At 33.5% G+C, this 57,671-nt stretch carries 43 protein-coding genes (2 of these 43 running past the window's edge); 21 read left to right on the forward strand and 22 right to left on the reverse strand.

What is annotated here, in order from left to right; all coding sequences use genetic code 11:
• The 5 genes in view from ABD077_RS20685 to ABD077_RS20705 are tightly spaced (at most 36 nt apart) and all read right to left on the reverse strand, a layout consistent with a single transcriptional unit that may run on beyond the window.
• Positions 1-1,663: the 5' portion of an ABC transporter permease gene (locus ABD077_RS20685; RefSeq protein WP_343914128.1), read on the reverse strand. The gene continues 734 nt to the left of window position 1, outside the view; only the first 1,663 of its 2,397 coding nucleotides appear in the window; its start codon is at positions 1,661-1,663; its stop codon lies beyond the left edge, outside the window.
• Positions 1,664-1,699: 36 nt separating this feature from the next.
• Positions 1,700-4,084: an ABC transporter permease gene (locus ABD077_RS20690; RefSeq protein ID WP_343914129.1), complete on the reverse strand. Its 2,385-nt coding sequence runs from the start codon at positions 4,082-4,084 to the stop codon at positions 1,700-1,702.
• A 25-nt stretch (positions 4,085-4,109) separates the two neighbouring features.
• The gene (locus ABD077_RS20695; protein WP_343914130.1) at positions 4,110-6,515 is read right to left on the reverse strand and encodes an ABC transporter permease; all 2,406 of its coding nucleotides are present in this window, start codon (positions 6,513-6,515) and stop codon (positions 4,110-4,112) included.
• 36 nt (positions 6,516-6,551) lie between these two features.
• The gene (locus ABD077_RS20700; protein WP_299607386.1) at positions 6,552-7,229 is read right to left on the reverse strand and encodes an ABC transporter ATP-binding protein; all 678 of its coding nucleotides are present in this window, start codon (positions 7,227-7,229) and stop codon (positions 6,552-6,554) included.
• 27 nt (positions 7,230-7,256) lie between these two features.
• Positions 7,257-8,507: an efflux RND transporter periplasmic adaptor subunit gene (locus ABD077_RS20705; RefSeq protein WP_343914131.1), complete on the reverse strand. Its 1,251-nt coding sequence runs from the start codon at positions 8,505-8,507 to the stop codon at positions 7,257-7,259.
• A gap of 208 nt (positions 8,508-8,715) precedes the next feature.
• Between ABD077_RS20705 and ABD077_RS20710 the strand changes: the two genes are divergently transcribed.
• The 4 genes from ABD077_RS20710 to ABD077_RS20725 all read left to right on the forward strand — a co-directional run bounded on the left by ABD077_RS20710 (position 8,716) and on the right by ABD077_RS20725 (position 15,177).
• Positions 8,716-10,065, forward strand: a complete 1,350-nt coding sequence (locus tag ABD077_RS20710) for a sigma-54-dependent transcriptional regulator (protein ID WP_343914132.1) — start codon at positions 8,716-8,718, stop codon at positions 10,063-10,065.
• A complete protein-coding gene (locus ABD077_RS20715; RefSeq protein WP_343914133.1) occupies positions 10,055-11,398 on the forward strand; it encodes a sensor histidine kinase in 1,344 nt (447 codons plus the stop codon). The genes ABD077_RS20710 and ABD077_RS20715 overlap by 11 nt, the downstream gene beginning before the upstream one ends.
• A gap of 177 nt (positions 11,399-11,575) precedes the next feature.
• Positions 11,576-12,406: a GLPGLI family protein gene (locus ABD077_RS20720; RefSeq protein ID WP_343914134.1), complete on the forward strand. Its 831-nt coding sequence runs from the start codon at positions 11,576-11,578 to the stop codon at positions 12,404-12,406.
• 35 nt (positions 12,407-12,441) lie between these two features.
• Positions 12,442-15,177: a TonB-dependent receptor gene (locus tag ABD077_RS20725; RefSeq protein WP_343914135.1), complete on the forward strand. Its 2,736-nt coding sequence runs from the start codon at positions 12,442-12,444 to the stop codon at positions 15,175-15,177.
• Positions 15,178-15,210: 33 nt separating this feature from the next.
• On the opposite strand, the gene ABD077_RS20730 is transcribed toward ABD077_RS20725, so the two are convergent.
• The 4 genes from ABD077_RS20730 to ABD077_RS20745 all read right to left on the reverse strand — a co-directional run bounded on the left by ABD077_RS20730 (position 15,211) and on the right by ABD077_RS20745 (position 24,004).
• Positions 15,211-15,825 carry a pyridoxamine 5'-phosphate oxidase family protein gene (locus tag ABD077_RS20730; protein WP_343914136.1) on the reverse strand — a complete coding sequence of 205 codons (615 nt, stop codon included), beginning with the start codon at positions 15,823-15,825 and terminating at the stop codon, positions 15,211-15,213.
• 127 nt (positions 15,826-15,952) lie between these two features.
• Positions 15,953-18,697: a ThuA domain-containing protein gene (locus tag ABD077_RS20735; RefSeq protein ID WP_343914137.1), complete on the reverse strand. Its 2,745-nt coding sequence runs from the start codon at positions 18,695-18,697 to the stop codon at positions 15,953-15,955.
• A gap of 20 nt (positions 18,698-18,717) precedes the next feature.
• Positions 18,718-21,441, reverse strand: coding sequence for an RICIN domain-containing protein (locus tag ABD077_RS20740; RefSeq protein WP_343914138.1), 2,724 nt, complete (start codon positions 21,439-21,441; stop codon positions 18,718-18,720).
• Positions 21,442-21,484: 43 nt separating this feature from the next.
• On the reverse strand, positions 21,485-24,004 hold the full coding sequence (locus tag ABD077_RS20745; protein ID WP_343914139.1) for an RICIN domain-containing protein: 2,520 nt from the start codon (positions 24,002-24,004) through the stop codon (positions 21,485-21,487).
• A gap of 699 nt (positions 24,005-24,703) precedes the next feature.
• Here ABD077_RS20745 and ABD077_RS20750 point away from each other — a divergent pair.
• The 9 genes from ABD077_RS20750 to ABD077_RS20790 all read left to right on the forward strand — a co-directional run bounded on the left by ABD077_RS20750 (position 24,704) and on the right by ABD077_RS20790 (position 30,967).
• The gene (locus ABD077_RS20750; RefSeq protein WP_343914140.1) at positions 24,704-26,155 is read left to right on the forward strand and encodes an arginine decarboxylase; all 1,452 of its coding nucleotides are present in this window, start codon (positions 24,704-24,706) and stop codon (positions 26,153-26,155) included.
• Between the two features lie 21 nt (positions 26,156-26,176).
• Complete coding sequence (gene speB, locus ABD077_RS20755) at positions 26,177-27,121, forward strand: agmatinase (RefSeq protein WP_343914141.1); 945 nt, start codon at positions 26,177-26,179, stop codon at positions 27,119-27,121.
• Positions 27,111-28,085, forward strand: a complete 975-nt coding sequence (locus ABD077_RS20760; protein ID WP_343914142.1) for a deoxyhypusine synthase family protein — start codon at positions 27,111-27,113, stop codon at positions 28,083-28,085. The genes speB and ABD077_RS20760 overlap by 11 nt, the downstream gene beginning before the upstream one ends.
• Positions 28,086-28,089: 4 nt before the next feature.
• Positions 28,090-28,395, forward strand: a complete 306-nt coding sequence (locus ABD077_RS20765) for a hypothetical protein (RefSeq protein ID WP_343914143.1) — start codon at positions 28,090-28,092, stop codon at positions 28,393-28,395.
• A gap of 11 nt (positions 28,396-28,406) precedes the next feature.
• Positions 28,407-28,823, forward strand: coding sequence for a VOC family protein (locus ABD077_RS20770; RefSeq protein ID WP_343914144.1), 417 nt, complete (start codon positions 28,407-28,409; stop codon positions 28,821-28,823).
• Positions 28,824-28,827: 4 nt separating this feature from the next.
• Entirely contained in the window at positions 28,828-29,607 is a 780-nt protein-coding gene (locus tag ABD077_RS20775) for an RMD1 family protein (RefSeq protein ID WP_343914145.1), read from the forward strand.
• 25 nt (positions 29,608-29,632) lie between these two features.
• Entirely contained in the window at positions 29,633-30,049 is a 417-nt protein-coding gene (locus tag ABD077_RS20780) for an NUDIX hydrolase (RefSeq protein ID WP_343914146.1), read from the forward strand.
• Positions 30,050-30,060: 11 nt separating this feature from the next.
• The gene (locus ABD077_RS20785) at positions 30,061-30,315 is read left to right on the forward strand and encodes a hypothetical protein (protein WP_343914147.1); all 255 of its coding nucleotides are present in this window, start codon (positions 30,061-30,063) and stop codon (positions 30,313-30,315) included.
• 298 nt (positions 30,316-30,613) lie between these two features.
• Positions 30,614-30,967: a hypothetical protein gene (locus ABD077_RS20790; protein ID WP_343914148.1), complete on the forward strand. Its 354-nt coding sequence runs from the start codon at positions 30,614-30,616 to the stop codon at positions 30,965-30,967.
• A gap of 222 nt (positions 30,968-31,189) precedes the next feature.
• On the opposite strand, the gene ABD077_RS20795 is transcribed toward ABD077_RS20790, so the two are convergent.
• The 9 genes from ABD077_RS20795 to mnmE all read right to left on the reverse strand — a co-directional run bounded on the left by ABD077_RS20795 (position 31,190) and on the right by mnmE (position 40,693).
• A complete protein-coding gene (locus ABD077_RS20795; protein ID WP_343914149.1) occupies positions 31,190-32,623 on the reverse strand; it encodes an amidohydrolase family protein in 1,434 nt (477 codons plus the stop codon).
• A 31-nt stretch (positions 32,624-32,654) separates the two neighbouring features.
• A complete protein-coding gene (locus tag ABD077_RS20800; RefSeq protein ID WP_343914150.1) occupies positions 32,655-33,365 on the reverse strand; it encodes a GNAT family N-acetyltransferase in 711 nt (236 codons plus the stop codon).
• Positions 33,366-33,367: 2 nt separating this feature from the next.
• Positions 33,368-34,324 (reverse strand): NAD(P)H-dependent oxidoreductase, encoded by a 957-nt coding sequence (locus ABD077_RS20805; RefSeq protein WP_299607348.1) that lies wholly within the window; start codon positions 34,322-34,324, stop codon positions 33,368-33,370.
• Between the two features lie 41 nt (positions 34,325-34,365).
• Positions 34,366-34,944 (reverse strand): NAD(P)H-dependent oxidoreductase, encoded by a 579-nt coding sequence (locus ABD077_RS20810; RefSeq protein WP_343914151.1) that lies wholly within the window; start codon positions 34,942-34,944, stop codon positions 34,366-34,368.
• A gap of 19 nt (positions 34,945-34,963) precedes the next feature.
• Complete coding sequence (locus ABD077_RS20815) at positions 34,964-35,878, reverse strand: NAD(P)-dependent alcohol dehydrogenase (RefSeq protein WP_343914152.1); 915 nt, start codon at positions 35,876-35,878, stop codon at positions 34,964-34,966.
• Between the two features lie 94 nt (positions 35,879-35,972).
• A complete protein-coding gene (locus ABD077_RS20820; protein WP_343914153.1) occupies positions 35,973-36,320 on the reverse strand; it encodes a DUF983 domain-containing protein in 348 nt (115 codons plus the stop codon).
• 8 nt (positions 36,321-36,328) lie between these two features.
• Positions 36,329-37,204 (reverse strand): SDR family oxidoreductase, encoded by an 876-nt coding sequence (locus ABD077_RS20825; protein WP_343914154.1) that lies wholly within the window; start codon positions 37,202-37,204, stop codon positions 36,329-36,331.
• Between the two features lie 162 nt (positions 37,205-37,366).
• A complete protein-coding gene (locus tag ABD077_RS20830; RefSeq protein WP_343914155.1) occupies positions 37,367-39,178 on the reverse strand; it encodes a helix-turn-helix domain-containing protein in 1,812 nt (603 codons plus the stop codon).
• A gap of 111 nt (positions 39,179-39,289) precedes the next feature.
• Complete coding sequence (mnmE, locus tag ABD077_RS20835) at positions 39,290-40,693, reverse strand: tRNA uridine-5-carboxymethylaminomethyl(34) synthesis GTPase MnmE (RefSeq protein WP_343914156.1); 1,404 nt, start codon at positions 40,691-40,693, stop codon at positions 39,290-39,292.
• Between the two features lie 239 nt (positions 40,694-40,932).
• Here mnmE and ABD077_RS20840 point away from each other — a divergent pair, with 239 nt between their 5' ends.
• Positions 40,933-43,365, forward strand: coding sequence for a trypsin-like peptidase domain-containing protein (locus ABD077_RS20840; protein ID WP_343914157.1), 2,433 nt, complete (start codon positions 40,933-40,935; stop codon positions 43,363-43,365).
• Positions 43,366-43,535: 170 nt separating this feature from the next.
• Complete coding sequence (locus ABD077_RS20845; protein ID WP_299607338.1) at positions 43,536-43,874, forward strand: DUF4870 domain-containing protein; 339 nt, start codon at positions 43,536-43,538, stop codon at positions 43,872-43,874.
• A 67-nt stretch (positions 43,875-43,941) separates the two neighbouring features.
• Here ABD077_RS20845 and ABD077_RS20850 read toward each other — a convergent pair whose 3' ends face one another.
• Positions 43,942-45,243, reverse strand: a complete 1,302-nt coding sequence (locus ABD077_RS20850) for an ammonium transporter (protein ID WP_343914158.1) — start codon at positions 45,241-45,243, stop codon at positions 43,942-43,944.
• Between the two features lie 36 nt (positions 45,244-45,279).
• Positions 45,280-45,618, reverse strand: coding sequence for a P-II family nitrogen regulator (locus ABD077_RS20855; RefSeq protein WP_219010207.1), 339 nt, complete (start codon positions 45,616-45,618; stop codon positions 45,280-45,282).
• A 437-nt stretch (positions 45,619-46,055) separates the two neighbouring features.
• Here ABD077_RS20855 and gltB point away from each other — a divergent pair, with 437 nt between their 5' ends.
• Both gltB and ABD077_RS20865 read left to right on the forward strand, forming a co-directional pair.
• Positions 46,056-50,555: a glutamate synthase large subunit gene (gene gltB / locus ABD077_RS20860; RefSeq protein ID WP_343914159.1), complete on the forward strand. Its 4,500-nt coding sequence runs from the start codon at positions 46,056-46,058 to the stop codon at positions 50,553-50,555.
• A 12-nt stretch (positions 50,556-50,567) separates the two neighbouring features.
• On the forward strand, positions 50,568-52,031 hold the full coding sequence (locus tag ABD077_RS20865) for a glutamate synthase subunit beta (protein ID WP_343914161.1): 1,464 nt from the start codon (positions 50,568-50,570) through the stop codon (positions 52,029-52,031).
• 81 nt (positions 52,032-52,112) lie between these two features.
• On the opposite strand, the gene ABD077_RS20870 is transcribed toward ABD077_RS20865, so the two are convergent.
• Both ABD077_RS20870 and ABD077_RS20875 read right to left on the reverse strand, forming a co-directional pair.
• The gene (locus tag ABD077_RS20870) at positions 52,113-52,847 is read right to left on the reverse strand and encodes a LytR/AlgR family response regulator transcription factor (RefSeq protein WP_343914162.1); all 735 of its coding nucleotides are present in this window, start codon (positions 52,845-52,847) and stop codon (positions 52,113-52,115) included.
• Positions 52,848-52,857: 10 nt separating this feature from the next.
• Complete coding sequence (locus ABD077_RS20875) at positions 52,858-54,021, reverse strand: sensor histidine kinase (protein ID WP_299901905.1); 1,164 nt, start codon at positions 54,019-54,021, stop codon at positions 52,858-52,860.
• A gap of 244 nt (positions 54,022-54,265) precedes the next feature.
• On the opposite strand from ABD077_RS20875, the gene ABD077_RS20880 reads away from it, so the two are divergent.
• The 4 genes from ABD077_RS20880 to ABD077_RS20895 form a co-directional block, all read left to right on the forward strand.
• Entirely contained in the window at positions 54,266-55,207 is a 942-nt protein-coding gene (locus tag ABD077_RS20880; protein WP_343914163.1) for a YybH family protein, read from the forward strand.
• An 18-nt stretch (positions 55,208-55,225) separates the two neighbouring features.
• Entirely contained in the window at positions 55,226-56,287 is a 1,062-nt protein-coding gene (locus ABD077_RS20885) for an alpha/beta hydrolase (protein WP_343914164.1), read from the forward strand.
• Positions 56,288-56,305: 18 nt separating this feature from the next.
• The gene (locus ABD077_RS20890; protein ID WP_343914165.1) at positions 56,306-56,773 is read left to right on the forward strand and encodes a hypothetical protein; all 468 of its coding nucleotides are present in this window, start codon (positions 56,306-56,308) and stop codon (positions 56,771-56,773) included.
• A 67-nt stretch (positions 56,774-56,840) separates the two neighbouring features.
• Positions 56,841-57,671, forward strand: the 5' portion of a protein-coding gene (locus tag ABD077_RS20895) for a hypothetical protein (RefSeq protein WP_343914166.1). It continues 78 nt past the right edge of the window; 831 of the gene's 909 nt are visible here — the first part of the coding sequence; its start codon is at positions 56,841-56,843; its stop codon lies beyond the right edge, outside the window.

Here is a 57,671-nt window from a genome sequence, read left to right on the forward strand (position 1 = left end):
TAATGATAATTTTTTTATCCTCAGAAAATGTAGTTCTTTCTTCGGGTTCTAAATACCATGAAACTGCTAGAGTTTTTATAAAGTGTTCATCCACATTGAATACAGAAACGGTATAGTTCTCTGAACTATTCTCTTTTGAAGTAAAATAAACACCATATCCGCCATACATTTTATTCATTGACACAGTAGTTTGTTCTACTTCTGAAATTTTTTTTATTTCATTTCTGAAGGCTGCAGCATTATTAATAATACTTGTTTCTACTGGAATCATAATAATATTAGACCGTTGTAAACCTGTATCCTTATTATGTATAAAATCTAGTTGAGTACCCATTACAATACCTGAAATGATAAGTAATACCGCAATTGTAAACTGAAGTGTAGTAAAGACTTTTCTTACGGTTGCACTACCTGTGTTTTTTTCGAGTTTATTCTTGAAGCTCTTTATAGGATTAGAAGATGACAATACAATAGCCGGATATATTCCAGAAAAAAATACAGCAAAAACTAATAAGCTTATTAAAGTAACTATAAAAGACCCATTGAAGAAAAATGTATTACTAATTTCTATATTAAGTAACTCTAAAAAATGGTCTTTGACAATAATACTAATAAGTATGCCTATTAAAAAAGAAATACAAACGAAAATACCTGATTCTAAGTAAAATTGTACAGCGAGGCTATTTCTATTGGCCCCACTTATTTTACGAATTCCTACTTCTTTAGCCCTAGTCCCAGCTCTTGCTGTTGTTAGACTAATATAGTTTGTAAGTGCTAAAATTAATATTAGGAAAGCAACTAGTGGAAATATATTTAGGTAATTAAAACGTCCTGTATCAATTTTGTGAGCATGTATACTCGCAAGTGACTCTAATGTATAACTAGAAGTTGATTCTTTATTACTAAGTCTGTCAAGTCTTTTAGCTGTATTTGCAACTGTTGTTGCTTTATTAATTGCATTTAATTTTAGGTAGGTGGCAAAACTACCACCTTGAAACCGATCTGATACTAATAGAGGTCTAGTCTCTTTCATTAACGATAAACTAGACATAGAAATTATTACATCCGCTTTAATTGAAGAATTCGTTGGAAAATCCTTCATAACACCAGTCACGGTAAAATTATATGTACTATCCTGTTTTATCTTAATTTGTTTACCAACCGGGTTAGCTTTTCCAAAATATTTTTCTGAAACATCCTGAGACAGTACAATAGAAAAAGGGTCTTTCAGAACATCAGAAGCACTGCCTTTCAATAGTTCAAAAGAGAAAAAAGAAAATAAATTAGCATCTGCAGCGGCAAATCTGTTTTCAGAAAAGACTTTATTGTTAGCGGTATTAGGAGTTACATTAATTGATTGATGATATTCGTAATAACGAAATGCATCTTCAACATTAGGGTCATTCTCTTTTAATTGCGAAGAAACTGAAGCACTAAGCCTCGTCATTCTTATTTCATCATCCCTCATTTTAAACTTTCCCACAATACTAAAAATACGATGCGCATCCTCATGAAATTGATCATAATTTTTCTCATGAGAAACATACATCATAATGAGTATACAGGCAGCTAAACCTAATGAAAGACCTACCAGATTAATAAAACTATTAAGCTTATTTCTCCAAAGGTTTCTCCATGCTATTTTAAAATAATTCCTGATCATGATTGTTGGTTTACTGTTCGTTTGTTGATTGATTATTTATTCCGTTCTTAATGAATTTATTGGATTTGCCATAGCGGATTTAATAGCTCTTATTCCTAATGTAAATGAGGTAATGCATACGGCAATAACAGCAGCCAATCCAAACATCCACCATTTAATTGATATACTATAGGCGAAACCATTTAGCCATGAGTTCATTGCGTACCATGCTAATGGAAATGCGATAAGTGCTGCTATTCCTACTAGGAAGATGTAATCTTTAGATAATAAGAGTACTATTTTGGTAACACCAGCACCTAAAACTTTGCGCACTCCAATTTCTTTTACTCTCCTTTTTGCTGAAAAAGAAATGAGTCCAAAAAGACCTAAACATGAAATAAAAATTGCAAGAATCGCTGTAATACTTACAGACTTTAGAATTCCTTCAATTAATAAATATTGACCACTAACTTTATCTGTTAATCTCGATTGTATATATGTTTTTCTCGAAGGAATATTCTCAAATGCGGTGGTAATCATTTTCTCGATATTGGCTTCATGACCTTCTTGTACACGTACCGTTAAAAACCTATGTTTGTTTAATGTTTTTCGATCTCTATAAATATGAACCAAAGGTTCAATAGCATTTTGTAAATCTTGATAATGAAAATCTTTTACGACACCTACTATAGGCTGTTTTATTGAATTTTCTCCTTTAGAACCAAGTGTTTTTCCATCGATTGTTTTCCACCCAAAAGCTTTTAACGCTGCTTCATTTATGATAACTGGATATTCATCAGCCTGATCTAGGTTTTTATTAAAATTACGACCCTTGGTTATTGGGATACCTAATGTTTTAAAATAGGATTCGTCTGCGTATGACCTTCGTATTCTAACATCTCTATTACTTGCTTTATCATAATATGTGGTATAGTTGAAATAATACTCTGATGGTACTGCTTGACTCGTTGAAACGCTCTTTACATAAGGATTAGACTCCAATTCATTTAAAAGTGCATTAAATTTTGATTGAGCAACATCAAAGTTTTTATAATCTAAATCTATATTCCCTACCAAAACATTAGCACGTTCAAAACCTAAATCTGCATTTTTCATAAAACCTATCTGTCTATTAAGTATAATCGCAACGCTTATACATAGGATAGCAATAGTGAATTGAAGAATTATAAAAGAATTACGTAACAAAAAGTTACTTTTTACTTGCTGGATCTTTCCTTTAATACCTAAGGTTACAGGGATTTTTACAAAACGGAGACTAGGTAATATAGACACCACTAAAGTTGCAATAATTCCAATAAAAATAATCCCTAAAATAACTGGATAATCTTCGATCAGATTAAAGGAAATTCTTCCAAATTCAGGGCCAAATGTATCATTGAATCTAGGAAGATTTATAGTAAAGAACAGCAACATGGATATTAAAATGGAAACAAAAACCAGTATACCATTCTCTATACAGTATTGTAAAATGAGCCCTTTCTTATCACTACCTAATACTTTTCTAACAGCAATTGTTTTGGTACGACTCAGCATAGTAGAAGTGTTTAGATTCAAAAGGTTAACCAATATGATAAGTAAAATAAACAATGCTGCGGCAATGGAACTGGTAATGATAATGTCAACAACAGGAATAGCATCCGTTCGAAAATCTGTGAATGGTATTATCTTCATTTCGGCAATCGGACTTCCCTCTGTACGGTTTCCGATAATCAATTCCGTTATACTAGTTTTAAGTTTGGTTAGATCACTATTAGGTTTCATTTTAAAATAAGTAGGAGAAAAAGTATTATCCCAGTTATTCTGAGCGATAAAAGAAGCATTTGTTTCAAGAATTGTATTAGGAAGTAAAACTTCAAATCTAAAAGACGAATATGGACTAATAGGTTCAAAAACTCCAGTAACTTTTAAGTTGAGTGTATCCGCTCCAACGATAGTTTTACCAACTGGGTTGATATCTCCAAAAATCTGTTTGCTTACTTTATCTGTAAGTACTATAGAGTATTTTTCTTTTAAAGCGGTCGTTTTATTTCCATATTTCAAAGGAAGATCAAAAACTTCAAAAAACTCAGGATCAGCATAACTTGTGTTGTTTTGAAAATCTTTTCCATTAGATGCTAACCACATAGTGTTCCAACTGTGTAAATGTGTTCCTGCAATAACATCCGGAGAACTATTGAGTATGCGATCTAGCAAAGGGTAGGGGACTTCATTATAATCATTACCATCTGTTAAAATCGTTTTTGCGTAAAATATATGCTCTTTATTGGGTATTGGACTATCTGCGTTATAGTATGCATATACAGAAAACAATAGTGTTAATACACTTGATATTCCTATACTAAGACCAATCATGTTTAACAGAGAAAGCGTTTTGTTTTTCTGTAAGTTTCTTAGGGATATTTTCAGATAATTTCTAAACATTACTGTTCGTTTTTTGATTGATGATTTATTCCGTTCTTAATGAATTAGCTGGGTTTGTAGTTGCGGTTCGTATGGCTTGGATACTTACCGTAATGATTGTGATGAGTAATGCACCTAAACCAGCAATTAAGAAAGTTGTATAGGAAATATTGATTCGATAAGGGAATTTTTGTAACCATTGACTCATAAAGTAATATGCTAATGGAGCCGCCATAATAAGCGCAATCATTACTAAAGTGATGAAGTCTTTAGATAATTGCATCCACAAGTGCGTAATCGAAGCTCCTAATATTTTACGAATTCCTATTTCCTTTGTACGTTGTTCTGCAACGAACGAAGCAAGTCCAAATAAACCTAAAAGGCTGATAAAGATGGCTAATACTGTAAATACTTTAGAAAGGCTTGCAACTCTTTCTTCGGATCTAAACTTTTTTGCATATTCTTCATCTATGAACTGATAATCAAAAGGAACGTTAGGGAAATTCTTTTTGAAAACTCCTTCTACGATTTCTAAGTTTTTCCTAACACTATTTTCTGGATTTAGTCTTAAGTTCCAATAAGAAACATTTCCGTGTTGATCAAAAGCATACATAGATTGTTTTACTGGGCTGTAAGGAGATTGCATAATGATATCATCGATTACACCAATAATTTTAAGAGGTGGGTTAGGATCATTTTCATCAGAATGCCTGATTAGTTTTCCGATAGGATTTTTGATACCCATATATGCCACTGCTGTCTTGTTTAAAATAACCGCTGATGAATCGGATGGAAAATCTCTGGAGAAACCTCTTCCTTCAATAATTTCAGCGCCTAATGTTTCTACAAACTCATAAGACACATCTGTATAAGCAAGATTTTCCTGAAAACCTACAGGTTTACCTTCCCAAGTATATCCACCTCTATTAGACCAGACGTCTGTTGTAGGACTACTGGTGGTTGCCATTTCTATAGCACCTCCAGAAGCTATGAATTGATCTCGCATCACATCAGCTTTACCAATAAACTCACTACTCATTACAGGCATTTGCACCAATCCTTCCTTATCATACCCTGTAGGTCTGTTTTTACTATGTTGAATTTGATTCATAACAATCAGCGTTCCTATGATTAATGCGATAGATACCGTAAACTGTGTGACTACTAATATTTTTCTTGGAAGTGCAGAAAAACGACCAGCTTTAAAAGTTCCTTTTAATACCGATACTGGATTAAATGAAGATAAGTACAGTGCAGGATAGCTTCCTGATAGGAATGCTGTAAGCAAAATAAATAATATAGAAATGATCCAAAAGATTGGGTTAGCCCAAGGAAAAAGAATCTCCTTACTAGCTAAGTTATTAAATCCGCCTAAGCTGATTAGTACAATGGTTATTGCTACAACGAATGACAACACAACGATTAAAAATGATTCACTTAAAAACTGGAATATAAGTTGTCCTCTTTGTGAACCAATAGATTTTCTAATCCCAACTTCAGTAGCTCTTTTTTCGGAACGCGCGGTACTTAGATTTACGAAATTGATACAAGCAAGCAATAAAATGAATATTCCGATGATACCAAATAACCAAACGTTTTCAATACGTCCTCCTGTTTGAACTCCATTTTCAAACTCACTTCTCAAATACCAATCTTTCATTGGAAAAAGAAATATTTGCGGATTAAATTCTGCTTCTTCTGGAGAGGCATTTTTCTTTACATCAATGATTTTAGAAGTAATTGCTTCCATAGTGGTGTTATCATTGATCTGCACAAATAACTGAAATGAATTATTACCCCAAGCAGTTTTGGCACGCTCTAACCATGGTTGTGTAGTGACATAGTATTTCCAAGGAACTAAATAATCCATGTCCTTAAAAGAAGTATTCTCTGGATTGTCTTTAAAAACAGCTGTAATCGCAAGATCATCGCGATTATTAATTTTTACTATTTTTCCAATAGCTATACTTATGTCATCTCCGAATAATGCTTGAGCGCAAGATTCGGATAACATGATGGAGTTTTTTTCTTTGATTCCATTTTTTTCTCCAGCAATGATTTCTAGATTTAGCATTTCCGGAGCACCTTCTTGCATGGCATAACCACGTCTATTGATATTGGTATTTCCATATCGGATATACCTTGGTTGTTCCCAAGAAGACATAATAATATGTTTAAAATTATCATTGTGTTCTTCTCGTAAAGCAAATTCTAAAGGTCTCGGAATTGCAGGTCCTGTTTCTACCACGTTGTTGGAAGATTCATGTTGGAATACTTGAGCAATCGTATCATAATTTTCGAAATGCTTATTGTGATTAAGCTCGTCGTGTATCCAAAGACCTATAAGTATCGTGGCCGCCATTCCTATGGCTAAACCGGATATATTGATAAAAGAATAGATCTTATTCTTTAAAAGATTTCTCCACGCTATTTTAAAATAATTCTTAATCATGATTGCTCGTTTTTTTGATGATTTTATGAATGACCTCTATACTAATACATTTTCTGTTACTTTCTGACCATCTAACATTCGGATAATGCGATGGCTGTATTTGGCGTCATGTTCACTATGCGTTACCATTATGATGGTAGTTCCAGCTTCATTAAGTTCTATTAATAAATCCATAACCTCATTACCATTTGTACTATCTAGGTTTCCAGTAGGTTCATCGGCAAGAATTAATTTTGGATTATTTACTACAGCTCTTGCTACGGCAACTCTTTGCTGCTGACCACCTGATAATTGCTGAGGGAAGTGATTACGTCTGTGCATGATTTGCATTTTTTCTAAAACTTCTTCTACACGTTGTTTACGTTCTGCAGGTTTTACACCAGTATAAATAAGAGGTAATTCTACGTTTTCAAAAACGGTAAGCTCATCAATAAGGTTAAAGCTCTGAAATACGAAACCTACATTGTGCTTACGAAGATCTGAACGCTTACGCTCGTTATATCCAGCAACTTCTTCGCCATTGAATTTGAAACTTCCTCCATCTGGATCATCGAGCAATCCAAGAATGTTTAATAAGGTTGATTTACCACATCCAGAGGGTCCCATGATGGCTACGAATTCACCTTCCTTTACTTCAAAGGATAATTTGTTTAATGCGATAGTTTGTACTTCTTCAGTTCTGTAAAACTTTTCTAAATCAGTTATTTGTATCATTTCGATCTATTTTTTAATTGATTGCTTTTACTTTAATATTAATTCTTCGGTATCTCCAAAACTGTCATAACTAGAGGTTACTACCTTATCTCCAGGAAGTAATCCATCAATAATTTCATAGTATTCAGTGTTTTGACTACCTAAACTTATGGTCACTTTATATGCTGAATTTCCGTTTTCACTTATTTTATATACCCAGTTTCCGCCTGTTTTTTGGAAAAATCCACCTTTAGGGATTAACAGGGCTTGTTTTTCTGCGCTAAGCGCTACACGTATTTGCAGATTTTGTCCTCTTCTGATTCCTTCAGGAACATCACCTTCGAATTGCATATCTACTTGGAAACGACCATTATTTACTTGAGTGAATACTTTCTTGATCACTAGGGTGTACATTTTGTTATTAAAACTAAATGTTCCTTTTTGACCATTGTATATTCTGGAGATGTAATGCTCGTCGATGTCAACTCTCACCTTATATCCACTTAGAACATCTATCTGACCTAATCGCTCTCCTTTATTTTTAGATTGTCCGATTTCTGCATCTAAAGAAGTCAATTGGCCATCTACTGGCGCGCGAACGACAAGATCTCCTACTTTTTTTCGCATTAATTCTAAAGCATTTTGAGTTCTGGTATAAGAGCTTTGTGCTTGATTTAATTCTAGTTTAGTAGAGATAGAATCCTGGCTTAATACTTGTTTGGCTAACTGCATTCTTTCTTGCTGGTATTTGTAATTGTTCTCAGAGGATTCATACTCTTGTCGTCCTACAGCTCCTTTATCGTATAGTCTTTTATTTAATTCATACACGCGTTTTGCCTCAATAAGGCTATTTTCTACATCCGTAAATTGATTACGACGATTAATCGTATTTTGTCTTGCTGCATTTTGCGAAATTTGCATCTGAGTAAGTAGATTATATACCGACGTTTCTTGATTGATCAGACTTAACTCTAAGTCTGTATTTGATAATCTTAGAATCGGTTCTCCTTTTTTCATAATTGCTCCATCTTCAACATATTTTTCTTCAACTCTTCCGCCTTCTAATGCATCTAAATAGATTGTTGTAATGGGTAGGACAATTCCGTTTACAGGAATGTTTTCCTGAAACACATCTTTTTTAATAGTACTGATAGCAATACGCTCTTTTTCTACATTTAATTTAGATCCTCCCAGAGATTGAGAAAAGACAAAGATGATGAGTGCTACTACTAATAAACCACCTATTACCATCGCTATACGTGATTTAGAAAATTTCTTTTTTTGAATTGGAACGTCCATTGATTGATTTTTTAATTACAATCTTTAGATAGTCAAGATGATGCCAAAAAATTAAGTTACTGATTATCAGTTATTAATATTTTTTGGTAAAAATAAAAGTGTTCGGTTTTGATACACTTTCTGTTCGGAAATAGTACATTTAGCAATCCCAAAATATTTTGTTTTTATAATTTTTACGACATCAGGATAATATTGTAATATTGTATCAATGGTATTAAAGGAAGCTACGATTTTAGTTATAGATGATGATGTAGATGTATTAACTGCATTGCGTCTTTTATTAAAGCCTTTGGTAAAGGAGGTAATTATTGAAAAAAATCCAAGTAATATCGGTGCTCAGATAGACAAGAAGAGCTTTGATATTATTATCTTGGATATGAACTTCAATGGTTTGGTAAATACAGGTAATGAAGGGATATTTTGGTTAAATGAAATTAAAAAATCTAGACCTGATACCGATGTAGTCTTAATTACGGCGTATGCTGATATTGATTTGGCGATAAGAGCGCTAAAAGAAGGAGCTTCGGACTTTTTGGTAAAACCATGGAAGAATGAAAAAATAATAAATACTATTAGTTTATTATTAAAAGCCCGAAAGTCTAATACAACTAATAAAAATCCTCAAACACTTTCTACGAGTACTATCATTGGAGAAAGCGACGCGATAAAAGATGTTTTCTTAAAGCTTAAAAAAGTAGCTCCAACCGATGCCAATGTTTTGATTCTAGGTGAGAATGGTACTGGTAAAGATTTAATCGCAAGAGCATTACATGACAATTCTAATAGAAGAAATAAGCCATTTGTAAAAGTAGATGTTGGTGCACTTACTTCTTCTCTTTTCGAAAGTGAATTGTTTGGATATAAAAAAGGAGCTTTTACAGATGCGAAAGAGGATAGGACAGGAAGGTTTGAAGCTGCCAACGGAGGGACTTTATTTTTAGATGAAATAGGGAATATCACCTTAGGACAGCAGGTACGATTATTAACGGTATTACAAAACAGATTGGTAACTCCTTTAGGTTCTAATCAGGAAATACCGATCGATATCCGGCTGATATGTGCCACAAACCTGGAGCCCAAAGTACTGGCAGATGAGCAAAAGTTTAGAAAAGATCTGATTTATAGAATAAATACGGTGGATATCGTTATGCCACCCTTACGCGATAGAGGAACTGATATTACATTATTAGCAAAACACTTTATTGCTATCTATGCTGATAAATATAATAAAGCACAGTTTTCATTGGATTCTGGATTTATATCTAAATTAAAAAAACACGATTTCCCAGGTAATGTTAGAGAGTTACAATATGTTTTAGAAAGAGCGGTAATTATGACAGATGGAAATGTTTTGAAACCTGAAGATTTGGTGTTTTCAACTATCGAACGCCAAACGACCAAGACTTCATCGACAACTACAATGAACTTGGATAGTATAGAGAAAAATGCAATTCTTACAGTTCTGGAGAAGAATAAAGGAAATGTTTCTAAATCGGCAAAAGAATTAGGAATCACAAGAGCAGCGTTATACAGAAGGTTAGACAAATATGAATTATAACGGTTATATCACTCGCCTTTTTTTAAGGATTTTAGTTTTGGTAGCGCTTATCTTAGGTGTCGTATACGCTTTTGATAAAGGGTATACTAGTATCGGAACTATAGTAAGTTTTGTAATTGTTTATTTCGGTTACACCACCTATGTTTTTGTGAAACGTCGATTCGTAGTAATGGATGATTTTTTTGAGGCCGTTAAATATAGAGACTTTTCACGATGGTTTCCAGAAGATAGAGGCCCTAAAGATATTCGATTTTTATATAGAGGTTTTAATGAAGTAAATCGTACCATTAAAGAAATCAATTCCAAGAACGAAGCGCAATATGTGTATCTCCAAAAAATATTAGAAATGGTGGACATAGGAATTATTGCGTATAATCTGGATACAGGAGATGTTTTATGGTCCAATGATTCTTTTAGAGAAACGCTTGATTTCCCATCGTTTAAAAATATTCGCTTTGTAGAAGGTAGAAAACCAGAATTGTATGATGCTATTTTTGAAACCTATCACAGAGAACCCAATTCGATTTCTATAGCCGTACAGAATGAAAAGATAAAAGTTCTCATTTCTGATACTGTTTTTCAGGTAAAGGATGATCCGTTTAAGCTAATTGTACTCCAGAACATTGATGATACTTTAAATAGAAATGAATCAGAAGCTTGGAAAAAGTTATTGAGTGTGATGACTCATGAAATTATGAATTCTATTGCTCCGATTTCGTCATTAGCGGATACATTGCAAACACATTTACAGCTAACATTAGATAATCCAGAGGAATATCCACTAGAATTACAAGACATCAATGCAGGTATCAAAACCATTCAGAATAGGAGTGAAGGGCTACTAAAGTTTGCTAAAACCTATCGTAGTCTTAGTAAAGTAACGCATTTGAGCTTGGAGAAGAAAATGGTGGTAGAACTATTTGACACCATAAAGTTATTGATGCAACCTTCATTGGATGTAAAAAACATTCATATAGATTTTAAAGTAACACCACCAAAATTAGAATTAAATATTGATAGCTATCTCATAGAGCAAGTGCTAATAAATCTAATTGTAAATGCGGTAGATGCATGTAAACATAGAGAGGAGCCACAAATAAGAGTAATTGCAGAGCAAAAACCAAATAGGAATATTGTTATTAAAGTGTATGATAATGGTTCTGGAATTCCACAAGATATTATGGAGAGTATCTTTATTCCATTTTTTACAAGTAAGTCTACGGGTAGTGGTATCGGTCTTAGTTTATGTAAACAGATTATGTTATTACATAAAGGTAAAATACTCGTAAATAGTAAAGAAGACGAAGGAACTGTGTTTAGTTTGGTTTTTTAAGAAATTATAAAGGACTTCATTTAAGAAAGAAGAAAAACTGAGTTTATTTATTGTTTGTAAAGTATTTTGATTTCCCGTTTTGCTCAAGTTTACTTGATACATTCCGTTAATGTTTTAATAAAGAATAGTTCACTTGTTTAACATTTTTATATATTAGTTAAACAAAACTAATCTTAGATGAAAAATTTTACTAGCAGGCCCTTACCGTTTTTATTCTTTCTTTTTTTCTCATTAAATATTTTTTCCCAAGATTTTCAGGGGAAAGCCTATTATTATTCAAAATCCACCATGGAATTAGGAAGTTGGGGAGCGCGATTAAGTGAAGCTCAGAAAAAACAAGTAGCTGCACGATTGAAGAATCGATTAGAAAAAACATACATCTTAACTTTTGATAAAGTTGGATCAACCTTTAAAGAGGATGAGAAATTGGATGTGGATGTACTTTCTGGAGCTACAGATACTTGGGGAAAGAATTTCTCACCTGGAGCACAATATAAGAATGTGAAAACCAACGAACTTGTTCAAAAGCAGGAGTTTTATGGAAAAAACTTTTTGGTTAAAGATAAACTTCCATCCATAGATTGGAAAATGGGAGCTGAAACTAAACAAATAGGGGGTTATACTTGTTATAAGGCAACAGCTGCGATACCTACTGCCGATCTTACATGGTATGATTTTTCATGGAGCGAATTAAGAGCAGCAGATAAAGAAAAAGGTGAGGAAGTCAACATGACTGAAGTAACTGCTTGGTATACGCTTAACATTCCTGTTAGTTCTGGACCCTCTGAATATTGGGGATTACCAGGATTAATTCTAGAGGTAAATGTTGGCAATACTACCATGCTGTGTTTTAAGGTAGTTATGAACCCAGAAGAAAAGTCATCTATAGAAGCTCCAAAAAAAGGTAAGGTTGTAACTAAAAAGGAGTACAAAGAAATCATTACTGGAAAGATGCAAGAAATGCGGAATAATAGAGGAAGACAACGACCAGGAAGAACAGGAAGATAATTGAGTTATTGTAGATCCTTACCTATCACAGATTCATGAGATTTTTACTTATTTTATTATTTAGCTGTATTGCTATATCTAATTCCTTTGGCCAAATTCAGCTTCAGGGAATAGTAAAAGATAGCCTGGGCAATCCGTTAGAACTTGCGAATGTTGTAGCTTTTAATCAGGAAAAGAACATTTTGCAAGCCTATGGTACTTCTAATACTAATGGAAAATATAAGCTCGAACTGAGTACAAATACCAAATATAAAATTACCGCCAGTTATGTGGGGATGGAAAGTTATGAAGAGATTATTTCTACAGGAGAAGAAGATATTACTAAAAATATTGTTTTAAAGCTCGGCAATGCTCTTGATGAGGTTCAGATCACCTATGAAATGCCGGTAACTGTAAAAGGAGATACACTCATATATAATGCGGATTCTTTTAATACAGGAACCGAACGTAAACTGGAAGATGTATTAGAAAATTTACCAGGAGTAGAGATTAATGAAGAAGGACAAGTCGAAGTAGAAGGTAAGGTAGTAAACAAACTGATGGTGAATGGAAAAGATTTTTTTGATGGAGATACTAAGGTAGCCACTAAAAATATTCCGTCCAAAGCAGTTGACAAAATACAAGTATTAAGAAATTATGCTGAAGTAGGTCAATTACGTGGAGTAACGAATAATCAAGATAATGTAGCACTAAATATTAAACTGAAAGAAGGAAAAGAAAGTTTTTGGTTTGGAAACGTTACGGTTGGTGGAGGAGCATCAACTGATGAAGGACTATATGTAGTACAACCCAAATTGTTTTACTACAGTCCAAAGTATAGTGTTAACTTTATTGGGGATTTTAATAATACTGGAGATGTTGCATTATCCAGAAGAGATATTCGAAGTTTTGGAGGTGGATTTAGAGCTCCAAGTAGAAGTAGTGGAACCAGTATTAACTTAGGAAATAATGACTTAGGATTTTTGACCAATCAGAATAATGCTACAGATATCGAAAATATATTGGGAGCTGCAAATTTTAGTTATTCGCCTAATAAATTATTAGATATCAGTGGTTTTGCTATTTTTAATGTAAGTGATCTGTCCTCGAGACAGTTAAGTTTTAATCAATATACAGATGCTGATCTGGGTATTCCGGATGAATCAACCGAACAAAGTAATCAAGAAAAATCAGATCAAGGACTCCTTAAATTAAGTGCATCTTATAAGCCTAATGTGAGTAATCAAGTAGATTATGATGTTTTAGGAAGAATTTCTAAAGATGTTCAAAATCAAAACTTTTTCTCTTCTGTTTTAGGTAGTACAACAGAAAATGAAGAGAATACGCCTTATAGTATTAACCAAAGTTTGAAATATTACTATACACTAAATGAAAAAAGTATTTTTGCGTTAGAAGCAGAACATCTGATAAAGGATGAAGATCCTTTCTATAATGCGCAACTTACTAATGATCCCGCTAACAACACTGATCCGGATTCTAATGATCCATTTGATAACACTGCAGCAGTTCTTGGTTTAGATACAAGCCTTCAGAATTATAACCTTGGTCAAAATAGAAGAATTAAATCGAATCAATTAGACGCAAAGATTGACTATTTTTATATTATTAATGCAAAAAGTAATCTTAATATAACTTTCGGATCAATTTTTAGTCAACAAAAATTTGATTCTAGATTGTTTCAATTTTTAACATCAGATACAACCTTGGATCCTATTCCTATTTTTAATGAAGGAAGGGCAACAAATGATACCAAATATACTTTTAGTGATGTTTATCTAGGAGCTCATTATCGTTTTAAAACAGGTAAGTTTATCATCACGCCTGGTGTATCATTACATTCCTATGGAAATAAGAACACCCAATTTGAGGAACGTTTTGAAGAAAACTTTTTTAGAGTACTTCCAGATTTTGAAACACGTATTCAGTTTAAGAAAAATGAAAGTCTTACGTTTCGGTATGATATGAGAAATCAATTTACTGATGTAACTCGATTAGCTCAAGGCCTCGTGCTAAATAATTTTAATAGTATTCAATTTGGAGAGCCAGAGTTACAGAATGCGTTATCTCATAATTTGAGTTTGTTTTATTCTAGTTTCAACTTATTTAATTACACAAATATTTTTGCAAGACTAGCCTATTCTAAAAACATAGATCAAATTCGCGGTTTAACTAGTTTTGACAATGTTATTACCACTAGCACATTTTTTAATTCTAGTTTCGCGGATGAAAATCTTTCTGCTTTTGGTCGTATACAACGAACTTTTGGTAAGCTAAGGGCAACGCTAAATGTAAACTATAATTATAACAAGATTAATCAATTTATTCAGGATCGACGTTCGGTAAATGAAGGCTTTACACAGAGTTATACTCCAGCTTTACGAACAAATTTTAAAAAGGCACCAAATATAAGTGTGCGCTATAATTATAGTATTACAAACAATACACAAGGGTCTAATAAAACCACTTTTTATACGGATGCTCCTTCTATAGATTTTGATGCATATATCTGGAAATCGTTAACTTTTGTTACCGATTACACCTATACTAGACAACGTAGATCAGGAGGTAATGCTCAGTCATTTGATACATGGAATGCTACCTTATCTTATAGAAAAGATAAAGATGCTAAATGGGAATATGAACTTAGAGCCACGAATATATTAGATGTGCAATCTAGAGTAAATAATACAGCAAATAATTTGTTTGTTTCTTCTACAGAGACTTTTATTCTTCCCAGATTTATCACGTTTAGATTACGTTATGTTTTGTAATTTCGGTACTTCTTTTAAAGAAACAGATTAGTGTTATTTCTTGTCTTGAAATTCTTTTAGTTGTTTTTCTAGTTCTTCTATTTTGTTTTCTAATCGTTGTATTCTAGGTTGAAATTCCTCTATTGTAAATCGTTGTTCTATATGTTGGGGACAGTTTACATCCCAAGCTTTGATTTTAATTTTAATAATCCGTTCTACTTTAGCCGCATAATCTTTATCTGAAACTTTTTCAAAAAGAGTAACGTCTTCTTCAGTCTGAGGAACGATTTCTCCCCAAATTTTTATTCGCATTCTATTTGGATAGTCCATTAAAAAGAGATGTACTTTGTTATTTACATCAAAATTACCCACAGAAATGTATTGTCTGTTTCCAGAATAATCTGCAAATGCCAAATGTTTTTCATCCAAAACTTTCAGGAAACCTTTCGGTCCACCTCTATGCTGAATGTAAGGTTGGCCTTCGTTGTTTGCGGAAGCCATATAAAATGAATCTCTTAGCGCAAGGAATGATTCTAATCCTTCCGTTATAGTATCTTGCCAATCTCTACGCTCTGCCATTTTTTGATAGGTCTTTCGAGAACCCATCTCTTCTTGGCGTTTTTTAACTTCTGGACTAAAAGCGATATCACTAATAAAACTTTTACTCATGCTACTAGTTTTTTGATGAGTAAATAGTCTGTTTATTTTGCAAGAACTTTCAATTTTGTGATAGAATACTAAACTAAATTATCGATTTGTATAATTTAGTTTAGCATTTAAATCATTTTTAAAGGGTTTATAACTTTACAAATTTTATTATCTTATTTTCCGTATCACCGAGAATTTTTAGATAATACATTCCTTTAGCAAAAGTATGTATATCTATGATCTCATTTTCGGAGCTTAAACTTTTGTTTAAAACAACCTTTCCATTGATATCGTAGATACGGACTAGAGCATTTGAAGCGCCTTCAATAGTAATAGAGTTGGCAGCTGGATTAGGATATAAGATGATATTAGTGTTTTCTAAAATTTCTGGTGCTTTGATATCATCAATCGGAGTAATGATCCAATGAAGATTTTGACTTGTATTAGAAGAATCATATAGGTTAACGTTTTGAGCATTGGATCCCGCATTACCACCATTGATGGCAAAACCTGAAGCATTACGTTTAACTAATTGAAAAGCTCCATCTCCTACATCTACTTTTAACCAATGCTGATTTTGATTGTTTTCGGCACAATTCCATAAATACACATTTTGTCCATTAGCACCATCATGATCTCCATCGATACAATAATTTGTTCCAATTTTTTGATATGAATAATATCCATTACCACGATCAATCTCAATCCATTGTTGATTCACATTGCTTGAATTCTCAGACCATAAATACACATTTTGTCCATTTGCACCACCATGATCTCCATCTAGAGCGAAACCTGGAGCATTACGTTTTGTAATATGTACGATAGTAGTTGTCGGAGAATTATCTATGATTTCGAAATCAAAAGTTTCCCATGTGCCATCCGCATTTCCAGCAGGAAAAAGTGATGTGTTATTGATATTCCAATTAGCTTGTACCCATCCATTATTAAATAAACTTTTTAATGCAACTTGATTATTTCCTTTGGGTTCCCAACCAAAATTTTCCCAAGTTCCTGGAGCGTTACCTGTAGCGCGAATAGGTGTGGTTCTCGAATTACGAACTACTTGTACATATTTATCGGTAGCTACCGATTTAAGAGCGATACAACCATTGGGATGTTCTTCTATATAAAATAATGCTCTATCAGCAATTTCACCATTTGCAATAAGGCTGGAATTAGAAGGATCGATAGTAACCCATTTTTGATCACCACCGGATTTTTTAAGCGCAATCATTTGTCCTATGGGAGCATCAGTATCACAGGTTGGAGTAGGAGTAGTATCATCGTCCCATCCTAGTGTTGCAACATCTTCTGCTGGGAATTCAGTTTCTGACTTTATCCTAATATTCCGATAGTATAATTCTGCTCCTTCAGATTGTATTTGTATTTGTCCACTGGTTACTGTATTTCCATTCCAGGTAGCATCTTGCAATGCATTAACCATAACACCATTCACATAATGAATGGCTCTATCACCAATTACAATAACTTCTAATAAATTCCATTCTCCATTTGGAAATTCTGGGTTTGATCCAGCTCTAATTAGTGTTCCCGTATTCAATGGGGCCATAGGAGTAAATGTCAATCCATTTCTGTTTTCTGAAGGAACCAAACCTTTCGTTCCTGCTAAACCAATATAATCTCCTAAGTCTCCTTCTTGCACTTGAAACTCCAATGAAGACTTCCAAACATCCCAAAACGTTCCGTGTTCTCCATTACAATGATATAAAATACCACTATCTCTAAGGCGATTTAATCTGGGTTCCCACTTTAGTTCTCCCCATTTAAATTCCATGCTTAGATGATAATTCTCAAATTCATTTAAAGTAGTTAATCCTCCATAAACCTCGCCAGTAATATAGAGTTGTTTTTCACCATTTTCTTCAATTATAGAAAACACATTTCGAGGATCATTGTTTAATCCCAGAGGAGTTCCAGATCCATTGGTAACATTATCACTAGCACCAGGTAATCCAGTTGTACTATGTGGCACTCCCATCCATATTTCCCAACAATCTAAATCATTTTCTAGAAGATCTGTCCATTGACTAGTTAAAGTGGCACCACAATCATTAACAGGCTCATTTGCATCTAATCGATCTGCTACCCAAAGCACTGCTTTTTCGATCATTCTTCTAAAAGTTTCATTATCATTATATGTAGTAGCATTATGACCTAGAGCTGTATAAAATGATCTTCCTCCGTCGAATTCTTTTAACCAGGTAATAGGACGAGTGGCATCATAACTTTGATTCCCTGTTGCTTGTACTTCTAAAAGATCAAAATTAGTATCACTTAATTGTCCGCCGTTTAGCTCCCAATAATACCATTCTTCCTCATGAGACCATATATCTCCTGGATTTCCTATATGATTGATAATGGGATGATCTACCAAAACATTCATCATACCAGGGAAATTATTAGAAGTATGGTAAGGGTTTGTTTGTACAATTGCCCCAACAAGCTCATTATACCATGGCCATGTAGAACCTGCATTGGTGCCTCTGTATGTATCACTAGCTGCATGAAAACCAACAAAACCACCACCATTTTGTATGAATGTTTCCATGGCATTCTTCTGATTATCATCTAATAAATCTCCACCTGATGTATTTGAAAATATAATGACATCATAATTCGCTAGATTTTGATCCGTAAAAACAGATGCATCTCTGGTATCATCAACAGACCACGTATCATGATCTGCATTGGCCCCTAGATCTTCTAACATAGCAATACTGGCATTAATAGCGCCAGTATGTCTAAACCCATTGGTTTCATGGAATACTAATACATTGAAATCCTGAGCATAACTAAACTGAACAAGTAGAGCGAAAAAACCGTATAGTATTGTCAAAATACTGTTTTTAGATGGGGTTACATTTTTCATGGTTTTAAGTTTAAAGAGTTTTATTGTTTACTAATTTTAATTGTACGGATGCTTTTGGATGTATTCACCTTTAGGTAATACAGCCCTTGAGCAAATGAGCTTATATCTATAGTTTCTGAATCCTCGGAAATATGTTTGGTAAAAACCCTTTTTCCATTTATATCATATATTCGAATTATGGAATTTTCAGCTCCTTCTATGTTAAACTTATTTACCAAAGGGTTAGGGTATACGATGATAGTTTTATCTTCGGAAGGTTCTGGAGCTTTGATGTCATTAATTGGTGTGATAATCCACTGTAAGTTTTGGCTAGTGTTAGCTGAATTATAAAGCTGCACGTTTTGTCCATTTGCCCCGTTGGAACCTCCATCTATTGCATATCCTGAAGCATTGCGTTTTATCAATTTATAGGCGCCTCCATCAACAGCTACTTTTTGCCACTGTTGGTTTTGATTGTTTAGATCACAGGTCCATAAATGGACATTCTGTCGATCCGCTCCTCCGTTGTTACCATCTATACAGTAATTTGTGTCTTTTTTTCTGTAGGAGTAATATCCATTACCACGATCGATCTCAACCCATTGTTGGTTTGCATTGTTTTGATTGGATGACCATAAATACACTTGATCTCCATTGGACGGAGTAGATCCCGGAGCATCAATAGCAAATCCCGGAGCATTTCTTTTGGTAATATGTACGATTTGTTCACCAGTGACTACTTCTGTAAACCTAAAGGATTCCCAAGTACCATTGGAGGTAGTAGGGAAAAATAGAACCTCGCCATTAGGAGTCATTTGTAATCGTTTAAAATTAGTCGGACCATCTGGAAGTGTGATAAAGTGTGTGTTATTTATTGTCCCTTCTGTAAATTCATAATAGGTATAGGTTCCTGAATTCGCAGTTGCCTGCATATCTGCATATAAACTATTATCGGTTCTAAGTCTAGGAACACTTCCTCCAGCGGCTCTTTGTATATGCCAGTATCCATTTCCTTTGTCTACAAATTTCCACTCTACATCTGCTCCTGTAGTATTGATAGCAGTAGCATAAGGATCTTCATTGCTGCCGTCTGCTGCTAACCGAAGATTATGATGCGGTGCATCGATATAATACGTTTTATTAGGATCGGGAGTGAATGAATTATCCACACAACTATCATTGGTAATAGAACTACATTCGCAAGGTTCCTGGTTCAGGTTGGATACATTTATAATTGTATTGGAGCCATTACTAGAATCTACTACGTTTCCAATAGAATAAATTGTGGAGTTAGTTACATTATTGGATAATGTTACAGATTGTTTAGTCATATTGCAGAGCAAAATACCTGAGGTAGCTTGATTACCTACTTTTATGACTAAGTCTTTATCCAGGGCTTGTCCATCACGTTTCCATAATCGGAGTTTATGATCACTACCACTTATTAGTGCTAATGCTGTGGAGCCAGACGGGCGTAAATAGCCATTATCCGGATCTAGTACTTCAATATCAGCTGTAACTTCTTGTCGTGCTCCAGCAAGTTCTAAAACTGTGGCATATGCAGCATCAGCTTGAGCATTTTTAATAACCGCATATGAGGGAACACCAAAAGCGGTAGCATCACCTTCACCTCCGTTCGTACTATTCCAGGCTCCATTACATGCAGGAACTCCATGACCAGCAACTCCTTTTACGGTCATGCCTTCAACTACAAAACCTCGATTAGCAATATCCATTGCGATACCACTTCGTGCTCCTTCAACATAAGCATTACGAATGGTAAGGTTTTCTATTTCACCTTGGGTATAGCCCCTAAATGCACCTTCAACCAAACTAAATTGATAATTATTACGGATTGGAGATCTTTGAGAACCGCCATCTAAATTTTGGCACTGATCTAAATTATTTGTATCAAAAAGATCAAAAAAGGCATCATTATCTGAGGCTCCAAACAAAACGTTTCCTTGATAATTAACTCCAAAGGGTACTCCATTACGATCTGTACCGCCTATACCATTTTGACGAAGATCATTTGTTGATCTTGATTCAGCTATAATGGTTACATTTTCTACAACAACATTGTTAATTGGTCCATTAAAAAATAAGGTATGACCAAAAGCACTATGGTCTACTAAAACATTTGTAAAAGTACTATTGGTTAAATTTGAAAGGATGACGCCACTCTTTTTTCCCAAACGAGATCCAGGTAGCATGCCACTACTACTACCTGTTTTTCCGTAGAGCGATCCAAAACCATATGGATGAGAATAACGTGCTTTTAGGGTAAAGTCTTCAAAACGATGCCCACTTCCAGTTATTTCCACAACGACACCACCCGAAACATGAATGTAGTATCCATAATTTCCATTACTGCTAGGCAATTCTTGCAGATTAAATCCTACCCAAGTATTATCAATTCCTCCCAATCTTACTAAACTTCCATGCGCTAAATTAGGCATGTCATTGATTATAGTAGAATCAAAAGTGAACGTTACCCCTGTTAGATCGAAGATATTATTACTACCTGTAAAGTTAAAAAGTCCTGGCCACGAACCTGTTGTACGCACAATCCAATCATCACCATCAAATAAAGTTTTTGTTGACAACGAGATATGATAAGTACCTGGTGTCATTTTGATATTCTGATTACTTGCATCTTGAAGTTCTATAAATTCTTGAAGACTAGAAATCGTTCTTTGAGCAAAACTTAGTTGTGAAGCAAATAGACCTACTAAAAGCAAAGAAATTGATACTATTTTTTTCATTGTTGTTTTATATTAACATTAAATTATATTCTTAATTATTAGATTATTGTTTTGCTATTTTAATTGTAGAAAAGCTCTGTGAGCCATTTACCTTAGCATAATAAATACCAGAAGAAAGAAAACTTAAATCTATAGTTTCGTTATTACTAGAAACATATTTTGACCATACCTCTTTTCCATTCATATCATACACTCTGATAATTGAATTATCAGCCCCTACTATAGTTACAGTACTTACTACGGGATTTGGATATAAGATTATAGTATTTTCATCAGTAACCTCTGGGGATTTCGTGTCATTAATTGGAGTAATAATCCATTGTAAGTTTTGACTGGTATTTGATGCATCATACAGTTGTATATTTTGACCATTTGCACCATTAGAACCTCCATCAAGAGCATATCCAGGAGCATTTCGCTTAATGAGTTTATATGCACCTCCTCCAATTGCTACTTTTTGCCATTGTTGATTTTGGTTGTTTTCTCCACAACTCCATAGGTATACGTTCTGTCGATTAGCACCTTGATTGTTACCATCGATACAATAATTAGTTCCTACTTTTTGATAAGAATAATAGCCATTACCACGATCAATCTCAATCCATTGTTGGTTATCATTATTTTCATTTGCAGACCATAAGTATACATTTTGACCATTAGCACCACCATTCATTCCATCAATCGCAAAGTTCGGAGCATTACGTTTGGTAATATGAACTATATTATTACTGTTTATCTCGGTAATTGTAAATGATTCCCAAGTACCATTTAAACTAGAACTCATAAAACGAACTAAACCTGAATTGTTGATTTGTAAGCGTTGACGCCCTGAAGGACCATCGGGAAGTGTTATATAATGTGTGTTAGCACCAGCCCCTTGAGTAAAATCATAATAAGTATATGTACCTGAATTAGTGATTGCTTGCATATCTGCCAGTTCTGAATTATCTGTCCGTAAGCGTGGTTTAGGACCTCCGGCTGCCCTTTGTATATGCCAGTATCCATTACCTTTATCTACAAATTTCCAGGCTACATCATCTCCTGTAGTCTGGGTAGATGTAGTATATGCATCTTCGCTAGATCCGCTAGAAGCTAATCGAAGGTTGTGATATGGGTTGTCTATATAATAAGTTTTATTAGGATCTGGAGTAAAGCTTGAACTTGGCGGTGGAACAGTATCACAGTCATTTAATTGTGAGATACTGTTATTAGAACCATTATTAGTCACGGTAGAACAGGTTTCAATTTGATTTCCTGAACTTTCGGATGATATTAAAATTGGTGCAGTTGTATAATTAATAAGAGAAACATCTCTTGATGGGTGATCTACATTAGTATCATCACTTAAAAAACGATGTGCTAAAAAATCTCCCCCAAACATGATTGCTAGATTAGAGGGTAAATTTGGCTCAGCATTTCTAAGAATTACCTCATGATTATTTCCACCTAAATAAGCTAGGCAATTAGCTCCATTGTAGTATCCATTTTCTGGTGGAATAACAGTGATCTCACCCTTAAAATTATTAGTAGTATTGTAAGCGTTTCTGTAAACAGGTCCTATTGCGGCATCTGCAAAGCAATTTACTACTTGACCACCATTACCTGCTCCAAAACCAGTTTCACAACTAATAGCAGTAGTGTTTTCAATATATTTTGTTCCAGCTGTTAAAGTTATAGAACATCCGGAGCGCATCTTTTTTATAGTACAGTCTTTAATGGTAATATTTGTTGTTCTTCTATCAGAGATTGTTTCTCCATTAATTATAGTAGTCCCTCTGGTATACGTTCTAATTCCATCTTCCTGTAGACTCATTGTATGACCAGCAGGAAGCGGAAACCCCCAAACAGTCATCCAATCCACATCTTCACCGGTGACTCCATCTCCTTCATAAGCTCCAGCCAACATATCATCAGTAGATCTCACTTCTCCTTCTAGATAAACACTTTCAATCAACGCATCAACTGCTCCTTGCATAAAGACTCCATGCCCATAGGCTCTATGCTTTATGTTACAGTCTTTTACATGATTTCTATTTCCTCCAACTAATATTGCCGAATGTTTGAAATGTTTGATAACATATCCAGATCCTTTACCAAAAGCATCACCATATCCATATGGTTGAGATCCTACAATGGTCATGTCGAAACCTTCGATCAAATTATCTTGACCTTGTAAACTTATACCAAGTGCTGTTCTTGTAGGTCTATCATATACACTACCTACATCTACCATCTTTAAATTTTTAAGCACATTGTTATTGCCAACTACTTTGAGTTCTTCAACACCGATGTTTCCAAATGCTGTAAAAATATCTGTATCAAAATTGATAGTAACACCTGTGAAATCATAAGTACTGTTATTCCCTTCGAAAAGAAAAAGTGGGTTGCTAAATTTTCCTGCGGCAACATCAGTAGCTGAAATATTATAGATGCCAGGAGCTAATTTTACTTGTACATTATTGTCATTTAAATAAGGTAATAATTGTTGTAAAGAATTGACTGTAGTTTGAGAAAAGGAATTCCAGGTGGTAAAGATTAATAAGAGTAATAGTATTTTTTTCATTGTTGTTAGATTGATAGTGTAGTTTTAATTTTTTTATGGAGTTTATCATTATTATAAAATTGGTTGACCAATTTTATAATTGTCTAAAGTATGTTTATTATCTGTGGAGAAGAGAGTTAAATGATTTTTCGACTTCATAAAAGTAGAATTCGTAGAGGAGTGAAAATAATTCGCAGTTTTAAATTATAAATCCAGGAGTTGTTTTCTTGTTAATCTGTTGGTATTTAAAGTGTTAGGTTTAGTTTGGTTGAAATTTGCGAAGCGAAATAATTTTTAAAAAAAATATGTAAAAAAGTTTTTGATATTGGTTTTTTTACTATGTTTGATTAACTGTTAACAAATGAGTCTGTACAATCAGACGCATTGCCTAAATAAGATGGAATCTTTTTTCAGATTCGGGCTTAGGAGAATAAAGAAGTCTACTCCAAAAGCTGCCTTAGGGATAGGGAACCGAATTCTCAGGCTGACTTCTAAAAAATATACAATTGCACTTCAGTTTTTAGAACGAATAAAATTCGTTCCCCATACGATTTCTATCATTCGTGTATGAGATAGATTGATCTATTGACATAACGTCATTTATCGCATCTTTTTACAATTTTTTCAATCTTACAATATGGATTATCCATAGAATGTTCAGACTTTTTATTTGTTTGTTTTTCTAGAGGAGTACTCCGTATATGTTACATAATCATATCAATGAAAACTAAATATATCGATCTTATTGATCAAACTTTTTATTTTCCTCAGCAAGAGTTTAATCTAGAGGATGACAAGCTACAATTTCATGGAATTGACCTAATGGCGTTAATAGCTAAATATGGAGCACCTTTAAAATTTACATACTTGCCCAAAATATCTGAAAATATTAACAGAGCCAAAAAATGGTTTGATAACGCGATTAAAGTTAATAATTACGCAGGTACTTATAACTATTGTTACTGTACCAAAAGCTCTCATTTTCAACATGTGTTGAATGAGGCGTTAAAAAATGATATTCATATCGAAACCTCTTCTGCTTTTGATATTGATATTGTTGAAAATCTAAAAGCTCAAGGTAAAATTAATGATCATACTTATGTCATTTGTAATGGTTTTAAAAGAGATCAATACATCCAAAATATAGCAAGGCTTATTAATAATGGTCATCAAAAGTGTATTCCTATTATTGATAATTATGAAGAATTATCTTTACTAAGCGATAGTATTAATGATAAGTTTCAAGTTGGTATTCGTATTGCTTCCGAAGAAGAACCAAAATTTGAATTTTATACTTCTCGTTTAGGAATAGGCTATCGTAATATTGTTCCTTTTTACAATAACCAGATTAAAGCGAACCCTCAAGTAGAACTAAAGATGTTACATTTCTTTATTAATACAGGGATTCGTGATACTGCTTATTATTGGAATGAATTATTAAAATGTCTCAAAGTATATATAAGCCTCAAAAAAATATGTCCATCTTTAGATAGCCTGAATATTGGAGGTGGTTTCCCGATCAAAAACTCCTTAGGATTTGATTATGACTATGGTTATATGGTAAATGAGATTATAAATCAAATTCAAATTGCTTGTGAAGAAGCTCGAGTAGATGTACCAAATATTTTTACGGAGTTTGGTAGCTTCACAGTAGGAGAAAGTGGAGGAGCTATTTATGAAGTATTATATCAAAAACAGCAAAATGATCGCGAAAAGTGGAATATGATTAATTCTTCATTCATTACTACTTTACCTGATACATGGGCTATCAATAAACGTTTTATAATGCTTGCTGTTAATCGCTGGAATGAAGAATATGAACGTGTGTTACTAGGAGGTCTTACTTGTGATAGCGATGATTATTACAACTCTGAGCAACATATGAATGCAATCTATTTGCCTAAGTATAAAAAAGAAAAACCACTATATATAGGTTTCTTTAATACAGGAGCATATCAGGAAACCATCGGAGGATTCGGAGGATTACAACATTGTTTGATTCCACAACCAAAGCATATTATTATTGATCGAAATCAGGATGGAAATTTAGTGACTTCTGTTTTTGCAGAACAACAAACTTCAGAACAATTATTATCCATTCTTGGTTATCAAAAACAAGAACAACCTTTACATCTGGAGCAAAACAGCCATCAATTAGAAACTATTATTTAAAACCATTTATAATTTAATACAATGAAAACTAGTAACACATATGCTGGCATTTCTGAAAAATTTGCAGGCTATGAAAAATCTCGAATAGTATTAGTACCCGTTCCCTATGATGGAACCAGTACATGGGGCAAAGGGGCAGACAAAGGTCCTGAGGCATTTCTAGAAGCTTCTGAAAATATGGAGTTATACGATATAGAAACAGACAGCGAAGTATATACAAAAGGGATATGTTTATTAGAACCAATTACAGAGAATGATACTCCAGAATCTATGGTAGAGGCAGTATATAATACTACCAAAAACAACATAAAGAGGAATAAGTTTGTAACCCTATTTGGAGGAGAACATTCTATCTCAATTGGAGCTATCAGAGCTTTTGATGAGTGTTTTAATAACCTTACGGTGTTACAGATTGATGCACATGCAGATTTGAGAAAAGAATATAATGGTTCTAAGTATAATCATGCTTGTGCTATGTATGAGGCCAATGAGAAAACCAATTTGATTCAAGTAGGAATACGAAGTATGGATGCTTCAGAAAACTTGGTAATGAATGATGATCAGGTGTTTTTTGCCCATGAAATGGCAAATGACGATTATTGGATGGATAATGCAATCGAACTTATGACGGATAACGTATATATCACGTTTGATTTAGATGCATTTGATCCTTCTATATTACCAGCAACTGGAACACCCGAACCAGGAGGATTGTTCTGGTATGAAACCTTAGAATTCTTGAGAAAAGTTTTTGCAGAAAAGAATGTGGTAGGATTTGATATCGTGGAATTATGTCCTAATGAAACGAGTAAGCCATCTGATTTTGCTGCTGCAAAATTATACTATAAAATGTTGTCTTATAAGTTTGAGGACACAGAAGATACAATCGATGAAGATGAGGATGTTAAGGATAATGAAACAGTAAAAAAATTTAAATCTAGTTACGAAGAATACGATGAAAAGTAAAGGTGAAATTTCAAAATTTATAGAAAAATATTTTCTTCATTTTAATGCAGCGACTGTTGTAGATGCAGCAAAAGCATATGAATCTCAATTAGAAAAAGGAGGTAAGATGCTTGTCTCTCTTGCAGGAGCTATGAGTACTGCAGAATTAGGGAAAATATTTGCTGAAATGATTCGAGAAGATAAAGTGCATATTGTCTCTTGTACTGGAGCAAATCTTGAAGAAGATATTATGAATCTAGTGGCGCATAGCCATTATGAACGGGTACCAAATTATAGAGATTTAACACCACAACAGGAATGGGAGTTATTAGAAAAAGGTCTCAATCGTGTTACAGACACTTGCATACCAGAAGAGGAAGCTTTTAGAAGGCTGCAGGAGCATATTTTTAAAATTTGGAAAGATGCAGAAGAAGCAGGAGAGCGATATTTTCCGCATGAGTTTATGTATAAGCTTTTGCTCTCTGGAGTATTGGAAGAATATTATGAAATTGACATCAAAGACTCTTGGATGTACGCTGCTGCCAAAGCTAATCTACCTATGGTGGTTCCTGGATGGGAAGATAGTACTATGGGGAATATTTTTGCGAGCTATGTAATGAAGGGAGCGCTGAAAGCAAGCACCATGAAATCTGGAATAGAGTATATGACATTTTTGGCAGATTGGTACACAGAAAACTCTAAAGACGGTATAGGGTTTTTCCAAATAGGAGGTGGTATTGCTGGTGATTTTCCTATTTGTGTAGTACCAATGTTATATCAGGATTTAGAAAGGACAGATACTCCATTTTGGAATTATTTCTGTCAGATTAGTGATTCTACCACAAGTTATGGTTCTTATTCTGGTGCAGTACCTAATGAAAAGATTACATGGGGTAAGCTAGATATTGATACTCCAAAATTTGTAATAGAGAGTGATGCAACCATCGTAGCACCATTAATATTTGGCTATTTATTAGATATGTAAAAAGATGAAAACACAACGAAACGTACATTTAAAACGAGTTATAGTAGATTTTAAAAAACTCAATAATAAGATTTTAGATCTATTAGTCAATAAGTACCCGGATGGATATGGTGATGGAGATGTTATCACTTTTAGAAATGCGCAAAACGAAATTGTGGAATGTGTAGAAGTAACAACAGAAGATACACTTTATCTTGTTAAAGTAAGTAAACGTTTAGTGGCCGCTATGGAAGATTTTGATGACACCAATGAAAGTTCTAGTGAAAAAAATCTGGATTTACCAGATGGTTCTAATGTAGAAGAAGAATAAAATATCATAAGATGAAAAAAGCTGAATTCCATCTGGCACTTCCTTGTGAAGATCTGGAAAAAACAAAAGACTTTTACACCTATAAGTTGGGTGCAAAACTAGGAAGAGATACAGATAACTGGGTAGATATCAATTTGTACGGAAATCAAATTACATTTACCAAAGCTGGTACTTTTAATTTCGATTTTAAGAATTATCGCTTAGGAGATCAGATATTACCGTCTTTTCACTTCGGAGTAATAATTGATGTCGAAACTTGGGGGAAATTGTATTCACGTTTGTTCTCTATGGATCTGGAAGTGACTACCGAAGTAACCTTTTTTGAAAACAAAGTAGGGGAACATCTTTCCTTCTTTGTCAAAGATCCTAATGGGTACATGGTAGAGTTTAAAAGTTTTAAGAATTCTGGTGAGATTTTCACCGTTTGATGAAATGAAAACAAAGGCATACGCTGTTCAAATTGCTGAGACAATTTCGATAAGGAATTGTAAAAAAAACTTTGAGGCAAAGCTTTTATTCTCTGATAGCGATGAATTGTTTTATGAACTGTATTCTATGCAATACATATATGTTTTCAAATATGGAGTGATTTGTTTTTACAATCTTTCAGATGAAGATATAAAGAAGAACTATTTAGAAATTTTAGACTATAGTAAAAATAGCATTTCAGAAGAGATCTCAGAAAGTATGGATATCATAGTCGATAGTAATGTTAATATGGTGTCTTTCGGAAACGTATCATTACAACAGTTTGATGTAGAATCTATACGACTAATAATGCTTAATGTTGCTCAATCTGTTGCCTTGGATAAGTATGCTAATATTTCTGAAAAAATATTAGAAGACACCAGAGTACATACTTCCTATCTCGAAGAAAATGGGAGGTTAGATATCAGTGGTAAAAAATTGAAAAGGTATATAGGACGTGTGTTGAATATTAAAAACAAAATTTCTGAGAATCTTTACATTTTTGATTCGCATGATGTCTCATGGGAAGACGAAACTTTAAATAAGTTAGATCAGGATTTAAAAAGAGTTTTTGATGTAAAAGACCGCTATCGTAGTATTCATGATCAAATAGAAATTATTAAGGAAAACTTGGAACTCTTTAAGGATATTATGTTCCATAGGCAGAGTAGTACACTCGAATGGATTATTATCATTCTGATTATGGTTGAGGTAGTAGATCTTTTTGTACAAAAATTATCATAGTTTGTATAAGTTTCAATGAGTCTTTATGAAAATTAAAAAACACAAACAAAAATCAAGATTAATAGTCTATCAAGGAGATGAACTATTAGTATTTCAAAAGATCAGTAATCGATTAGAATATGGATTAATAGGAGGGTTTTTAAAAAAAGGAGAAACTCCAGAAAAAGGTCTTATCCGAGAAACGTATGAAGAGACAGGTGTACAACTTTCTGAACAAGATATGGACTATTACGATTCTTTAACGTTGGATTGGGATGAGAATCAAAAGCTTTCCAAACATTATTTTGTTTGTAAAAATGCGGATAAATCTTTTTCACTTAGTGAGCCCGATAAGTTTGCAAAAATTACATGGATATATTGGAAGGATGCATTAAAATATTTTGGTAAGTCGGACCGAAAAATGGTGAAATCTTTATTTAAACCTTGTAAGATTAATTATTAAAATCAATATCTATGAACGGTGTTTTTATTAATCAAAATGTAGAGTACGGAGTGTTTAAAAAAAACTACGATGGGTACCTTCAATTTGAGATGGAAAATGGTGAAACCATTGTTTTTGAAGAAGTGTCAAATCTTGCACTTAGAAAATTTGATCTTAAATCAGATTCTTTTAAAGGCAAAAGTTTTGAAATCACATACTCAGAGTATGTTGAGGATGACGATGAGGATTTTGTATCCTTTAGAATCGAAAAATTAGAACTAGCATAAAAATAACTAAAGATTGTATAATCGATATAGCTTTAAAGAATATCGTAGTTAAAGAAGTATAGGAAATCATCACGTGTAAGTATCTAAGAGATTATTTACTAAAAGCACCAGACTTGAAGTGATAACAATCTGGTTTTATATCATAAAAAAACTTAAATCTTACATATCATGAAATGGAGTATAAACAGGATTAATTTTTTGCTTGTCTATTAGTAAGTAAACTTTTTATATAAAAGCCGTAGCGGTTATCTAAGCAGGAAATTTTTATTTGATTCATTTCTGACAAAAAATAAAACAGATGAAAAATTTAATAAATACAACATTCATTATAATAGTATTATTTTTCGGTGTCACTACAGTAAAGGCACAAGAAACAAATCAGGAAAAGGAAATCATTGAAGGAGTTTTTGATGGTTTTGATGGTGAAAATTTCACATTTAAATATATTACGGAAGATGGTGATGAAGATATAGTTCTTTTTCCTAAAGCAGAACCTGAAGTATTGGAAAAATACAATCTTAGTGATGAGAAATTTATTGGGAAAAAGTTTAACATCACTTTTAAGACAGAATGGGAAACAGAAACAGATGAAGATGGTGATGAACAGGAATATGAGCTTAGAACTATTATTGATTTAGAATTGTTGGACTAAACATAAACTAAATAGTAGATATGTAGTATATGTTTTTGCCTTTTTATGCATAAGAGAAAAGTATTGGTGATAATCAGGTTACCAATACTTTTTTTTGTTTGGATTGTGAACTTATTCATTGGATTTTAAAAGGTGTCCGTAATATTTGTCTTAATTTCTGAAAATGAGTACTAAAAGAATTAGTTACTTTTCTATTGGGTGATTAATGTTTTGATTATTTTTTTACTTTTCGACCAATAAGTTTTCTACATATCTTATTGCAGTTGCTACTAAATTTTTTCTATTCTTAGCTTTTGAATTAAAAGAGTTAAGCTTATCTCTATTTATTTTTTTTCCTTTTATAAATATAGTTGAAGGCTCAGAGAGTACAGATAGGTCATCTAAAGGATTCGTATCTAAAACCAATAGATTTGCTGTTTTTCCTTCTTCAATAGTTCCTAAAGATTCAAAATGCGAATGTGTCTTGGTTGGGTTAACTGTTGCTGTTTTTAAGACTTCATAATTAGAAAGACCCGCCTCTTGATAAAATTGAAGTTCTTTATGAATTGAAAATCCGGGTACTGTTATGCCAATACCTGCATCTGTCCCACAAATTAGATTTACATTCGCTTTATGAAGCAATTCGACTATGGTTAAATGAAATTTATGTTGTTTTTCAATTCTATGTAGTGCTGATGAATCATTAATTTTTGTGTTATACCATCGTTCAAATTGCATTTTACTATCAACTTGCCTAATTAGTGGATTCATATACTTTATAGGTTCAGAATCTAAAATCGAATCGTTACCCATCATATTGTGAATATTTTTAAAAACGATCAATGTTGGACAATAACTTGTATGCTTTGATACTGAAATAGTATCAATGATACCTTTTAATTTTGTAGTGTCTAAATCAAATTTTAAAGCTTGTTGAACAATTTCTTCTGCGTGTTCTATAGACTTTATTTGTGGATTTAAATGGTATGAAAATGGTACTTTTTGAGATGGATGTGCTACTATATCCATATCACTTTTCTTAGTCTGCTCAATTACCGCATCAAATATTTCTTTATCTAGACCATAATAGGTTTTAATCAGATCATATCCTCTCTCTTTGTATGACATTATTTTTTCTTTAGCTTCTTTCGGATTCAATAGGTTTAAATTATCATCACCGATAAACTCCGGACCCGTCAATTTTGGACCTGTAGTGACTATTATTGGAGAATAGATTGCACCAGTATTTGCATCTTCTTTAATTCTAAGATGCATTGGCATTCCCCATAAGTTTCTGACGGCAGTTACGCCATTAGACAAATAAAGACCAAGTTCATATCTATCCCATATATGAACATGCATATCGATTAAACCAGGAGTTAGAAATTTATTTTGACCATCAAATTTTTGAATACCATCAATAAGAATAGTATCTGCTATTTTTTGAATGATACCGTCTTTAATAAACACCATCTTACTTTTCAAAATAGTGTCTTTATACATTGGAATTACATTCACATTAGTAATTAAATAGGTATCCTTAGATGCAGTAGATTTTGTATTTACTTTTAAATAATTTGTATTATAATAATCCACAAACAATGTAATGATTAATGTTATAATGACTAGTGTTACTAGAATTATAATTATTTTTAATAGGCGTCTAACTGTTTTCATAATTAAGGAAATTGAGTAGTACACTACTGTGTTATAATTTAAATGAATTTAAGTATCCTTTATTTGTGAAGCCATATTTGCGATAAATAGGAGCTCCTAATGTTGATGCCACTAAATGAATTTGAGTACTTTCATTTTTGCAAGCATAATGTAATAAATGCTGCGTCATTTCTTTACCAAGTCCTAAACCTCTTAGTTCCTTTTTAGCTCCAATCATGTGCAAGCCCGAATCACCATTTTTATCTAAGTAAAGTATACCACAGCTAACAAATTCAGCTTCACACTGTCCTAGAAATAATTGGGTATTTGTATCTTTTAGTAACCCTAGTAATGAGGAAAAATGAATATTATAACCGAAGGCATTAGAAGCAATACTCGAAAATATAGCAATTGCAGTTTCATCTTCTACTTTTATTATGTTAGGGCTTTCTTTAAACACCATATCAGACGAAATATTTACTGACATACCTTCTACAACCGATGTCATTTTGAAGTGATGTTCAATTAGTATTTGATTGATTGTATCTTCTGCATCTAAAGCAATAGCATTAGGTATGTTATTTTTCAAAATTTTAGTTTTCAGTTTTGAAATACTATTTTTCCGAATATTGAATGTTTTTGAGGGCCAAGTACCTTGACTCGGTAAGAGTGTGGTATATCCATCATATTGATGAATATAGCCACATACCTTACCTAAATTTGCCCAAAACTCAAATTGATGTGCTATTGGTCTTGATTTCATAACTATACTAATTGAATGGATGATGCCTCGATTAATGCCGCAGAATCTTCGTAAAATCTGTATTCTTTAATCATCTCATCTTGGATTATACATAATTGTACCCAATTACTATAAAATAACTTACCAGTACTTTTTACTAGATGTGTGAATGTACCTTTGGCAATTACCAAATTTTCTTCAGCTTCAACTACAGTATCTACTGTAAATTCTTTCGTTTCAAATAGCGATACAATATTCTTTAAAAATTGTCTTGCTTCCTCACGTGTGCGATATATGCCATGTAATTGCTCTGTTGGGCGTTCTTCTTCTTTAACACTAACGATGTAGCAGTCTGGATGAAAAATGTTTATTACCTGTTCTAAATTACCATTTGTAAATGCTTTGAAATAAGACTCCACAACATCCTTGTTACTTTTCATAACATTAGAATGAGTATTAATGAAAGAATTAAATGCCTTATCAAGCTTATTTACTTCTGAATTATTTGTAATTCTCTTATTAGTAATATCAAAGTTTGTTTCGAAACTACCTAAAGAATAGGATGCTTTTAATTTACCACCCCATAAAGGTATTAGTTTAGCCAACAACCCTAGATGTGTTCTTGCTCCAGTAACACCTGGTGATGTACTTAACAACAGTACCGGCTTATTATCGAAGAATTTTTGAGTTATTACTGATAACCAATCTATGATGTTTTTTAAAAAAGCTGATGGTAAACCATTATGTTCTGGTGATGCAATAATAAAGCCTTCACTTTCTTGAAAAATTTTATATAAATCTAAAATAGTTTCTGGTATACCTTTGGTCTGAATTTCCTGTGAGTAAATTGGTGTGTCAAACTTTTTTAAATCTATAAACCGAATATCATATTCAGGATGTCGATTAATTACAGACTGTACTAATTTTTCATTAATTGAATCTGGATTATTACTTCCAGAAAATGCTAAAATGTTTTTCATGATTTTTAATTTTTATTCGTTTTTTGAATTACTTTTTATACTTATTTTAAGGCTTCTCCAAGTTTTCCGATTTTATAGAGCCATTTTTTACGCTGCTCCAAAGAAGAACTTTTTACAGGTGCGAAGTAGGTAGTTTTTACGGGCTTTATTCCACAAAACTCTAATACTCCTTTTTTCATCTGATTGATCACTGGTTTTTTCATCACCAAGCTATGATACCAGCTCACAGTATCCGAAGTGATTATCATTCTTGAGGTTTTGCCTTTTAATAATTTATTTGGAAATAACTTTCCCTTTTGGTACTTGAAAGTAACACCTGGTAAAAATGTTCTATCGATAAATCCTTTTAATAAGGCAGGTGTGCCATACCACCACATCGGAAAAAACCAAACAATATGGTCTGCATTCTTTATTTTAGAAATTGCTGTTTCTAAATCTGGCTCTAAGGGGTAAGGAATACGATAACCATATTTTAAATTATGGTCGAATTTTATATCTATAAGGTTTATCATTTCTACTCTTGCACCTGTCATAATTGCCCCTTTATGATAACTTTCTGATAGTGCCCAATTGAAACTTTCTTTATCTGGGTGACCGTTTATGATTACTATATTTTTCATTTCTATGTATTTTGACTTATTAAATTATTATCGAAATATTGCCTCGTTTTCGTCCTGTATCTACGTAAGCATGTGCCTTTTGGATATCTTCTAAAGCGTAAGTTTTATCTATAAATGGACGAATTGCCTGTTTTTCAACTAAAGTTTTTACTTCTTCTAAGGACTCATTACTTTGTTTAGTAATCATTTTTGTTGTAACATATTTCCCACCTTTTAAAAGGGCAGTTTTGGAATTTACTTTACTTAGTTTGCCGACAGTATCGAAAATGATATCATACATCTTGTTTGATTTGGTAAAATCCTCTTTTGTATAATCGATAACTGTATCTGCACCAAGTGAAGCGACCATTTCTATATTCCGACTACTGCATACTCCCGTAACATCTGCGCCTATACTTTTTGCAATTTGTACTGCATAGCTTCCAACACTACCAGAAGCACCGTAAATAAGTATTCTCTTGTCTTTATAGGTATTGGCTTTTTTCAATAAATAAAGTGCGGTCATTGCACCAATAGGCAGAACAGCTGCTTCTTTAAAATCTTTATTATTAGGTTTAAGACTTAATGCTCCTTGTTTCCAAAATTCTGGTACTGCTATGAATTCGGCATACGCACCTGTTTTAAGCATCGATGTTGTTCCATAAACTTCATCACCCGTTTTAAATCTTGTAACTTTATCACCGACTTGTACGATGTGACCAGAAAACTCGTGGCCCAATATTTGTTTTTTAGGTGTAAATAATCCAAAAAATAATCGTGCGGGTAACCAAGCTAATGGCGGAAAATTCGATGCTCTAAGACGAACATCACCCGCAGTAACAGAGGTTGCTATTATTTTTATCAAAACCTCATTTGATTGAATTACAGGTTTAGGTACATCCTTTAATTGAAGTACGTTTGGACCTCCATATTTTTTGTATACTACAGCTTTCATAAACTTAGTTTGCAATTAAAATTTACGCTACAAATATTTTACGGGTACTTAAGCAAATCGTTCTAGATTATTATCCCGAGCCTATTTTATAGCTTTAAAATTTTCGCATGAGATAAATCCAAATTATTCTCGAAAACCTCATGTTAAATGATGACAAGAGTATAAGTGTTAATGCTATCCAAAAGATTATTCTCATATCATAAGCAGACTCAAAAAAAAGTCTTCCGAAGAGGAATACTGCTGCAGCTTCCGCTATGCCCAGGGCATAACTTACATACATAGCACCAAAGAAAAATCCTGGTTCTTTTTCGAAAATATATCCACATTTCTCACACTTCTTATTCATTTTATTTGAAAAAAAATTGAAGTAGATATTCTTTTTGCTGTATATATGTCCTTCATTACAATTAGGACATTTATTACTTAAAATTTTGCGTATCATAACTTTAATTATTTAGAATTTTGAGCTTCTACCAAAAAGAAATCTTGAAGTTTGTTTTCTCCATATCTCATCGCAACATTATCATCAGCCATCAGTGTTAAAAAGAATTCTAATGGGCCATAGGTGCTAATAGATGTAAATTTTCGAACGGACCATAATACCAGCTTTCTGACCCAATCTGGTAAATGCCAGATGGATGGTACTTTTCCATATGCATTGAATGCCAGTTCTGCAATTTCATTATGGGTTAATATATCAGGACCCCCAACAGAAATTTCCTTAATAGTGTCGTTTACTAAATCAAGACATAATTTTGACAGGTCTTCTCCATGTATTGGATTTAGCAATTGTTCGCCATTTCCAAAGAGATATATTTTTCCTTTTCTAGCCATTTCCAAAAAGTCTTTCATATCGGAAAAGAATCCATTTGGACGTACAATGGTATACTCCAAACCTGATTTCTTTAATTCATCTACAAATGCTTCTTTTGCCTCTAGAATTTTTAAGTTTTTGTGTTTATCTCCGTTTATAGCTGAGATATATATAAATTTTCTAACACCAGTTTTTTTTGCTTCTTCCAGGAGATTTAGATTTGCCTTATAATCTACATCCATATAGGTTAATCCATCTTTTTGGCGCGTTATACCTACAGTAGAAATAATAGTATCTACATTCTCAGTAATACCTTTTAATGTGTTAGCACGCGTAACTTCGGCTTTTAGAATTGTTAATCGAGACGATTTAAGATGCTCTAATTTTTCAGGTTTTCGTGCTATTAATCTTCCGATAAGATCTCTATTTTGCATTTCCTTTGCTATATAATTACCGAGGTAACCTGTAGCTCCAGCGAGAAGAATAATTTTATTATTATTTTTTGGTAACATCGTTATCTATCATTGTGGGTTCATAAATTTTGATGATACAAAGGTGTAGTAAAACCGAAAGGCAATCGTTCTGAAATAAAATTCAGAACTTATAAAATGAGATATAGAACTTATTAGGTTACAAAGAAGTTAAGGAAAGGTGGTTAATCTAGGGTGACTAATTTATGGTTGCGACTTTAACCACTGTTTTGGTGTTAGGCCTTCTGCTTTTTTAAAGTAGGTATTAAAAACGGTCTTAGAATTAAAGCCACTATCATAGGCTAAACCTAAAAGAGTAAGATGTTTATTTTCTGGTTTTAAAGCATTGTCCTTAAAAGCTTTCAATCTATAGGTATTGATATAATCATTAAAATTTTTACCGATACATTCGTTTAATAGCCATGACAATTTATTAGGATGAAGGTTGAGGTGCTTGGCAAGAGCCCTTAAGCTTAAGTTTTGATTTGTATACAGTTGCTCATTTTCCATTTTCGAATTTAAAACGTCAAGCAGAGCGTTAATTTCAGAATGATCGAGGATAGAATTCTTAGGATTATTATCTACATTTTCTTGAATAGCTTCTAAGTCAGCTAATAAGAAATTAGAGTTTAGGTTTTCTTTGGATGATATAGCAGAAGAAAGCAATTCAAAAAGAGGATCGTTCTTGTATGAGATAACTTGTCCCATTCTGTTATTTACTTTTTCTTCCAAAAGAGATAACGCCTTATTAGAGTGTCCTGCATATAAATTCAAATAGACATCCCACGGATATAATAGTGGTTCGGTTAGTGATTCCAATTGTCCGATAAGATCTTCTATTTTAGATGTGTCCATCTCTTTTTTATGGAATAGATTATAAAAACATTGTGAGATTGTTTTTAGGGTTTGAGATTGCACGTTTTCTTTTAGATATATATCAAGTTGTGCTTTCTTATTCAGTTGTATAAGAATTAAAACCTTAAGGTTTTGTAATAAACTGAAATGAGGATCTAAGTTCAATCCTTTTTCGACGTAAGAAATAGCTTCGGTAAAATCTCTTTTTAAATACAGAATAGTTGATCTTGTGTATAAGGCATTTACCGATAGTGGATCTAATTGCAACGCTTGACTGTTCGATTTCAGTCCTTTTTCAAAACTGCCTGTGGCTCTATGTATTTCAGCGATAAAATCAAGGGTAAATGCATTTTGAGAGTTTAATTTTATAGCTTTTTGAAGATAATCATACCCTTTCTGATGGTTCCATTTTCCCCAAAATTCATGAGTTGCACGCACATAAAAGGTTTCGTATGATTCGTTTCCTACTTGAGCACCTAATGCAAAATACATTTCCGCCTTTTCAAAAGCCTCATTTTTAGAAAAAAAGCCCCATGATCCCAAAAGACTGTAACACATACCCAAATTAAAATAGGCTTTCGTGAAGTTAGGGTCAATGTGGATACTTTCATCAAAAAAAGAAATAGCTTTTTCCATAGAAGGTAAATCCCATTTAAAAAAGTAAAACCGCCCTTTTAGATAATTTTCATAAGCTTCTATACTTTCAGTTTCTTGATGTACTAATTGATCTTGAACGGTTAAGTGTCCAAAATTCTCACGAATCTTATCAGCAATTAATAGACTTATTTCATCTTGTAGCGCAAAAACATCATCTAATTGTCTATCAAATTTTTCAGACCATAAAAGAAAACCATTGTCGGTGCGAGTTAATTGAGTTGAAATCCTAATCCTATCTTTTGCAATTCTAATGCTTCCTTCTACGGCATTCGTTACACCCAATTCGTTACCTATTAAGCGAATATCTTTTGGCTTATTTTTAAATGCAAATGAAGATGTTCTGGCTGTTACCTTTAGTCCTTCAACTTTTGATAATGCATTAATGATTTCTTCAGTAATTCCATCAGAAAAATAGTCATAGCTGTCATCTCCACTCATATTCTTGAATGGTAATACGACAATAGATTTATCTACATCTATAATATGCTTGCTTACTATCCCCAAGTTTACAAAACTAAAATCTAAAGATACAAATTGATATGATCAGTGCATAAAAATAGTAGGTTACTTGCCGAAAGTTCTATGTGACTTTAAAATGAAAGAAGAGGAAGTAACTTACTTCCCAATACAGAAATTAGCAAAGATGTTTCCTAGCAAATCATCGGAGGTGATTTCTCCAGTAATTTCTCCAAAATGATATAACGCTTGGCGAATGTCAATAGCCATTAGATCTCCGGAAAGTCCAGTATCCAATCCATATTGTACTTTTTGTATTTCTTCTAATGCTTTTAGTAAAGCATCATAATGTCGGGTATTCGTGACTATTGTTTCATTATTGCGTAGAGCTCCTGTATTTACAAAGTCTAATAATTGGTTTTGTAATTCTTCAACTCCTGTCCCAGATTTTGCAGATAATAATTGTAAAGTAACACCTTCTACTTGTGATAGTTCATTGGTTAATACTTCAAGAGATTTGGTATCAACTTTATCAATTTTATTGGCAACTATGATTAGTGGTTTTTGAGGGTATTTATTCTTAATTTTTTCAATTTCAACAATAAAAGTTTTACCCGAAACCAGAAATTTATCCGCTTCTAGTAAATAGATAACTACTTGAGCTTGTTCTATTTTTTCAAAGGTTTTTTGGATACCAATACTTTCTACAACATCTTCTGTTTCTCTAATTCCTGCTGTATCGATAAAACGAAAGCTAACTCCTCCGATGTTAATTTCATCTTCGATAGTATCTCTTGTAGTACCTGCAATATCAGATACAATAGCCCTTTCTTCATTTAGCAATGCGTTCAATAATGTAGACTTACCTACATTAGGTTCTCCAACGATTGCTGTTGGGATTCCATTTTTGATCACATTTCCGACAGCAAATGAATCAATCAGTCGTTTTAGGACATTGGTAATTCTGGATATCAAATCCTTAAACTGACTGCGATCCGCAAACTCTACATCTTCTTCCGAAAAATCTAGCTCAAGCTCTATAAGAGAAGCAAAATTCATCAATTCTTCACGAAGTTTTTTAATTTCATTAGAAAATCCACCTCGCATTTGTTGCATGGCAATTTGGTGCGAAGCTTCAGAATCAGAAGCTATAAGATCCGCCACAGCTTCGGCTTGCGAAAGATCTAATTTTCCATTTAAAAAAGCTCGTAAGGTAAATTCACCAGCATCAGCCATTCTACATCCACTACGCAATAATAACTGAATGATCTCTTGTTGAATGTAAGTAGATCCATGACATGAAATTTCTACCGTCGGTTCTCCAGTGTATGAATTAGTGTCTTTAAATAGTGATACTAATACTTCATCCAAAACACGATTATTGTCTACGATATGACCTAAATGAATCGTATGGGTTTTTTGAGCAGCCAAATCTTTTCCTTTAATAGATTTAAATAAAGGGTTGCAGATTTTTATGGCGTCTTTTCCCGAGATTCTAATTACAGAGATGGCACCTGCTCCCGATGGTGTAGCTAATGCCACAATAGTATCTTGTGTAATCATACATTTCAAAATCAAAATACAAAAATAGACATATTATCACGGTGGTATTCTATTTTTAAGTTGAAACTTTTTTGCAGAGAGGATTTAGTTCCTTACATTTAAGGCTTAGGGGTAGAAATTTTTATAATTTCAATAAAAAATAAAAGGAAATAATATGGAATGCAGCTTAAGGTCTAACTAACCGAAAGCGAGAGATTTAGTAACTAAATTTAATTTCTATATACTAAACTTTTATTTTTATGAATTTTCACAGCACAAACTCAATTAGCAGAAGCAAGCTGCTAATCAAACACAAATTATCCACTGTTATATGCGCAGTAATTATGCTAATTCCTTTTGTCAATTTTGCACAAACACAGAATTTAGCTAGGCATGAAACACCATATAATCTGACTCTAAAATCAGACGATATCTCAGGTAAAAGTGGATCCAATACAATTACAGAAAATGTTTCGGAAAAGGGAGCAACTTGGCTTCGTTTATTCTTTAAGGATGTAAATCTTGGTAACAATAGTACGATTACGATCACCTCAAAATTAGATGGCGCTACTCAAGTGTTAAACTCACAAACAATTAAGGATTGGAAAAATTCAAGTGCATATTTTAATGGTGACGAAGTATCGGTAACTTTAACGATAGCACCTAATGATGCTACAGCAAATATCAACATTTATGAGTTAAGTGTTGGGGAATTGGATCCTACTATTAAATCTCAATGTGGATCTGCAGATGATCGTATCGACTCTACAGATGATGCGATTGGAAGAATTGTACCTATTGGTTGTACTGGATGGATCATTACTAATGGAAAATTTGTAACCGCTGGCCATTGTTTAACCAGTAGATCCGAAATTATTGAATTTAATGTACCTAAATCTAATCCAGATAGAACCATAGTGCATCCTGGACCAGAGGATCAATATCCAATAGGAAATTTTGTTTCTCCATATATTAATAGTCCTAGTCAGGCTAATGACTGGGGTGTTTTTGAAGCAAGTGCCAATTCTCAAACTGGTTTAACACCTCTACAAGCACAAGGAAAATCGTTCAATGTAGTACAGGATGCTCCTGGAAATACAATTAGAATTACTGGGTTTGGTACCGATACAGGAATCGATAACCAAACACAGCAGACACATTCAGGACCATTAGCTAGTGTTACTAATACATTCGTACGATATAGAGCAGATACTACTGGAGGTAACTCTGGAAGTCCAATCATAGATGAAGCCACTGGTAATGCGGTTGGAGTGCATGCCTATGGTGGTTGTACAAGTTCTGGAGGTTCTAACTCTGGAGAGAGAGCAACCATACCTGCTTTTTGGGATGCTATGGGGTTAGATACGACACCTCCACCACCACCAAATGAAGATTGTACAGGAGATGTTTCTTCATTTCCGTATTCAGAAAGTTTTGAAGGATCGATAGGAGCGTGGTCACAATCCGCAAGTGATGATCTTAACTGGACAGTAAATTCTGGAGGAACTCCTTCTAACGGAACTGGACCAACTGGAGCTGTTGACGGTTCTTCATATATATATGTAGAAGCTTCAGGAAACGGAACAGGATATCCATCTAAACAAGCAATTCTTAATTCTCCTTGTTTAGATTTTAACGGAGTTTCTTCTCCAACACTAAGCTTTCAGTATCATATGGTTGGTAATGCCGTAGGATCATTAAATGTAGAAGCAAGAGCAAATAATTCAGGTAACTGGACTAGTGTATTCAGTAGATCTGGTTCACAAGGATCTAACTGGAATGAAGCTAGTATTGATCTTTCTGCTTACGCAGGAAATTCTAGTGTACAGTTACGATTAAATGTAGTTACTGGAACTAGCTGGCAAGGAGATATTACTATTGATGATTTAAGTATCACAAATGGTTCAACTCCACCGCCTCCAACATGTGATGCAATCGACTTTAATGATTTTACAATCACAGGTTTCTCAAATCAAGATACAGCTGGAAATTACTCAATTACCAACGGAGGAGCATCAATATCCATGCAAAATAATACTTGGAAATATATTGCATTGAATTATACCGTAACTGCTAACACCGTTATTGAATTTGATTTTAGTAGTACAAGTCAAGGAGAAATTCATGGAATAGGATTCGAGGATGATAATGCATTAACATCTAGTCGATATTTTAAAGTTCATGGAACTCAGAATTATGGAGTGACTAACTTTGATAACTATTCTGGAGGAACAACTACATATACGATACCAGTAGGAAACTTCTATACAGGTACAATGGATAGATTAGTATTTATTAACGATAATGATGCTGGTAGTGGTAACACATCAGTATTCTCCAACGTTAAGATTTACGAAGGATCTTGTGGTCAATCGGCTAGTGCAGAAAGTTTAGTTGCAGAATTAGCATCTACAGAGGCAATCTTAGGTGATGAACCAGAAGGAATTTTTGCAGATGTTCGCATTTCACCAAACCCTGCAACCAATAACTTCTCTATACATCTAGATTCTTATGTTAAAGATGCAAAAGCGACTATATTTTCTATTTTAGGTCGTAAACAAGCAGTTATTGAATTACAATCAGGAGTTAATACAATTTCTGCCAAAAACTTCTCAATGTCGCAAGGTATTTATTTGATAAGAATAGAAAGTAACGGAGAATCAACCACACAAAAACTAATCATCAATCAATAAAAAGATATAGAATTAAATTTAGTTATATATAAAGGAAGCATCCCAATTTGGGATGCTTTTTTTTGTGATCATAAATATGTAACATTTTTAATGGTTTTGCGTCATATAAGTAAAGAGTGCTAATTTTATTAGCAATCAAAACTATCATCAACCAAAAAACATAAATAATCATGAGACAAGACAAATCATTATTAGTAATTACCCATTTATCACAGTTATTAGACTTAGTAACCGGATTTGGAGGGTTTATAGTTCCTTTAATACTTTGGTTAACCCAAAGAGAGCAGGTATTGGCAATGGATAATCATGGAAAATCCATTATGAATTTTCAAATAAGTATGTTTATCTATGCGATTGTGTGTATTCCGTTAATATTATTATTTGGATTAGGAATACTTGGTTTGATATTAATAGGAATTCTATGTATCGTTTTTCCAATTATCAATGCTATAAAAGCAAGCAACGGAGAAGAACCTTCATATCCATTATCGATGGAGATTATAAAATAGACTAAACAAAAAGGAGTGCTGTAAAATACAACACTCCTTTTATTATTTTTTAATGCTCAGTTAGCTATTAGCTATCTTTTCCATAAACACTTACACCATGTTCGTGAACATCTAATCCATCAATTTCTTCTTTTTCAGAAACACGAAGTCCAATCGTTTTCTTCAATATAATTAATACGATGAAACTTGTTACTACAGCCCATCCTATGTATGCTAATGTACCGATAGTCTGACTTGCTAAAAGTCCAGCTCCACCACCGTAGAATAAACCACCTTCTTTTGCAAATAAACCGATCAATACAGTTCCTAAGAAACCACAAGTTCCGTGAACTGAAATTGCTCCTACTGGATCATCTATCTTAAGTACTTTATCAAGTAATTCGATAGAGAACACAACAGCGATACCACATATTAAACCGATCCACAGTGCACCGAATTGACTTACTGCACCACATCCTGCTGTAATACCAACTAATCCTGCTAATGCTCCATTTAATGTCATTGAAACATCTGGTTTTCCATATTTGATCCAAGTAAGGAATAAAGCAGCAACAGCACCAACGGCAGCGGCTATATTTGTATTAATAAGAACACTACCAGCAGCAATAGTATCATCACCACCCCATGCTAATTGTGATCCACCGTTAAATCCGAACCATCCTAACCAAAGGATAAGAACCCCAAGAGCACCAAATAACATATTGTGTCCAGGAATCACGTTTACTTTTCCATTTTCATATTTACCAATACGTGGTCCAACTAATTTTGCAGCTACTAATGCAGCACCACCACCAACAGCGTGCACTACAGAAGATCCTGCAAAGTCAACAAAGTTTGGAAGTCCCATACTTTTCTCTAATGTGTTTAACCAAGCACTGTCGTCAAAAGGCCAATACCAGCTACCCGAAATTGGATAAATGATTGCTGTAAGCACAAAGGAAAATATTAAATACGTTGAAAATTTAGTACGCCCTGCAATGGCTCCAGAAACAATAGTTGCAGCAGTAGCACAGAATACCGTTTGGAAAAATAGATTATACCAATCATCAGCATGAAAAAAGGCATATCCTTGATCTGCAGAACTCCATCTGAAAAAACCACCAGCAATTACTTCGTCTCCATACATAATTGCATAACCGATTGCCCAGAACATAATAGAACCGATAGACAGGTCCATAATATTTTTCATAACGATATTTACAGCATTTTTACTTCTGGTAAAACCTACTTCTACCAAGGTAAATCCTGCCTGCATAAAGAAAACTAGGATCGCAGAAAGCGTAATCCATAAAGCACCCATGTCCCCGTTGATTCCTTCCACGGCCGCTTTCACTGCTTCTTGTACGTCTGGTTGTTGTATATAACTCATAAAATTTAGTTTTAGTTGATCTTTGTTGTATTAAGATTATGATAAGGTAATCCCCCCTTTTTCTGATGTACGTATTCTATAGGCTTCTTTTATATCGGAAACAAATATTTTTCCATCACCAACTTCACCTGTTTTAGCAGCTTCTAAAATAGCAGCAATAGCTACTTCTTCGAAGTCATCGTTTACAACGATCGATAAATAACGTCTTTGGATATCAGTAGTACTGTAAGAGATACCACGGTATACACTCCCTTTTTTCTCATTACCTACACCCGTTACATCCCAATAAGAAAAGAACGTAATGCCTTTTTCGTGAAGTGCTTCTTTAACCACACGATATTTTGATCTTCTGATGATTGCTTCTATTTTCTTCATAAAGACTAAAAAGTTAAAATTAATGTTAAATCTCTGTCAAAAATATGTGAATTACTTTTTAGCCTCAAAATTTATAAGGGTATTCATGTTATTTTTATCATTTTAAAATATTTACCCCCTAAAAAATTAGGGGTATGTATTTTTTCAAGAAATAACTGAGGATTTCGCAGTGAAAGATTGATGGTTTTTTACGAAAACGTTTTCATTTGATTTTTTGGGCTAAAATGCTGGAATACCTAGGATTAATAAAGGTTTTTTGAAGAAAATCGCGTTATTAAATTCGTAATTTCAAGTCTTTATTTTAGGATTATATTAGTTAAATAGTCCTTTTTTTATCGAGCTCAAAAAAACGATGTTCCATATGCGGTTTTTCTTTTCCCTTCCTTAAGGTTTTGTTAATTTCAACAACTTGAAACACTATTTAGATCGGAAATAACATGAAGAAACAAGGAATGTATCTGCCAGAATTCGAACACGACGCGTGTGGTGCTGGATTTATCTGTAGCTTAGAAGGTAAAAAGTCTAATGACATTATACATAAAGCACTAGAAATTCTGGAAAAATTAGAACATCGTGGAGCGGTAAGCTCAGATGGAAAAACAGGAGATGGAGCAGGAATACTAATAGATATACCACATGATTTCTTTTTAGAAAATTGTGAGTTTGATTTACCCGAAGCAGGAGAATATGCTGTAAGTAATGTGTTCTTACCCAAAAAAGAAAACCAGAGACAATATTGTATAGATACTTTCGAAAGAAATATCGAAAATCAAGGGTTGGTGTTATTAGGATGGAGAGATGTTCCTGTAGACACGGTACACTTAGGGGAAATAGCTGCTACTACAGAGCCATTTATCAAACAAATATTTATTGGTAAGAATTCTAAGGATCAAAGTTATTTCGATTTTAACCTTAAGTTATTCACGGCTAGAAAAATAACGGAACATGAAATTTATAGTTCTAAGTTATCCGAGAATAAATTCTTTTACTTACCAAGTTTGTCTACAAAGACTTTAATTTTTAAAGGTCTTTTAATGCCAGAGGATATCAAATTGTATTATACAGATTTGATGGATCCAAGAGTAGTAACAAGGCTTGCTTTGGTGCATCAACGTTTTTCTACCAATACATTTCCTACTTGGGATTTGGCACAACCTTTCCGTTATATGTGTCATAATGGTGAAATCAATACACTTAGGGGTAATGTAACCAGAATGCGATCTAGAGAAGAATTATTAGCTAGTGATTGGTTTGGAGATGATATCAAAAAGGTTTTACCAGTAGTATTAAAAGGTAAATCCGATTCTGCATCTATGGACATGGTTGTGGAGTTATTATTAATGACAGGTAGATCTTTACCAGAGGTGATGATGATGATGGTACCTGAAGCTTGGGAAAAGAATCCAGAAATGTCAGAAGCGAAGAAGGCGTTTTATGAATACAATTCTTGTGCGATGGAACCTTGGGATGGTCCAGCTTCTATACCGTTTACAGATGGAAATTATATTGGAGCTGTACTAGATAGAAATGGATTAAGACCCTCTAGATATACCGTAACCAAGAATGGATATGTAATCATGTCTTCTGAGACGGGAGTTGTTGATATTGCGCCAGAAAATATAGAATTTCATGGTCGTCTAGAACCTGGGAAAATGTTCTTGGTAAATATGGACGAAGGAAGAATTGTAAATGACGAGGAGATCAAGGAAGAAATAGCAGCCAAACATCCATATAGAAAGTGGATTGATAGTAGTTTGGTTCATTTAAAAGATATACCTTATAATGATTGTCCTTTATTCTTAGGTGAAGAAACAATTGCTAAACGAAAAGAAGTATTTGGATATACTCAAGAAGATATCGATACGATTATCGTACCTATGAGTCAGTTAGCAAAAGAACCTATAGGTTCTATGGGATCTGATACACCAATTGCAGTGCTTTCACAAAGATCTCAACTGATTTACAATTATTTCAAACAATTGTTTGCGCAGGTAACAAATCCGCCATTAGACGGAATACGTGAAGAATTAATCACTGATATTAGTCTTACCTTAGGAGCAGATCATAATATTTTTGATATTAATGAAAAGCACTGTAATAAATTAAAAATTCAAAATCCGGTTATATCTAAAGAGGATCTTGATAAAATTAAAACGTATACAGATAAAGGTTTTAAAGCTACTTCCGTATCCATGTTATACAACATTAATCGTGGACTTAATGGATTAGAAGATGCTTTAGATACAATGTTAGATAAAGTTTCTGAAGCGATCGATGACGGAAGTAATATAATTATCCTTTCTGATAGAAATATTAGTAAACATAGAGCGCCAATACCAGCATTGTTAGCTTGTTCTTTTGTGAATAGCGGATTACAAAAATTAGGAAAACGTTCTCAGGTTAGTATCATTATAGAATCTGCAGAACCAAGAGAAGTACATCATTTTGCTTTACTATTTGGATATGGTGCAAGTGCTATTAATCCTTATATGGTAAATGAGATTATCAAAGAGCAAATTGAAGACAATAATATAACTGCTTTAGAGTCAGAAGCAGCTATAAATAATTATAATAAAGCAGTTGGGAAAGGAGTACTAAAAGTAATGAACAAAATAGGTATTTCCACATTGAATTCTTACCGTAGTTCTCAGTTGTTCGAATGTATTGGAATCAACACACAAGTGGTAGATAAGTATTTCCCAAATACTGCTACTCGTATACAAGGAATTGGATTATACGAAATAGAAAAAGAAATAGCGAAACGTCATAAAAGAGCATATATAGAAAGAGAAGTAGATGCTTCTTTAGATCTTGAAATAGGAGGGCAGTATAGATGGAGACGTAATGGAGAGAAACACCAGTTTAATCCATTGTCTGTTGCTAAATTGCAAAAATCGGTAAGAGATAATGACCCTAAGACCTATAAAGAATATGCTGCTTTAATCAACGAGCAATCTAAAGATCTTATGACGATTAGAGGGTTATTAGAATTCTCTAATTATGATCCTATTCCTTTGGATGAGGTAGAACCGTGGACAGAAATCGTAAAACGTTTCAAAACAGGAGCGATGTCATACGGATCGATTAGTAAGGAAGCTCATGAGAACCTAGCGGTGGCAATGAATCGTATTGGAGGAAAGAGTAACTCTGGAGAAGGAGGAGAAAATCCATTACGTTTTTATAAAGATGTGAATGGTGATTGGAAGAACAGTGCTATTAAGCAAGTTGCTTCAGGTAGATTTGGAGTTTCGTCTAACTATCTTACCAATGCTGCTGAGATTCAAATAAAAATGGCTCAGGGAGCAAAACCAGGAGAAGGAGGACAATTACCAGGACCTAAAGTAAATCCTGAGATTGCAAAAACACGTAATTCTACACCGTACGTAGGATTGATTTCGCCGCCACCACATCACGACATCTATTCTATAGAAGATTTGTCGCAGTTAATCTATGACCTAAAATCTGCGAATAGAGATGCACGAATTAATGTGAAATTAGTATCAGAAGTAGGAGTTGGTACTGTTGCCGCAGGTGTGGCCAAAGCAAAAGCGGACGTAATTCTTATATCTGGATTTGATGGAGGAACAGGGGCATCGCCATTAACTTCTCTAAAACACGCTGGTTTACCTTGGGAGCTGGGAATCGCAGAAGCGCAGCAGACTTTGGTAGGGAATAACCTAAGAAGTCGTATTGTATTAGAGTGTGATGGTCAGTTAAAAACAGGAAGAGATGTAGCGGTTGCTTGTTTATTAGGAGCAGAAGAATTTGGTTTTGCAACAGCGCCTTTAGTAGCTTCTGGTTGTATAATGATGAGAGTTTGTCACTTGAATACCTGTCCTGTTGGAATTGCTACCCAGAATCCTGAATTGCGTAAGAAATTCAAAGGAAAACCTGAGCATGTAGTAAATTATATGTATTTCGTGGCTCAAGAGCTAAGAGAAATCATGGCAAAGCTTGGTTTTAGAACTATCGATGAAATGGTAGGACAAGTACATAAATTAGATCGTAAAAAAGCAATTGAGCATTACAAAACTGCAGGAGTAGATCTTTCTCCAATTTTGCATCAGGTAGAAGCACCAGAAGGTGTTGGTATTTACAATTCTGAAATGCAAGATCATGGTTTAGGAAGATCCATAGATTTTGAAATTATCGAGCAGGCTCACCAGGCACTATTTAGAAAAGAAAAAACCACCTTGGATTTTGATATTACTAATACAGATAGAGCAGTAGGAGCGATTCTAAGTAATGAGATTTCTAAGATATATGGAGCGCAAGGTCTTCCAGATAGCACATTGAAATTAAACTTTACTGGAGCAGCAGGACAAAGCTTCGGAGCATTTGCTACCAAAGGTCTTACCATGGTGGTTAATGGTAATACTAATGATTATTTAGGTAAAGGATTATCTGGAGCTAAATTAATTATTAAAGTACCAGACGAAGCGACATTAATTCCTGAAAATAATGTGATTACGGGTAATGTAACTTTATATGGAGCTACAGATGGAGAAGTGTATATCAATGGTAAAGCAGGTGAGCGATTCTGTGTTCGTAATTCTGGTGCCAAAGCAGTAGTGGAAGGTATTGGAGATCATGGATGTGAATATATGACTGGTGGTGTTGCAGTAATTCTTGGAGAGGTTGGTAGAAACTTCGGAGCTGGAATGTCTGGTGGAATAGCATATATATATGATGACAAGAAAACATTTGAAGCACATTGCAATAAAGAAGCTTTAAACCTAGATCCTGTAGTGATTCCTGAGGATGTTAAAGAGTTAAAAGATTTAATAGAGTCACATTATAATGCCACGTTAAGTCCTTTAGCTCAGAGAATTCTTGAAAACTGGGAAAGTGAATTACCAAAGTTCATCAAGATATTCCCAGAAGAATATAAGCAAGCATTAAAACGATTAGAAGAAGAAAAATTAGCACAAGCATAAACGATAATAGACATGGGAAAGACAACTGGATTTTTAGAATTTGAAAGAGAGACGGAACAGTATGAACCTGTTAAAGATCGTATAAAAGGATATAAAGAGTTTACCGTTCCTATGACGGAAAGTAAACTTAAAGACCAAGGAGCAAGATGTATGGATTGCGGAATTCCATTTTGCCATAGCGGATGCCCATTAGGAAATCTAATACCTGATTTTAATGATGCGGTATATCGTGGGAAATGGGAGAAAGCAACACGTATTTTACACTCCACAAATAATTTTCCTGAATTTACAGGTAGATTATGTCCAGCACCTTGCGAAGAAGCATGTGTTTTAGGGATTAACGAAGATCCTGTAACCATAGAAAATATTGAAAAAAATATTGTCGAAGAAGCTTTTAAAAATGGATGGATTAAAGCTAATCCTCCCAAAGAAAGAACCGGTAAAACAGTAGCGGTTATTGGATCAGGTCCTGCTGGATTAGCAACAGCACAACAATTAAACCGTGCGGGTCATTTGGTGACTGTTTTTGAGAGAGATGAGAAGGTAGGAGGGTTACTTCGATATGGAATTCCGGATTTTAAGATGGAGAAAAATGTAATCGATCGTCGAATTGAAGTTTTAGAAGAAGAAGGAATTATTTTTAAAACAAATACCTTTATCGGAAAAGATGTAAAAGCAGATGCATTAAAAGAAGATTTTGATGCAGTTGTATTATGTACGGGAGCAACGGTTCGAAGAAATTTACCAGTAAAAGGTTCTGATCTAAATGGTGTTGTGCAAGCAATGGACTTTTTACCACAAAACAATCGTAGAGTTGATGGTATTAAAGATTTAGGAGAAGAAATTTTAGCTACAGGAAAAGATGTTATCGTTATCGGTGGTGGAGATACAGGATCTGATTGTATAGGAACTTCTGTACGTCATGGAGCTACTTCTGTGACTAATTTTGAAATCATGGGTAAAGGTACTACAGCTAGACCCACGAATCAGCCTTGGCCGTTTTGGCCAATGAGATTGCGTACAAGTTCTTCTCATGAAGAAGGAGTAGAGCGTAATTGGAGCATTTCTACAAAAGAATTTTTAGGAGATGAAAATGGAAATCTGAAAGGATTAATAACATCTGAGGTAGAATGGATCAAAGAAAATGGACGTTTTACGCTAAAGGAGGTTCCTAATACCGAAAAAGAGTGGAAGTGTGAGCTAGCATTACTAGCGCTTGGATTTACAGGTTCAGAACCTACTATCGCAGAACAGTTAGGTGTTGATATGGATGCTAGAACAAATATCCAGGCTTCAGAAGATAATTATGCTACCAATGTAAAGGGAGTTTTTGCAGCTGGAGATACAAGAAGAGGTCAGTCTCTTATTGTATGGGCTATTGCCGAAGGAAGACAAGCAGCATATCATGTAGATACATATTTAATGGGAAGCTCTAATCTACCACTAAAAGGAGATGGAGATTTACCGAGAATTTAGTTTTTTAGAATCTAATATTCAATATTAGTGTTAATTAAAGGCTGCTAGTGTGCGTATGTGCTAGCAGCCTTTTTTTGTATACTATTTTTTGAGAATTTTATTGTGTACAATCTTTTCCATTATTTTAGATCTATAATTTCTGCCTAATGGAATATGATTAGAAGCAATAGTAATCCCCTCCGCTTCTATAGAATCAATTTTATGGATACAAACGATATAAGATTTATGAACCTGCAAAAAAATATCAGAATCTAATTGCTTAGCAACTTCCTTTAAAGGAATTAGAGAGAGATATTTTTTTCCATCAGCCGTATGAAATGCTACATAGTTTTGCATGGATTTTATAAAAAGAATATCATCAAAATATAACTTTTTATAACTGTTGTCACATTTTATAAAAACATAATCAGATGTAGTGGTATCATTGGTAGCTATAGTTTCAGTTTTGTTATTGAGCAAGAGATATTGCTCCTTTACCTTACAAACCGCTTTAAAAAAACGAGTAAAAGTAATTGGTTTTAATAGATAATCCATTACATCTAAATCAAAGCCTTCTAAAGCGTAATTCGGAAATGCAGTCGTAATGATGACCATTGGTTTAGATTTCATGGATTTCAGAAATTCGATTCCATTCATTCTTGGCATTTGAATATCCAGAAATAAAAGATCTGCTTCGTGAGCATTCTTAATTTTAGTCATTTCTAATGGATTCGAACAACTACCATGTAATGTTAAAAAATCTACCTCGGCTATATAATTAGAAATACACTCTCTTGCTAAAGGTTCGTCATCAATTACAATACATTTTAAAACCATACTTTATTTTTTAAGATTGTAATGAGGTAATTGGATTGATTATCGGTTCCGAAGAAATAGAAAGCGATTGTAACAATAATTGAAGCTCTATTGTAAATATATTATTGGTTTTTTGAATATCAAGATGATATTGGTTTTTGTATACTAAATCCAATCGTCTTCTAACATTTTTTAAACCAATTCCGCTATTTTTCATTAGATCCTCAGCATTATAATTATCATAATTATTAATGCTGTTTTTTATTCTAAAGAGTATTTTCTCTTCGTAACAATGAAGCTCAATTTCAATCCAGTTTTTTTGATCTTCTCCAAGAGAAACGTGTTTAAAAGCATTTTCTACAAAAGGCATTAGAATAAACGGAGCAATAGAGATATTACCATATGCCTGATCTTTAATAGTAGTCGTAACTTTAACAGTATTGTCTAGTCTTAACTTTCCGAGGTTAATAAAATTTTTTAAGTAATTAATTTCCTTTTCTAACGGAATCTTAGATTCATTGCACTCATAGAGTTGATATCTCATGAGATCCGAAAAATTGGCTAAGGATTCAGAAGCCATGTCAGGGTTTTTATGGATCAAAACAAAGATGGAGTTGATAGTATTAAATAAGAAGTGAGGATTAAATTGAGATTTTAGAAATTTAAGTTCAGTTTCAATTTTTTCCTTTTCCAATAATTGTTGTCGCTGTTGCGACTTTATCCAGTTTTTTGTGAGTTTTATGCTCATTGCTAAGGTCATACTAGCCAGTGTAGAGGATATAGGTCCAGACCTTAGAAGTTTTGAAAAACTTTGATTGTCAAATAGCTCCGCAACAGTTGAATTTGCCACGTATGCTGTTACATAATAACCAGAAGTAAGAATAAATACAGTAACCAATATCGTTGCACCGAAAAAAAGAAGATAGGTAAGGTATTTTCTTTTCTCTAGGAATTTAGGAATGAGGTAATATAAATTGAAGTACACTGCTGCTGCCTGGAAAACAAAATAGAACAGAAATTTTACATTATATGGTGGAAAGAAAATATTATACGCAGCTTCTTTTGCACTTCCTATTCCAATAGCCCACCACATATAATGATATGCAAACCAAAATAAAAGATGGTACGCTTTATAACGATATAAAACGTTCAGAATTTTAGAGTTCTTAAAGGTATCCAAAGATATAACAGACATACATGTATTACTTACAACTCATTAAAATAAGAAAATAGTTGCTAACCCTACTGCTCTTAATTGATTTATTGATCAACAGCTCTAAATTATTGACGAACGCAAAAAAACTCGTCTTTTTTAATCTCCTTTTTTACAGACTCCTAAAATTCGTCGAACATCAATACTTCAGTTCGTTTGATCAATTTAGTGTGTTAACAATTTAGTATTCAGGGTATTTTAGCATAAATCACAAAACAAAACCATTATGAGACTTGTCCAAACATTCTTAAGTTTCTTGTTTTTTACTACTATTTGTTCTCAAGAAATATGGGCTAATACTACTCTAATAGATGAAGTAAGTATAGAAAAACAGCTTAGTGAGTTTATTAGAGATTACAATCAGGGAATGCAATCATCTGATGCAGAAATCATCGTGAAACATTATGATAAAGAAATGTATTTAATGCCTGCATTTCATAAAACACTACTCGGAAAAGAGAATGCATTTTTATATCACAAAGCTTTCTTCGATCGATTTGATATTCTGGCATATGAAAGAGAAAATTTCGAAACCTTGGATTTAGGATCGCAACTCTGTGTGCTGGGCGAATTTAAGATGAAGGTTCGATTAAAAAATGAAACTCAAGTAGTGGAATTACATGGAAAGTATATGGATATATGGAAAAAAGAGCAAACAGGTATTACTTTGATTTCTGAAATATGGAATTATAATCATCATACAGATCTTACCGAACAGCTAAAGTTTAACGATGTTCCGGGAACCGTACTTGCTTATCAAGGACATTTGCCTATTAATGATAATATCCGATTTGAAATAGCTTCTATTAACCATTTTACAGAAGAATTTATCGCAAATCGAGACCACGTTTTATGGAAACAGTTATATGCAGATGATGCAATAGCATTGTTTAGTTATAAACCAGTTTTTAAAGATAAAAACGCCTTAGATCAATTTATAAAAGATCATGTAGCAGAGCTTCCAATTTTTGAAAAACTAGATATCAGGAATAATTATATCAATGATCTTGGAGAATATGTAGTGAATTATGCAAGTCATATCGCAAATTGGAGAAATAATGAATATTCTGGAATTAGTACGGGCAAAGGAATAAAAATATGGCGAAGAGCACCAAATGGAACACTAAAAATAGTAAGGCAAATATCTACTTACGATTACAACTATTAATTTAAAAATTATTCTCTTATGCAATATTTCAAAATAGCTTTACTTCCTTTTCTGATGATTTTTGTGATGAATGATTCTTCAGCACAATACAAGATGAAGGGAAGTATAGTGGAAGACGTTATACAATCAAAGGTTTTAAAAAAGAATAAAATTGGATTGAACATCACAAGAAAGATCAAAACTTACATTCCACCAGGTTATTCATCATCAAAAAAAACATATCCAGTAGTTTATTATTTACATAGCCTTTTTGAACATATAGACCGTGTAGTTTCTGATCAAAAAACTCCTGAAATAATCGATAAAAGTATCATGTCTAACGCATCGAAGGGGTTTATTTTTGTGGTTGCAGACTTCAGTTCTCCAACGGTAGGAAGCCTCTATGAGAACTCAGAAACTAGTGGTTTGTGGTTAGACTTCATTAGTAAAGAACTGGTTCCTTTCATAGATCAAAAGTATAGAACTATTTCTGATAAAAATAGTAGAGCTGTGATTGGACATTTTATGGGTGGCAGAGGAGCACTTAAAGTTGCTATGGAATATCCCGAAATGTTTAGTGTAGTATATGCATTACATCCTGTGGCTACTGGTTCTGGATACCTTCCTAGGGTTTCTTTGGGTGTAGATTGGGAAAAAATACATCAAGCCAAATCATTTGAAGAAGTGGGAGAAGATATAAGAACCAAAATTTTCACTAGTGTATGTCAGGCGTTTCTTCCTAACACCAATCGTGCTCCTCTATATTGTAATTTTTTATTCGAAAAAGATGAAAATGGACAACTACAACTGCATCCAAATAATGTAAGAAAAGAACAAAAAGAGTTTCATTTAGATGAACGATTAGATGATTACGCAGAAAACCTTCGAAGTCTCAAAGCGATTGCTTTTGATTGGGCAAGATTTGATCAGACACAAGCTCATGTGATTTCTAATCGAAGATTTAGTAAAAAATTGATGGATCTTAATGTGGATCATCAGGGTGACGAGTTTGTAGGCGATCCGTGGAATAAATATTGGGGCGATGATGGTCGCATAGCGACTAGAGTTTTACCTTTTTTAAATGAACATTTATCGTTTTAATATCAAATCTAGCTTAATATGATGACAAAGCGTATTCTTATATGGTTGGTTATTCCAATAACTTTTTTACAGTGCACATGCCTGGATAAAACTTCCAAATTTTCTCTAGAAGAAGATCAAAAATCGGTACAGGAAATTTTAAAAATTTTGGATGATCATAGTATTTCCACGGAAGATAAAATGATGGTATGGGTTGATGATTTGATCCACATGGCTCCAAATCATCCATTGATTTCTGATAAACCCACACTTGTGGCTCATATAGAAAAAGAAAGGGAGTATGGTTTTGCAGATATGAAACATGAAATAACAGAGATGCATTCGTATGCTGAGGTGGTAGTGATGCATGGAAGAGTAAAGGGAACTTTTTACCCTGCAAACAAAGAAAAACCTAATGCTTTTAGTACTAAAAATATGTTTGTCTTTAGAAGAATGAAAGACAATTCGTTAAAAATTTGGAAAGTGATATTCAATATGACTTCATAGATAAAATTAAAAGGGAAGTATGGTTATCTGTAAATATCCATAAGAATACTCATAAAAATAAGTAGTAATGAAAAGATATATAGTACTCATATTTGGTATTACAACACTAATCGCCTGTGAAAACAAGGAAAATAAGAAGACGTCAACAATAGAAAAACCGGTAACTGTAGAAAATATGTTGGCAAGATATAATCAGATGATTATAAAGGCTGGAAAAACAAATTCTTTTGAAATCATACAAGATCTATATGATTCTGAGTCTTTACTAATGACAGATTATAATCCTTTGATTGTAAGCGATACAAGCATCAAAATTTATTACGATACTATATTTGATAGAAGGAATATAAAGGAATACAACCGAAAAACGTTAGATGTTTTAGAGTTTTCTAATAGAATCATTGAAATAGGATTGTTTACTAAAGTGTTTGAGGATGCAGAAAAAGTAGAGGGAAAGTATTTGAATGTGTGGAAGCATGATGGCGAAGGAAAATTAAAGTTAAGAGCAGAAGCTTTTGGATATTTGAAACGTATGGACGATCCCGACAAATTCTTGGTTCCTGAAGCTATTACTACATCCCTTGATCCAATTAAAATACCAAGAGAATTGGCTGCTTATAGTGCTTTGGGAAAAAGTAATGTAAGAGCTAGAATTCCAGAAAGAACTGCAGATTCTTATACAGATGATGCCATGTATTTACCATTTTCGGATACCATAAAATCAGGAAAGTCTGTTTTGTTAGAACATTATAAGGGATACTACAAGTATCCTGCAACGATCGACTCGCTAGAGGTGATGACTTATGCTTATGATATCGTAGAGGATGGTTATATTAAATACGGTGGTTTTTATGTGGATTGGTCTGTTCCAGGATATTCTGGGAATAGTACCGGAACT

It is taken from the genome of Aquimarina litoralis (assembly GCF_039523995.1).
GTDB classification, from domain to species: Bacteria; Bacteroidota; Bacteroidia; order Flavobacteriales; family Flavobacteriaceae; genus Aquimarina; species Aquimarina litoralis.

Coding starts and splice junctions, on each gene's coding strand:
- ABD077_RS20725 (WP_343914135.1), top strand. CDS start 12,442: ATGAGATTTTTACTTATTTTATTATTTAGCTGTATTGCTATATCTAAT.
- ABD077_RS20855 (WP_219010207.1), bottom strand. CDS start 45,618: ATGAAGAAAATAGAAGCAATCATCAGAAGATCAAAATATCGTGTGGTT.
- ABD077_RS20750 (WP_343914140.1), top strand. CDS start 24,704: ATGAAAACTAAATATATCGATCTTATTGATCAAACTTTTTATTTTCCT.
- ABD077_RS20745 (WP_343914139.1), bottom strand. CDS start 24,004: ATGAAAAAAATACTATTACTCTTATTAATCTTTACCACCTGGAATTCC.
- ABD077_RS20795 (WP_343914149.1), bottom strand. CDS start 32,623: ATGAAAACAGTTAGACGCCTATTAAAAATAATTATAATTCTAGTAACA.
- ABD077_RS20820 (WP_343914153.1), bottom strand. CDS start 36,320: ATGATACGCAAAATTTTAAGTAATAAATGTCCTAATTGTAATGAAGGA.
- mnmE (WP_343914156.1), bottom strand. CDS start 40,693: ATGATTACACAAGATACTATTGTGGCATTAGCTACACCATCGGGAGCA.
- ABD077_RS20710 (WP_343914132.1), top strand. CDS start 8,716: ATGGTATTAAAGGAAGCTACGATTTTAGTTATAGATGATGATGTAGAT.
- ABD077_RS20810 (WP_343914151.1), bottom strand. CDS start 34,944: ATGAAAAATATAGTAATCATAAACGGTCACCCAGATAAAGAAAGTTTC.
- ABD077_RS20790 (WP_343914148.1), top strand. CDS start 30,614: ATGAAAAATTTAATAAATACAACATTCATTATAATAGTATTATTTTTC.
- ABD077_RS20785 (WP_343914147.1), top strand. CDS start 30,061: ATGAACGGTGTTTTTATTAATCAAAATGTAGAGTACGGAGTGTTTAAA.
- ABD077_RS20700 (WP_299607386.1), bottom strand. CDS start 7,229: ATGATACAAATAACTGATTTAGAAAAGTTTTACAGAACTGAAGAAGTA.
- ABD077_RS20870 (WP_343914162.1), bottom strand. CDS start 52,847: ATGGTTTTAAAATGTATTGTAATTGATGACGAACCTTTAGCAAGAGAG.
- ABD077_RS20705 (WP_343914131.1), bottom strand. CDS start 8,507: ATGGACGTTCCAATTCAAAAAAAGAAATTTTCTAAATCACGTATAGCG.
- gltB (WP_343914159.1), top strand. CDS start 46,056: ATGAAGAAACAAGGAATGTATCTGCCAGAATTCGAACACGACGCGTGT.
- ABD077_RS20765 (WP_343914143.1), top strand. CDS start 28,090: ATGAAAACACAACGAAACGTACATTTAAAACGAGTTATAGTAGATTTT.
- ABD077_RS20815 (WP_343914152.1), bottom strand. CDS start 35,878: ATGAAAGCTGTAGTATACAAAAAATATGGAGGTCCAAACGTACTTCAA.
- ABD077_RS20890 (WP_343914165.1), top strand. CDS start 56,306: ATGATGACAAAGCGTATTCTTATATGGTTGGTTATTCCAATAACTTTT.
- ABD077_RS20865 (WP_343914161.1), top strand. CDS start 50,568: ATGGGAAAGACAACTGGATTTTTAGAATTTGAAAGAGAGACGGAACAG.
- ABD077_RS20715 (WP_343914133.1), top strand. CDS start 10,055: ATGAATTATAACGGTTATATCACTCGCCTTTTTTTAAGGATTTTAGTT.
- ABD077_RS20840 (WP_343914157.1), top strand. CDS start 40,933: ATGAATTTTCACAGCACAAACTCAATTAGCAGAAGCAAGCTGCTAATC.
- ABD077_RS20885 (WP_343914164.1), top strand. CDS start 55,226: ATGCAATATTTCAAAATAGCTTTACTTCCTTTTCTGATGATTTTTGTG.
- ABD077_RS20880 (WP_343914163.1), top strand. CDS start 54,266: ATGAGACTTGTCCAAACATTCTTAAGTTTCTTGTTTTTTACTACTATT.
- ABD077_RS20740 (WP_343914138.1), bottom strand. CDS start 21,441: ATGAAAAAAATAGTATCAATTTCTTTGCTTTTAGTAGGTCTATTTGCT.
- ABD077_RS20770 (WP_343914144.1), top strand. CDS start 28,407: ATGAAAAAAGCTGAATTCCATCTGGCACTTCCTTGTGAAGATCTGGAA.
- ABD077_RS20695 (WP_343914130.1), bottom strand. CDS start 6,515: ATGATTAAGAATTATTTTAAAATAGCGTGGAGAAATCTTTTAAAGAAT.
- ABD077_RS20800 (WP_343914150.1), bottom strand. CDS start 33,365: ATGAAATCAAGACCAATAGCACATCAATTTGAGTTTTGGGCAAATTTA.
- speB (WP_343914141.1), top strand. CDS start 26,177: ATGAAAACTAGTAACACATATGCTGGCATTTCTGAAAAATTTGCAGGC.
- ABD077_RS20690 (WP_343914129.1), bottom strand. CDS start 4,084: ATGTTTAGAAATTATCTGAAAATATCCCTAAGAAACTTACAGAAAAAC.
- ABD077_RS20845 (WP_299607338.1), top strand. CDS start 43,536: ATGAGACAAGACAAATCATTATTAGTAATTACCCATTTATCACAGTTA.
- ABD077_RS20875 (WP_299901905.1), bottom strand. CDS start 54,021: ATGTCTGTTATATCTTTGGATACCTTTAAGAACTCTAAAATTCTGAAC.
- ABD077_RS20760 (WP_343914142.1), top strand. CDS start 27,111: ATGAAAAGTAAAGGTGAAATTTCAAAATTTATAGAAAAATATTTTCTT.
- ABD077_RS20805 (WP_299607348.1), bottom strand. CDS start 34,324: ATGAAAAACATTTTAGCATTTTCTGGAAGTAATAATCCAGATTCAATT.
- ABD077_RS20825 (WP_343914154.1), bottom strand. CDS start 37,204: ATGTTACCAAAAAATAATAATAAAATTATTCTTCTCGCTGGAGCTACA.
- ABD077_RS20850 (WP_343914158.1), bottom strand. CDS start 45,243: ATGAGTTATATACAACAACCAGACGTACAAGAAGCAGTGAAAGCGGCC.
- ABD077_RS20730 (WP_343914136.1), bottom strand. CDS start 15,825: ATGAGTAAAAGTTTTATTAGTGATATCGCTTTTAGTCCAGAAGTTAAA.
- ABD077_RS20780 (WP_343914146.1), top strand. CDS start 29,633: ATGAAAATTAAAAAACACAAACAAAAATCAAGATTAATAGTCTATCAA.
- ABD077_RS20775 (WP_343914145.1), top strand. CDS start 28,828: ATGAAAACAAAGGCATACGCTGTTCAAATTGCTGAGACAATTTCGATA.
- ABD077_RS20735 (WP_343914137.1), bottom strand. CDS start 18,697: ATGAAAAATGTAACCCCATCTAAAAACAGTATTTTGACAATACTATAC.
- ABD077_RS20720 (WP_343914134.1), top strand. CDS start 11,576: ATGAAAAATTTTACTAGCAGGCCCTTACCGTTTTTATTCTTTCTTTTT.